The organism is Aldersonia sp. NBC_00410, assembly GCF_026342035.1.
Taxonomy (GTDB): Bacteria; Actinomycetota; Actinomycetes; order Mycobacteriales; family Mycobacteriaceae; genus Aldersonia.
Genome location: NZ_JAPENM010000008.1, coordinates 1 through 57,671 on the forward strand (window position 1 = coordinate 1; position 57,671 = coordinate 57,671).

Consider the following 57,671-nt stretch of genomic DNA (forward strand, 5'->3'; position numbering starts at 1 on the left):
TTGTCGTCGAGGGTGTCGTGCTCCTGGGCGAAGTAGCCGATCTTCAGCCCGTGGCCGGGCTCCAATTGGCCGAGGTCGGGCGTCTCCACGCCGGCCAGCAGGCGCAGCAGCGTCGTCTTGCCCGCACCATTGAGGCCGAGGATGACGACGCGACTACCGCGGTCGATCGCGAGGTCGACGCCGGTGAAGATCTCCAGCGAGCCGTAGACCTTGGTGAGTTCCTTGGCCATCAGCGGCGTCTTGCCGCACGCCGCCGGGTTCGGGAAGCGGATCTTTGCGACCTTGTCGGCGACGCGAATGTCGTCGAGGTCGTTCATCAGCTTGTCCGCGCGCTTGGCCATGTTCTGCGCGGCGGTCGCCTTGGTGGCCTTGGCACCGAGCTTGGCGGCCTGCGTCCGCAAGGCGCCGGCCTTCTTCTCGGCGTTGGCGCGCTCGCGGCGGCGGCGCTGTTCGTCGGTCGCACGCGCGTCCATGTACTTGTGCCAGCCCATGTTGTACATGTCGGCCTCACCACGAACCGCGTCGAGGAACCACACCTTGTTGACGACGTCCGCGAGCAAATCGACGTCGTGGCTGATCACGACCAGGCCGCCGTCATGGCTCTGCAGGAACCCGCGCAGCCAGGTGATGGAGTCGGCATCGAGGTGGTTGGTCGGCTCGTCGAGCAGCAGCGTGGTGTTCGACTTGCCACCGGACCCGTCGGAGGCGGCGAACAGGATTCGGGCCAGTTCGACACGCCGGCGCTGACCGCCGGACAACGTATGCAGTTGCTGTTCCAAAACGCGGTCGGGCAGACCCAGGCTGTGGCAGATGCGCGCCGCCTCCGACTCGGCGACATAGCCACCGAGCGATGAGAAGCGGTCCTCCAGGTTGCCGAACTTGCGGACGGCATTGTCGCGTTCCGCGTCGTCGACCGCCTCGGCCATGATGGCTTGCAGCTTCTCCATCCGGCGCATGATCTCGTCGAGACCGCGCGCCGATAGGACGCGGTTCTTCGCGAGAACCTCGAGGTCGCCTTCCTTGGGATCCTGCGGCAGGTAGCCGAGATCACCGCTGCGGATCACCTCGCCCGCATAGGGCTCGCCCTCGCCGGCGAGGATGCGCAACGTCGTCGTCTTGCCCGCGCCGTTACGGCCGACCAGGCCGATCCGGTCGCCCGCCTGTACTCGCAGCGCTGATCCGGGAGCCGTGAGAAGGGTGCGCACGCCGGCCCGGACCTCCAGGTCGGTTGCGGTGATCACGCGCGTCTCCTCGCCTCGTTCATCGATTGGTGTCCCCGGTGCGCGAGTGAGACTCGAGGCCCGGGTCAAGTGTGCGCCGTTGCGCGCACACGAACTACCGATTTTACCGTGCGCATGGCCGGTCCGGACCGAGCCGGAGGGTGACTCCGCTAACGTTCGGGCTCATGAGCGACGAATCGAATCTGGTCGGCAGGGCGGCACTCATCACGGGCGCGAGCCGCGGTATCGGTCAGGCCATCGCGGCCGAACTGCTGCGCCGCGGCGCGAACGTGCTGATCACCGCCCGCAAGCCGGGACCGTTGGAGGAGGCCGCCGCCGAACTGTCCGCGCTCGGCCACCCCGGCAAGGTAGTCGCGCTCGCGGGCAACTCCGGTGACGCAAATTCCCGGGCCGAGGCGGTCGACCTGGCGGTGAGCGAATTCGGTTCGCTCGACATCCTGATCAACAACACCGGCATCAACCCGGTTTTCGGCTCGCTTATGGAGGCCGACCTCGACGGGGTCCGCAAGATCTTCGACATCAATGTTGTCGCCGCACTCGGCTACGTGCAACAGGCCTACCGGGCGTGGATGGCCGAGCACGGCGGCGCCGTGGTCAACGTGGCCAGCGTCGCCGGTATCCGATCGACCGGAGTGATCGCCGCGTACGGCGCCTCGAAGGCTGCGCTGATCCGGCTCACCGAGGAACTGGCCTGGCAGCTCGGCCCGAAGATTCGGGTCAATGCCGTCGCTCCCGGCGTGGTGAAGACGAAATTCGCCTCGGCGCTGTACGCCGCGGGAGACGACGCCGTTTCGGCCGGCTATCCGCTCAAGCGTCTCGGCGCCCCCGAAGACGTCGCAGGTCTCGTCGGATTCCTGGTCTCCGACGCGGCGTCCTGGATCACCGGCGAGACGGTGCGCGTCGACGGCGGGCTGCTGGCCACCGGCGGCATGTAGGCATCCGTGCGCGCCGATGTCCCCGTCGCGCCGGCGGATGTAGCCATCGTCGGCCTCGGCCCGGCCGGCCGGGCACTGGCACATCGGTGCGTCGAACGCGGGTTGCGGGTGGCCGCGATCGATCCGCATCCGCAACGGCCTTGGCGCGCAACTTATGCGGCGTGGGCCGATGAACTACCCGCGTGGTTGCCGCCGACCGTGATCGCGAGTTCCGTTGCGCCGATGGCGTGGACGAATGCTGCGCACCGTCTCGACAGGCAGTACTGCGTGCTCGACAACGCGGCACTTCGTAACGCGACGGTGCTCGACGGCGCACAGGTGATCGCCGATCGCGCAACCGAACTCACGCCCGGACTGGTCACACTCGGCGCCGGTGGCACGGTCGCGGCACGGATCGTCGTGGATGCACGCGGCACCGGTGCGGCGGCCGGCGCAGCTACCCAGACGGCGTTCGGCATGGTCGTCGACACGGCGACCGCCGACCCCGTGCTGGGCGATGCCGATGCGCTGTTCATGGACTGGCGTGCCGACAACGGCAGCGCACCCGACGCGCCGCGCTCGTTCCTCTACGCGGTACCACTGGGCGACGACCGGGTACTGCTGGAGGAAACCTGCCTGGTCGGCCGTCCCGCGCTCGAACTCGGCGTACTGCGCGACCGACTGCGCACCCGGCTGAGCGCGCGCGGCCTCACGCCGGGCGGCGACGAGACGGTCGAACGGGTGCGCTTTGCGGTCGAGTCCCCGGCCGGCCTGCCCGGTGTGCCTGCCTTCGGTGCACGGGGCGGATTGATGCATCCGTGCACCGGTTACAGCGTCGCGTCTTCGCTGGCGGCAGCCGATCTCGCCGCGGCGACAATCGCACACGGTGACGACCTCACCGCCGCGCTGTGGCCGCTGCGCGCCCGAGCCGTGGCGGCGATGCGCGCGACCGGCCTGCGCACGTTGCTGACCGCACCGCCGGAACAGATCGTGCCGTTTTTCGCCGCCTTCTTCGCTCTGCCCGACCGGCTGCAACGCGCGTACCTGTCCGGCCGGCTCGACGCGCCCGGCACAGCGGCGGCGATGGCGAGCATGCTCGTTCGATGCCCGGCGCCGATCCGCTCGACGATGTTGCGCTCGGCTTTTGGTCGCCAGAATGCCCGAATTCGATCATCATGAAGGTATGAGATCGATATGGAAGGGATCCATCGCCTTCGGGCTGGTCAACGTGCCGGTCAAGGTCTATACGGCGACCGAGGACCACGACATCCGCTTCCATCAGGTGCACGCCAAGGATGGCGGCCGGATCAAGTACGACCGGGTGTGCACGGTCTGCGGGCAGTCGGTGCAGTTCGCGGACATCGACAAGGCCTACGACTCGCCCGAAGGTGACCGGGTGATCCTGACCGACGAGGACTTCGCGAAACTGCCCGCGGCGGAGAAGCACGAGATCCCGGTATTGCAGTTCGTTCCGTCCGAGCAGATCGATCCGATCCTGCTGGATCGCAGTTACTACCTGGAGCCGGATTCGACGACGCCGAAGGCGTACGTGCTGCTCGCCAAGACGCTGGAGAAGATCGACCAGACCGCGCTGGTGCACTTCACTCTGCGGCAGAAGACTCGACTCGCGGCCCTGCGGGTGCGCGAGGGCGTTCTGGTCCTGCAGACGTTGCTGTGGCCCGACGAGGTTCGGGCGGCGGAATTCGAGTCGCTGGAAGATGTCTCCAATCCGCGGCCGCAGGAGATCAAGATGGCCGAGACGCTCGTGGAGAGCATGTCCGGCGATTTCGATCCGACCGAGTACACCGACGAGTACCAGATCGAGTTGCGGAAAATGCTCGAGGACACCATCGCCGCCGGCGACGGCAAGGTGGTGCACGTCGAGTCGCCCACCGAGGAGAGCGAGGACGCGGAGGTCGTCGACCTCGTGGCGGCGCTGAAACGCAGCGTCGAGGCCGCGGGCGCCAACGTCGGATCCGAGCCGAAGAAATCCGCGCCGCGCAAGGCTCCGGCGAAGAAGTCCGCGGCGAAGTCGACCGCAAAGAAAGCTACCGCGAAGAAGTCCGCCGCAAAGAAGTCGCCGTCCACCCGGGAACGCAAGGGTGCCTGACGAGCACCGGGCTCAGCGGTAGTCGGGGTTCGCGAAGTCGTAGCGGCAGCCCGCGTCCCAGCCCGAGCGCACGTTGCCGTACACCGGTACGCCCCCGGCGTCCTTCAGCATGCGGGCGAGGTGAATCAGGTTCCACGTCATGAACGTGGTGTTGCGATTGGTGAAGTCGTTCTCCGGCCCACCCGATCCCGGGTCCAGATAGGACGGACCCGGTCCGGCCTCGCCGATCCACCCGGCATCCGCCTGCGGCGGGATCGTGTAGCCGATGTGCTGCAGGGTGTAGAGCACGTTCTGCGCGCAGTGTTTGATGCCGTCCTCGTTGCCGGTGATCAGGCAGCCGCCGACGCGGCCGTAGTACAGATACTGGCCCGCGTCGTTGAGTAGATGCGACCCGCCGTACAACCGTTCGTGAACCTGCTTCATCACCGAGCTGTTGTCGCCCAACCAGATCGGTCCGGCCAGGACGAGAATGTCTGCCGCGAGGACCTTTTCGAAGATGGCCGGCCAATCATCGGTTGCCCAGCCGTGTTGACGCATGTCGGGCCAGACGCCGGTTGCGATGTCGTGATCGACGGCGCGCACGGCCTCCACCGCGATACCGTGCGCCTGCATTATTCGGGTGCTGATGTCCACCAAGCCCTGGGTGTGGCTGGGTTCGGGAGATCTTTTCAGTGTGCAATTGATGAACAGGGCACGAAGATCGCTGTAGTCGCCGGGCGGCGGGGGTTCGTTCGAGGAGGTCATGGGCAAAAGTGTGCGCCGCAGACCCCGTCGTTATTCGGCTTTCGCGCGCCCTTCGGCGAAGAATGCCGCGATCGCAGCCACAGTCGGCGCGTCATCGATTCCGCGGGCGGCACCGAACGGCGCATTCCAGAACGCGCCGGTGCGCGGCTCGAACGGAGCGACATACGCATACGGCTGATCGTGGAAACCGTCGCCGAGCGATACGCCGTAGTTGACCTCGCCCGCCGCGATACCGAGGTCGAAGTGTTCGGGCCACAGCACGGGCGTCTGATCCGGCATGAATCGACGTAATGCACTGTCCCCCAAGCTGTACCACTCCAGCAGCCGAGTGGCAGCAGCGGCATCGACGACGAGCGGCTCATCGAGCGCCACCCCGGAGTGATCGGCGTAGAGGTCCGCCGGCCGCCCGGCCTCGAGTCCGGCGAGCGCACCGAGTTCGGTACAGGTCCGGCCATGCAACGGTGCCCGCCCGTGCGACCACACCAACTCTGTGCCCTCGATACCGACGGGCAGCGCGACCCCGGCGAATCCACTCGACGTCGGGGTGAGGCGAATCGTTCCGCTCGCCCGGTACTGCGGTCCGGCGATCAGTAGCTCGGCAACACCGTGCAGCGAACGGCGGGTGGGCGCGGGACTGGGATGCTCGAGCACGATGTAGGACCTCCTGCGGCTCTCGGCGCGAGAATAGCGCGCCCAGGCCCGAGCGCGCACTGGCGTACCCTCGCCGCATGCACGATTCCGTCACCGTCGACATGGCCGCACCCGCCGACCGGATCTGGGCGCTGGTCAGCGACGTGACCAACACCGGTAAGTTCGGTGTCGAGACCTACGGGGCCGAATGGTTGGGCGGGGCAACGGCTCCCGCTGTCGGTGTCAAATTCCGCGGCACGTCGATCGCAACGGGTGGGGCCTCAAATACGCCACCGTCTGTCGGATCATCGAATGCGAGCCGGGGCGCAGCTTCGCCTTCACCGTGCTCGGGCCACGGAAAATGCCGATCAACACCTGGCGTTACGAGTTCGAACCGACCGCCGACGGCACCCGGGTCACCGAGTCGTTCGCGTTGGAGAATTCGATTCCGCTGCGGCTGTACTGGGCGCTCGCGGGTAGGCGCCGCGGGAAGACGAACCGCGCAAACATGCGCGAGACGCTGGAGCGAATCAAGGCCGCCGTGGAATAGCCGCACGCGGCGCGTGGAATAGGTCAGCGCGCCGGATTTCGCACCTCCGCCACCGCTACCCGGCGTATGGTCGGCCGCGGGAGGCGGCGTCGGCTCCCCTGTTTGCCATCGCTGCACCCGGCCGCATCGGTCGAGGCGAATGCCTCCGATTGGACGCGAGGCGAAGCCTCCAATTGGGTGGAGTGTGACCATGGCAGAACTCACCGGTGAGGATCGGCGCGAACTCCTGCGCACGATGATCCTGATCCGAACCTTCGAAGAAGCAATCCTGCGGGAGTACCACGCAGACAAGAGGCCGGCGTTCGACATCGGGGCGGGCGCGGTCCCCGGCGAAATGCACCTGTCCGCAGGCCAGGAACCGGTCGCGGCCGGCGTGTGCGCGAACCTGACCACCGACGACGCCGTGACCGCGACGCATCGCCCGCATCATGTCGCGATCGCGCACGGCATGGACCTGCGTGCGCTCGCCGCCGAGATCTTCGGCCGCGAGTCGGGGCTCGGCCGTGGTCGCGGCGGACACATGCACCTTTTCGATCCGGCGACGCATTTCTCGTGCTCCGGAATCATCGCCGAGGGCCTGCCGCCGGCGCTGGGCCAGGCGTTCGCGTTCAAGCAGCGTGGCACCCGCAACATCGCGGTCGCGGTGACCGGCGAGGGCGCGGCGAATCAGGGCGCATTCCACGAGTCGCTCAATCTCGCGGCGCTGTGGCAACTGCCGGTGGTGTTCGTAGTCGAGGACAACGACTGGGCCATTTCGGTGCCACGGGATGCGTCGACCGCCCTGAAGTCGAACGCGGACCGGGCGTCGGCATACGGCATGCCCGGCACACGAGTGGAGGGCAACGATGTCGAAGCGGTGCATGCAGCGGCGGCGGAAGCAGTGGCACTCGCGCGCACGGGCGGCGGACCGAGCCTGCTCGAGATCCACACCCTGCGGCTGTGGGGGCATTTCGAGGGCGACGCCCAGGGGTATCGCAGTGATGCATCGACCGCGTCCGAACAGGATCCGATCCCGCAGTACCGCGCGCGGCTGATCGACACGGGTGTGGTCGCCGAGGAAGACATCGCCGTGATGTCGGCATCCGCGTCCGAACGGGTCGAGGACGCGGTGTCGTTCGCGAAGAACTCACCTGGACCGGATCCCGCCGAAGCCACCCGATACGTCTTCGTGGAAGGAGCCTGAGCCATGACCGCGACACCGACGACCCCGGCGGCCGCCCACGAGCTCCCGCAGGAGCCGGACCCCGGCACCCGGCGGCTGAGCACCGCAAAAGCCATGGTGGAGGGCATCTCCCAACAGATGTCGGCCGACGACTCGGTCTTTGTGATGGGCGAGGATGTCGGCGGCTATGGCGGCATCTTCTCCTCGACCACCGGGCTGCTCGACGAATTCGGCCCGAATCGCGTTCTGGACACGCCTATTTCCGAAACCGCCTTCATCGGCCTCGGCATCGGGGCCGCGGTCGAAGGCATGCGGCCGATCGTGGAACTGATGTTCGTCGACTTCTTCGGCGTCTGCATGGACCAGATCTACAACCACATGGCGAAGATCCACTTCGAGTCCGGCGGCAACGTGCGGGTGCCGATGGTGCTGATGAGCGCGGTCGGTGGCGGATACTCCGATGGCGCGCAGCATTCGCAGTGCCTCTGGGGCACCTTCGCGCACCTGCCCGGCATGAAGGTGGTCGTCCCGTCCACCCCGTACGACGCGAAGGGCCTGATGACCGCGGCGATCCGGTCCGACGATCCGGTGATCTACCTGTTCCACAAGGGCGTCATGGGCCTGCCGTGGATGAAGAAGAACCGCCGGTCGATCGCGGCGGTGCCGGAGCAGCCCTACGAGGTGCCGATCGGCAGCGCCAACGTTTGCCGGGAGGGCAGTGACGTCACAGTCGTGACCCTGTCGCTCGGTGTGCACCACAGCCTCGACGTTGCCGACAAGCTCGTCGACGACGGAATCGATGTCGAGGTCGTCGATCTGCGCAGCGTCGTCCCGCTCGATCGCGAAACCATCTCCGCGTCGGTGGCCAAGACCGGCCGACTCGTCGTCGTGGACGAGGACTATCAGTCCTTCGGCTTGTCCGGCGAGGTGATCGCGTCGGTGGTCGAGCGCGACCCGGGCGCGCTGCACGCGGTCGAGCGGGTCTGTGTGCCGGACGTGCCGATTCCGTATGCGCGCGATCTCGAATACGCGGTGTTGCCGACGCCGGCGCGCATCGAGGACGCGGTGCGCAGCGTGATGCGGCGATGAGCGAGGTGACCTTCCCGGCGATGTCGGAGGAGGCGGACGCGACCGGCGTGCTGTCGACGTGGTTCGTCGAATCCGGCGAGCAGGTACGGGCCGATCAACTGATCGCCGAGGTTGCCATGGACAAGGTGGACACCGAGGTGGTTGCGCCGGCCGCCGGGACGATCACCCTCGCCGTCGACGAAGGTGCGGAGGTGCGGCAGGGCTCGGTCATCGCGCGGATCGAGTAGAAAAGCGAATCACGGCTGGTTCGCGGAGAACGAAACGACGAGTGTCCACGGCGACGTGAGCCGGGACACCGAACCCGGCAAGCCCGCCGGAGCATGACCGACGCCCGACCCGATAACGAGCCGAAAGCCGCCCCGGACCGCGCCGACGGGGCAAGAATGGGCCTCGCACAGGCGACGGCCAACCGAAGGCGCACTCATGAGCGATTTCGATCCAGCGAACGGCAACCGGCCCGCAGCGTGGCGTGACGGCTGGACCGACGGTCGGGACAGCAAGTTCGAGGGCCGCGAGGCCGCAGCGGAGGAACCGGAGTATCGGACGCTGACCTACGAGGTCACCGGTCGGGTCGCGCGGATTACCTTCAACCGACCCGCACACGGGAACGCGATCACCGCGGATACGCCGGTCGAATTGGCCGCCGCGGTCGAGCGCGCCGATCTGGACCCGCATGTCCACGTCATCCTGCTCTCGGGGCGCGGCAAGGGCTTCTGCGGCGGTTACGACTTGGGCATCTTCGCGGAGAATCTGGACGACGAAGCGGGCCGCCCCGACACCCGGCGCGGCACCGTTCTCGACCCGATGGTGCAGGCGCGCAACCACAATCCGTTCGCGAACTGGGATCCGATGGTCGACTACGCAATGATGAGCCGGTTCAACAAGGGCTTCTCGGCGTTGTTGCACGCGAACAAGCCGACGGTGGCGAAACTGCACGGGTTCTGCGTTGCCGGCGGCACCGACATCGCGCTGTACTGCGATCAGATCATCGCCGCCGCGGACACCAAGATCGGCTATCCCCCGACCCGGGTGTGGGGAGTACCCGCCGCAGGAATGTGGGCGCACCGACTCGGTGACCAGCGCGCAAAGCGGATGCTGCTCACCGGCGACAGCATCAGCGGCGCGCAGGCCGAACAGTGGGGACTCGTGATCGAGGCGCCACCGGCCGAGGAACTCGAATCGCGCACAGAGGAATTGGTGGCCCGTATCGCGCGGCTACCAATCAATCAGTTGATGATGGTGAAGCTGGCGCTCAATAGTGCGCTGCTCAGCCAGGGCATCGCGAACTCGACCATGGTGAGCACAGTGTTCGACGGCGTGTCCCGGCACACCCGCGAGGGTTACGCCTTCCAGATGCGTTCGGCAACAGTGGGTTTCCGGGAGGCAGTGCGGGAACGCGACGAGATCTTCGGCGACTACAAGCGGTCCCGCCCGGACACCGAGCCCACCTAGCGGACCCTGCTGGTACCCCCGGATCGGTCGGACGTTCGGCGACGCCGCATCCGCCGCCACTGTCGCACCATCTGCTCGACGTCGACCGTATACGCGATCACCCGGATGGGCGGGCCGAACTTCGGCGCGAGATGGTCGAGTTTGACCCGCCGGTTGAAATCTTCGAGCACGTCGCGCACAGCACGTTCGTCACGAATGTGCTGTAGCGAGTCCGGGAAGCCGTCGCCCTCCTTGCGCAACTGCAGGGTCGGCGGCAACGCCGAGATCGGGTCGAGACCGTCCTGTTCGAGCTTGCGTTTGATCCACCAGTTCGGGTCGTCGGTATCGGGCAGGTGCAACGGCTTGCCCTTGCCGGGCAGGTTGTCGAATTCGCCGCGCTCGGTCGCCTCCCGGATCAGGCGCTCGACGTGGGACTCGTAGCCGTCCACAGTTCGAGGCTAGCGGCGTTCCGCACGTGCGTCAGAAGGTCAGGACCGCTTTCGCGACCGTGCCGTCCCGAGCGGCCGCGAGGGCGTTCTCCAGCTCGTCGAACGGAAACGTCGTGACCAGCCTGTCGAACGGGAAGCGGCCGGCCTGCCAGAGTGCGATCAGTTCCGGAATGAACACCTGCGGGTCGACGTCGCCCTCGATGACGCCGGTGACGCTGCGCCCCATCAGCAGCGCGGACTGGTCGAGCGTGACGGGGTTGCGTTGGCCGCGCAGCCCGAGCGTGGCGCAGCTGCCCGGGGAGCGCAGCACCGAAACCGCGGTGCCGAGAACGGTTTCGGAGCTGACGGTATCCACACTGTGGTCGGCACCTCCGCCGGTCAATTTGCGCAACTGCCGGGCGAGGTCGGCGTCCGCACCATCCACCGCATCGGTGGCGCCGAGACTCAGCGCGAGGTCGCGCCGTGCGCCCACCGGGTCGACGACGACGATCTGCGCGCAGCCGGCGACGACCGCGGCAAGCACCGCGCCGAGCCCAACCGCGCCGGCACCGAACACCACGATCGACGACCCCGCGCGCGGCCGCAAAACCCGCAGCACCGCACCCGCGCCGGTCTGGATTCCACAGCCGAGCGGGCCGAGCAGTTCGATCGGCAGATCGTCCGCAACCAGGACGGCGTCACCGGCGTCGACGACCGCGTGGGTCGCCATCGACGATTGCCCGAACCAGTTGCCGTGCAAATCCGCTCCGTCGAGGCGCAGCGTCGTACTGCCGTCCGCACGGCGCCCGGCATAGTTCCGCGGCGCAAAATGTGCACAGTAGGCGGGATGGCCCGACCGGCAGTTTCGGCACGAGCGGCACGCCGAGTAACTCAGCACCACGTGATCGCCGGGCTTCAATCGCTCGACACCCGTGCCGACCGCCTCGACCACTCCGGCGCCCTCGTGGCCGAGGACGGCGGGAACCGGGACGGGGACGCCACCTGCGGCGGCCGTGAAGTCGGTGTGACAGATGCCGACTCCGGCAATACGGACCAGGATCTCGTGCTCGTGCAGATCACCGATCTCGATCTGCCGAATCACCAGCGGCTCGCCGTACCCGGTTAGTACCGCCGCGCGCGCTTGCGTCTCCACCCACACCCCCAGGTCTCGTCGCCACGGAGGCGGCACGGTGAGAATCTTGGTTAACTTACTTGACCGCGAGTGTAGAGCGGGGGCGCCACACCGCATGTGTGGCGCCCCGCTCGGTGGACTATTCGAGGATTTGGTCAGACGGTGAAGCCGAGTGCCCGCAGCTGCTCGCGGCCGTCCTCGGTGATCTTGTCCGGGCCCCACGGCGGCATCCAGACCCAGTTGATCTTCAGCTCGCTCACCAAGCCACTCTTGACGAGCGCGTTGCGGGACTGGTCCTCGATGACGTCGGTCAGCGGGCAGGCCGCCGAGGTGAGTGTCATGTCGATCACCGCGGTCGCCTCGTCGTCCTCGACGGTGATGCCGTAGACCAAGCCGAGATCGACGACATTGATGCCGAGTTCGGGGTCGACGACGTCGCGCATCGCCTCCTCGAGATCCTCGATCAGCTGAGTCGGCACGGTGCTCGCGGACTCGGTGGTTGCGGACTCGGGAGTCCCGGAATCGACCTCGGTCATGATGCCTCCTGATCTTGAATCCGGACGACAGCGTCCTTGAACGCCATCCAGCCCAGCAACGCGCACTTCACGCGCGCGGGATACTTCGACACACCCACGAAGGCAATGCCGTCACCGATAACGTCCTCGTCGCCTTCGACGGTACCGCGACTGCCGATCATCTCGTTGAACGAATCGACAACCTTCAGCGCCTGCTGCACGGGCAGTCCGATCACCTGGTCGGTGAGCACGGACGTCGACGCCTGGCTGATCGAGCAGCCCTGCCCGTCGTAGGACACGTCCGCGACATTCCCGTCGGCGTCGATATGCACCCGCAGCGTGACTTCGTCGCCACACGTCGGGTTCACGTGCTGCACCTCGGCGCCGAACGGGTCGCGCAGACCACGGTTGTGCGGGTGTTTGTAGTGGTCCAGGATCACTTCCTGGTACATCTGTTCCATTCGCATATCAGGCCCCGGCCCGATGGTCGTTCGCTGCGCTCACTCCGAAAAATTCCTTGGCCCGACGCACGGCAGCGGCGAGCGCATCCACCTCGTCGAGTGTGTTGTACACCGCGAACGAGGCGCGCGCGCTCGCCGCGACACCGAACCGGCGATGCAGCGGCCACGCGCAGTGATGCCCGACGCGGATCGCGACGCCCTCGTCGTCGAGGATCTGGCCGAGGTCGTGGGCGTGGATTCCGTCCACGAGGAAGGACACCGCTCCCCCGCGCTGCTCGTTTACGGTCGGACCGACTATCCGGACGCCGTCGATCGCACCCAGTTCGGTCAGCGCCTTGGAAACAAGCGCATGCTCATGTGCCGCAACATTTTCCATGCCGATCGCCTCGAGGTAGCGCACTGCGGCGCCGAGCCCGACCACCTGCGAGGTCATCGGAACGCCGGCCTCGAAACGCTGAGGCGGGGCCGCGTAGGTGGTGGCCTCCATCGTCACGGTCTCGATCATCGAGCCGCCGGTGATGAAGGGCGGCAACTGGTTCAGCAGCTCACGCTTGCCGTACAGCACACCGACACCGGACGGGCCGAGCATCTTGTGCCCGGAGAACGCAGCGAAATCCACATCGAGCGCATGGAAGTCGACCGGCATATGCGGCACCGACTGGCACGCGTCGAGGACGACCAGTGCACCCACGGCGCGGGCGCGCCGGACCAACTCGTCCACCGGAGCGACCGCTCCCGTGACATTGGACTGGTGCGTGAACGCCACAACCTTGACAGCGTTGGTGAGTTCCAGCGAATCGAGATCGATTCGGCCCTCATCGGTGACGCCGTACCACTTCAGGGTGGCGCCGGTACGCCGCGCAAGTTCCTGCCACGGCACCAGATTCGCGTGATGCTCCAGCTCGGTGATGACGATCTCGTCGCCCGGTCCGAGGTGAAACGGCGAGCGGTCGTCGGCGAACGAGTAGGTCACCAGGTTCAGCGACTCGGTGGCGTTCTTGGTGAACACCAGTTCCTCGGCCACGGCACCGACGAACGAGGCGATCGCGACCCGCGCATCCTCGTACGCATCGGTGGCCTCCTCGGCCAACTGATGCGCACCGCGGTGCACGGCGGCGTTGTGCGTCACCAGGAACTCGCGCTCGGCGTCGAGCACCTGGACCGGGCGCTGCGAGGTTGCGCCGGAGTCCAGGTACACCAACGGCTTACCGTCGCGGACCGTCCGGCTCAGGATCGGAAAGTCGGCCCTGATCGTGGCAACATCCAGCCCGGTGATCTCATGCGTCTCGAGGGCCGTCATGCTCACGCTCCAGCAGTAGCCGCTGTGCCGATTTCCCGCGACTGCGTCGCACCGGCCGTAAAGCGGTCATAGCCGTTCGCGTCGAGCTCGTCGGCGAGCTCGCTGCCGCCGGACTCGACGATCCGGCCGCCCACGAACACGTGCACGTGATCCGGCGCGATGTAGCGCAGGATGCGGGTGTAGTGCGTGATCAGCAGCAGCCCGCCGCGCGTAGGCTCGCCGGAGCCATCGGCCCAGCCGCGCTCCTTGTAGCGATTGACGCCTTCGGAGACGATGCGCAGCGCGTCGACGTCCAGGCCGGAATCGGTCTCGTCGAGGATCGCGATCTTCGGCTTGAGCAGCCCGAGCTGCAGGATCTCGTGGCGCTTCTTCTCACCACCGGAGAAGCCCTCGTTCACGCTGCGCTCGGCGAATGCCGGGTCGATCTCGAGCTCGCCCATCGAGGTCTTGACCTCCTTGACCCAGTGCCGCAGCTTCGGCGCCTCACCGCGGACGGCGGTCACAGCGGTGCGCAGGAAGTTCGACGTCGAGACGCCGGGCACCTCGACCGGGTACTGCATGGCCAGGAACAGTCCGGCGCGAGCCCGCTCGTCCACGCTCATGTCGAGCACGTTCTCGCCGTCGAGGGTGATCGAGCCCGACGTGACGGTGTACTTGGGGTGGCCGGCGATCGCGTAGGACAGCGTCGACTTGCCGGAGCCATTGGGGCCCATGATCGCGTGCGTCTCACCCGAGCGGACCGTCAGGTCGACACCCTTGAGAATGCGGATCGGCTCGCCGCCCTGATCCGGGTTGGCGACCTCGACGTGCAGGTCCTTGATTTCCAGCGTTGTCATCAGCGATTCCTCGTTAAATTTCGGTAAGTCGAATGGTCTACACGCCGATGGCGGCGAGTTCGTCCTCGATCGCGGCGGACAGCCGCTCGCGGATCTCGGGAACACCGATCCTGGCGATGATCTCGTGGAAGAAGCCGCGCACCACCAGGCGTCGCGCCTGGTCCTCGGGAATTCCGCGCGCGCGCAGGTAGAACAGCTGCTCGTCGTCGAAACGCCCGGTGGCGCTGGCATGGCCGGCGCCGACGATCTCACCGGTCTCGATCTCCAGGTTCGGCACCGAATCGGCGCGCGCGCCGTCGGTGAGCACCAGATTGCGATTCACCTCGTAGGTGTCGGTGCCCTCGGCTTCGGCGCGGATCAGCACGTCGCCGACCCACACGGTGTGCGCATCGGGCTTCTTCGAGTGCGGATCGCCCTGCAATGCGCCGCGGTAGGCGACGCTCGACTTGCAGCGCGGCTGCGCATGGTCCACGAGCAGGCGCTGCTCGAAGTGCTGGCCGTCGTCGGCGAAATACAGGCCGAGCAGTTCCGCGTCGCCGCCGGGACCGTCGTACTTCACGGTGGCGGTGAGCCGAACCAGGTCACCGCCGAGCGTGACGTTTGTATGCCGCAGCACCGCGTCACGGCCGAGGCGGGCGTGGTGCGCAGTGGTGTGCACAGCGTCATCGGCCCAGTCCTGCACCGCGATCACGGTCAACGCCGCGCTGTCGCCGAGCACGAATTCGACGTTCTCGCCGTAGGTTCCGCTGCCGCGCTGATCGATTACCACCGTCACCTTGGCGAAGTTGCCCAGCCGGACCTGAAGGTGCCCGAACGCGGTCTTGCCCTCGCCCGGCCCGTCGATGCGCAGGTGCACCGTCTCGGCGACCTCGACCTCGTTGCCGACCGACACGATGGTGGCCTGCTCGAACGACGAATACGCCTGGGCGGCAACGCGGTCCGCCGGCGTGCCTGCCGAACCGAGACGGCGGTCGGCACGTCCGACGGTCTCGATCGCCACACCTTCGACGTCGTCGACGGTCACGACCGCGGTGCCGTCGGCGGTCGCGCTGCCGTCATGCAGGCCGTGCAGCCGCCGTAGCGGGGTGAAGCGCCACGCCTCGTCGCGCCCCGAGGGCACCTCGAAGGCGTTGACATCGAACGAGGTGAAGACCTCGCCCTTGTTCTTGGCAGGCACCGCCTGCGGATTTGCCGCGGGCGTGCGGGCTTCGCCCGCCACGGCCACGTTTTCGACGGAACTCATTTAGCCGACGGCCCCTTCCATCTGCAGCTCGATCAGCCGGTTCAGCTCGAGCGCGTACTCCATCGGCAGTTCCCTGGCGATCGGCTCGACGAATCCGCGCACCACCATCGCCATCGCCTCGTCCTCGGAAAGGCCGCGGCTCATCAGGTAGAACAGCTGATCGTCGCTGACCTTGGACACGGTCGCCTCATGCCCCATCGTCACGTCGTCCTCGCGGATGTCGACGTAGGGATAGGTATCGCTGCGGCTGATCGTGTCGACGAGCAGCGCATCGCACTTCACCGTGGACCGCGAGCCGTGTGCGCCCTTGTTGATCTGCACGAGGCCGCGGTAGGAGGCCCGGCCTCCGCCGCGCGCGACCGACTTGCTCACGATGGTCGAGGAGGTGTTCGGTGCCAGGTGCAGCATCTTCGCGCCGGTGTCCTGGTGCTGACCCTCGCCGGCGAACGCGATCGAGAGCACTTCGCCGTGCGCGTGCTCGCCCATCATCCAGACGGCCGGGTACTTCATGGTGACCTTGGAACCGATGTTGCCGTCGATCCACTCCATAGTCGCGCCCGCTTCGGCCTTGGCGCGCTTGGTGACCAAGTTGTAGACGTTGTTCGACCAGTTCTGGATCGTCGTGTAGCGGCAGCGGCCGCCCTTCTTCACGATGATCTCGACCACCGCGGAGTGCAGCGAGTCGGACTTGTAGATCGGCGCCGTGCAGCCCTCGACGTAGTGCACGTAGGCACCCTCATCGACGATGATCAGCGTCCGCTCGAACTGGCCCATGTTCTCGGTGTTGATCCGGAAGTAAGCCTGCAGCGGGATGTCGACATGCACGCCCGGCGGCACGTAAATGAACGAGCCACCCGACCACACAGCCGTGTTCAGCGCGGAGAACTTGTTGTCACCGGCGGGGATGACCGTGCCGAAGTACTCCTGGAAGAGCTCCGGGTGCTCCTTGAGCGCGGTATCGGTGTCGAGGAAGATGACGCCCTGCGCCTCGAGGTCCTCGCGGATGGAGTGGTAGACCACCTCGGACTCGTACTGCGCGGCGACGCCGGACACCAGGCGCTGCTTCTCCGCCTCGGGGATGCCGAGCTTGTCGTAGGTGTTCTTGATGTCCTCGGGCAGGTCGTCCCAGGTGGCGGCCTGCTTCTCACTGGAGCGCACGAAGTACTTGATGTTGTCGAAGTCGATGCCATCGAGGTTGCTGCCCCAGTTCGGCATCGGCTTGCGATCGAAGATCCGCAGCGCCTTGAGCCGCGTCTCGAGCATCCACTCCTGCTCGCTCTTCTTCGACGAGATGTCGCGGACAACCGCCTCGGACAGGCCACGCTGCGCGCTCGCGCCGGCCACGTCGGAGTCGGCCCACCCGTAGCCGTACTTCCCGAGGGAGGCGATCGTCTCCTCTTGGGTCAACGGTGGTGTCACCTGATCTGCGACAGTCATCGCACTCCTTCCGGAGTCTCGTGGGCCGATGCGGGCTGTGCACGGTCCTTTGTATTGCTGGGTTTGGTGCTCTGCACCGGGATGAGCGGCACGTTGGTCGTACAGGCGTCGTTGCCGTTCGCGATCGTCGCCAAACGTTGGACGTGAGTGCCGAGCAACTCGCGGAACGCGTCCATCTCCGCCTCGCACAGCTCCGGGAATTCTTCGGCGACGTGCGAGACGGGGCAATGATGCTGGCACAGCTGGACACCGTTGCCGACCTTGCGGGTGGACGCAGCGAAGCCGGCCGAGGTGAACGCGTCCGCGATCTCGGCGGCCTTGTCCGTGGTCGACTCACTGCCGTCCTCGGCAACGGGGTCGATATCCGCGACGACGGCCTGCACCCGCTTGCGGGCGAAGTCCCTGATCGCCGCGTCGCCGCCGACCTCGCGCAGCTGCCGCATCGCGGCACTGGCCAGATCGTCGTAGGTGTGCCCGAGCCGCCCGCGGCCGGCGGCGGTGAGCTGATACTGCTTGGCGGGGCGTCCGCGCCCCTTGTGCTGCCAGGCAGCGGGCCGCAACGCGCGCGCCTGACCTGCTTCGATAAGGGCGTCGAGGTGGCGACGCACACCCGCGGCGCTCAGTCCGAGGTTCGTACCGATCGCCGTCGCAGTGATCGGGCCTTCCTCCAGCAGCAGCCGTACGACCGCGGCACGGGTCTGCCCGTCACCCGCGACCTGCGCAGACGAGCCCGAGAGCGCGGCGTCGCCACCCGCTCCGGTCCGCATCGTCTGCGTCGAGCCCACGGTTTTCACAACACAAGTGTGACGGAATTATTTCGTGCATTCCAGTAAGGGTGCCCTTGCGTGAGAAACCCCGCGCCGCTGACCGGGCGATTCGATCGCAGACCAGCGGATATTCGCTCGCCGGAGGCGGTCAGGTCAGCTGCGTGATGGCGGCTATCGCGGCCCGCTGCTCGAGCGACGCGATGACGCCACCATCGTTGAGGATGTCCGTACCCGTGAGGTAGGCGGCTTTGTCGCTGGCGCAGAACGCCAGCAGATCCGCCATTTCTTCCGCCGTGCCCCAACGCGGAACTGCCGCGGCCTCCACCATCGCGCCGGCACCGGCTTGTTCCTCGAGCCTGCCCATTTCGGTGTCGATCGATCCGGGCGACACCGAAACGATTCGCAGGCCACGACCGTTGAACCGCTCGGCCTGTGCCGAGCTGTACCACTTCACGAACGCCTTACTGATCGGGTAGGCAATGCTGGAGCGCGACTCCTCGGCAACCACACCGCACGCCGCCAACAGCTCCGCTACGAACCGCTCCTCGTCCTCGAACGCAATTGCGAATTGTTGTTCGGGGAGCATCTCGGCGGGTAGCAGATGCGCAGCCATCGAAGCCACGTTGACAATTGCCGCGCCTTGGCCCGCAATCCGGTAGAAGGCCTCGTTGACGTGGAGTGTGCCCAGCGCATTGGTCCTCAGCACGTATTCGGCGTCCCCCATACTCGGGCTGACCCCCGCAGTGTGGATCACCGAGGCGATTGGGCCATGACCCGCTGCTGTCTCGAACAAGGCCGTGACGGCGCTTCGGTCCGTGACGTCGCAGTTGATCGCCGTGGCCGCTATTCCTTCGCTGGCCAGCACCGCGATCGCAGTCTCGAGCTTGGCGGCTCGAACGTCGCACAACACAACTGTGTGGGTTAGGCCTACTACCTTCGCCGTGGCCAGGCCCATGCCGCCCGCACCACCGGTGATCACCGAAACAGGCATATCCGCATCCACCTTCTCTACGAGAACAATCGTCTCGGAAGTCAAGACGATCCCTTCGAACGCGGCAAGTGTCCGGCTTGCCGACGGGATTGGCGTCGCAATCGCCGTTCAGCGGTCGCCGAGCGTCCCTAGTCCCCCGCGGCGAGCACCGCGGTGCGAGCGAGCGCATCGTGCATGGTTGCGGCCCAGGTCGCGACAATCTCGCCGCGGCGGGCCGAATCGTCGGATAGCACGTCCGCGAGCGCAAGCCCGCGCGCAAGGTCGAGCGTGGCCTGCACTAGGTGGTGCGTGGTCGGGTCGCTGTCGTCGACACCGAGCGCGTCGATCGCCAGCCGATGCACACTACGACCGAACCGTGCCTCCAGCGGGACGATGCGGGCACGCAGCGCCGGATCGGCGGCCGCCGCGGTCCATACCTGCAGCGCGGCCTTGAACAGTGGGCTCACGTAATACTCGACGAGTTGCGCGACAACGGCTTCCGTCCGGTCCCTGCCCACCGGCAGCGTCGACAGTTCGGCCGCCGCCGCGGCGGTGCGCTGCTCGAACATCACCTCGAGTGCCGCCGTGATCAGGTCCTCGCGCACCGGGAAATGGTGCTGTGCGGCGCCCCGAGAAACCCCGGCGCGCTCGGCGACAACCGCAACGGTGGTTGGGCCCCAGCCGAGTTCGGCCAGGCAGTCCACCGCGGCGGACAGCAGTCGCGCCCTCGTCACGCGACTGCGGTCCTGTTTCGGTTCGCGGCTGGTCATCCCGGCAGCCTAGAGCGCCCAGCGCGGTGGGCGCTTCTGCAGAAACGCGGTAATTCCCTCCACCGCATCGGGTGAACCGAACGCTCGTGCCGAGCGATCGGCGAGTTCGGCGGCCTCCGCGTCGAACCGGGCCAGGACCGCCGCGTTGAGCAGGCGTTTGCTCTCGGCGAGTCCGCGGGGCGAGGCCTTGCCGAGCTCGGCCGCGAGCTCGGCGACTGCGGTCTCGGCGTCCTGCGCCGCGATCGTGATGAGGCCGATCTCGGCCGCCGTGGCGGCACCGAACTTCTCGCCGGTCAGGTAATAGCGGCTCGCGGCACGCGAATTCAGCCGCGGCAGCAGGGTCAGCGAGATCATGTAGGGCGCCACGCCGATCCGGGCTTCGGTCAGTGCGAAGGTGCTCGACGGCCCCGCCACCGCGATGTCGCAGGCGGCCACGATGCCCATGCCGCCGGCGCGCACGTGCCCGTCGATACGCGCGACGATCGGCTTGGGCAACTCCACCATGCTCCGGAGCAGGTCGATCATCGTGCGGGTACGCCGATCCGCCGCCACGGCCGGATCCTGCTCGCCGGTTTCGGTCAGATCCGCGCCCGCGCAGAACGTGCCCCCCGTGTGCGTGAGCAGCACGGCGCGCACATCCTCGTCGGCGGCCGCCGTCGCGAGGCCCTCGCGCAACTGCGTGACGAGCCGGCCCGAGATGGCATTTCGGTTGTGCGGCGAATCCAGGGTGAGCGTGGCGAATCCACCCCCCGATGCGTAGCCGACATACCGGTCGCTCATCAGTACGACTTCGGCAATCCGAGCGAGTGCTGGGCGACGAAGTTCAGCACCATCTCCCGGCTGACCGGCGCGACGCGGCCGATGCGTGCCGCGGCAAGCATCGACGCCAGCCCGTACTCACTGGTGAGTCCGGCACCGCCGTGGGTCTGGATTGCCTGATCGAGCGCCTTGATCGCGGCTTCCGCGGCAGCATATTTCGCCATGTTCGCGGCCTCGGCGGCACCGAGATCGTCGCCGTGGTCGTAGAGCACTGCGGCCTTCTGCATCATGACCTTGGCCAGTTCGGTCTCGATCTTGATCTGCGCCAACGGATGCGCAATGCCCTGGTGCGCGCCGATGACGGTCTTCCACACGGTGCGTTCGTTCGCGTAGGCGACCGCGCGGTCGAGGGCGTAGCGGGCCATGCCGACCGCCATCGCGGCACCCAGGATTCGCTCGGGATTGAGTCCCGCGAAAAGCTGCATCAGCGCGGCGTTTGGCGGTGGCATCTGGTCGCTCCGCGGGCTCCGCTCCTGCCCGACGAGCGAGTCGGCAGGCAGCCGGACATCGTCGAGGAACAGCATGAACTGGTGGTCCGGCTCGATGATGTCCATCTCCATCGGCTGCGCGACGAAGTTCTCCGTGTTGGTCGGCACGATGAATAGCGCGGGCTGCAGCTTGCCGGTTTTGGCGTCCTCGGTGCGGGCGACGATCAGCACCGCCTCGGCCTGATCCACACCCGAGATGAACACCTTGCGGCCGTTCAGCACCCAGGTGTCGCCGTCCCGGCGCGCGGTCGTGGTGATCTGATGCGAGTTCGACCCGGCATCGGGTTCGGTGATACCGAAGGCCATCTTGGTGGAGCCGTCGGCCAGGCGCGGCAGCCAGTTCTCCTTCTGCGCGTCGGTGCCGTACTTCGCGATGATGGTGCCGCAGATCGCCGGCGAGACGACCACCAGCAGCAGACCGGCGCCGGCGGCGGCGAGTTCTTCCTGGACGAGGGCGAGTTCGTAGATGCCGGCTCCGCCGCCGCCGTACTCCTCGGGTAAGTTGACGCCGAGGAAACCGAGTTTGCCCGCCTCGTCCCACAATTCGGTGAGCGGCTCACCCTTGCGCGCCTTGGGCAACACGTAGTCGCGGTAGTTGTACCGCGCACCGAGCTTCGCCACTGCTGCCCGCAACTCGCGCTGCTCTTCGGTTTCGATGATGCTCACGAATTCTCCTCTGCTTCCTCTGATTCCACGACGGCGAGCACGGCGCCGACATCGACCTGCCGTCCTACCTCCGCGTTGAGTTCGATGAGCACCCCGTCCGTCGCCGAACAGATCGTGTGCTCCATCTTCATGGCTTCCAGCCACAGGATCGGTTGGCTCGCGCGCACCCGTTCCCCCGGCTGCACCGCGACGCGAATCACCGTGCCCGGCATCGGTGCGAGCAGCGATCCCGCGCCGAGTTGTTCGGCCGGGTCCACGAACCGCGCCCGGCGCGTCAACGCGACCGGACCGAGCGGCGAATCGATGCACACCAGCGCGCCGTACCGGGTGACCTCGAATCGCCTACGCACCGAGCCGATATCGAGCACAACCCGGTCGGGCGCCGTCTCGACCACGGTGACATCGTCGTAATCGACGACCGCCACCCCCGAACGGCCGGGGCGATAGCGGACATCGTGCACCTCGCCCGCCCTGTTCTCGTACGCCTTGTGCTGCGCCTGCCCCGCCACGTTGCGCCAACCTCCGGGCAGTCCGCGACCCACCGGCGCCGCATCGCGATTCGCCGCGGCATCCGCGAGCGCGGCCGCGACCGCGGACAGCTTTTCGCCCGCATCGGAGACCAAAGGGGCAGCGAGCGTGTCGAGCCCATGGCGGTCGAAGAACGCGGTGTCGGTGTCGCCGGCGAGAAATGCCGGGTGACGAAGCACGTTGACGAGCAGATCCCGGTTCGTGACCAGACCGTGTATCCGCGCCCCGCTCATGGCATTCGCGAGCAGTCGCGCGGCCTCCTCGCGGGTCGCGCCGTAGGAGATGACCTTGGCGAGCATCGGGTCGTAGAACACGCTTACCGCGCTGTCGTTGGTCACTCCGCTGTCGAGGCGAACACCCGGCGTGACCAACGTATCGAACGATGTTGTTGCTGCCGGGATGTCGAATCGGTGCACCCGACCACTCTGCGGTCGCCAACCGTGCGCGGGGTCCTCGGCGTAGAGCCGGACCTCGATCGAGTGCCCGCGCATCGCGGGTACTTCGGCCGGTAGCCGGTATCCGTCGGCGATCTGCAGTTGCAGCCGCACCAAATCCAGCCCGGTGGTGCATTCGGTCACCGGATGTTCCACCTGCAGGCGGGTGTTCATCTCCAGGAAGAAGAAGTCACCCTTCTCGTCGGCGAGGAACTCCACGGTGCCCGCACCCTGATACGCGATCGCCCGCGCCGCCAGCGTCGCCGCGTCGAACAGCCGCTCCCGCATTCCGGGCACGCGTTCCACGAGCGGGGACGGTGCCTCCTCGACGACCTTCTGATGCCGGCGCTGGATCGAGCACTCCCGCTCGCCGACCGCCCAGACGGTGCCGTGCACGTCGGCCATCACCTGCACCTCGATATGGCGGCCGGTCTCGAGGTAGCGCTCGCAGAACACCGTCGCATCACCGAACGCCGATTCGGCCTCCCGCCGCGCCGCGGCAAGTTGCGTCGGCAGTTCGTCGAGGCGCCGCACGATCCGCATGCCACGCCCACCACCGCCGGCCGAAGCCTTCACCAGCACCGGAAGATCGGTCTCGGCGACCTTGGCCGGATCGAGTTCGGCGAGGACGGGCACGCCTGCGACGTCCATCATCTTCTTGGACTCGACCTTGGACCCCATCGATTCGATGGCCGCGACCGGCGGCCCGATCCAGGTCAGCCCCGCGTCGAGCACCGCACGGGCGAATTCGGCGTTCTCCGAAAGGAACCCGTAGCCCGGGTGGATCGCGTCCGCCCCCGCCGCACGGGCCGCGGCGATGAGCAGGTCGGCCCGCAGGTATGTTTCCGTGGGCGTGTTGCCCTGGAGCCGGATTGCGGCGTCGGCCTCGGTGACGTGTGCCGCCCCCGCATCCGCGTCGGAGAACACCGCAACGGTGCCCAGACCCATTCGGCGGCAGCTGGCGAACACCCGCCGGGCGATCTCACCGCGGTTGGCTACCAATACATTCGTGATTGCCATCGGTGCCTCACATCCGGAAGACGCCGAAGTTGGCGGCGCCGTCGATCGGGGCGTTGTGCACGGCCGACAGGCACATGCCCAACACCGTTCGGGTGTCGCGGGGGTCGATGATGCCGTCGTCATAGAGCCTGCCGGACAGGAACATCGGCAGCGACTCGGCCTCGATCTGGTTCTCGACGGCGGCGCGCATCGCGGCATCGGCCGCTTCGTCGAACGGCAGGCCGCGGGCTTGCGCGGAAGCACGCCCGACGATGGAGATCACCCCGGCGAGCTGCGCTGGACCCATCACCGCCGATTTCGCACTGGGCCACGCGAACAGGAACCGCGGGTCGTATGCGCGGCCGCACATGCCGTAGTGCCCGGCACCATAGGAGGCGCCGAGGAGCAGCGAGATATGCGGCACGGTCGAGTTCGACACGGCGTTGATCATCATCGCGCCGTGCTTGATGATGCCGCCCTGCTCGTATTCCTTGCCCACCATGTATCCGGTCGTGTTGTGCAGGAACAGCAGTGGCGTGTTCGCCCGATTGGCGAGTTGGATGAACTGCGTGGCCTTCTGCGCCTCCTCCGAGAACAGCACGCCGCGATGGTTGGCGAGGATGCCGACCGGGTAGCCGTGCAACTCCGCCCACCCCGTCACCAGGCTCGACCCGTAGAGCGGTTTGAACTCGTCGAAGTCGGAGCCGTCGACGATCCGGGCGATCACCTCGCGCGGATCGAACGGGATCTTGAGATCGGATGGCACGATGCCGATCAGGTCCTCGGCGTCGTACAACGGCTCGCCGACCTGCGCGCGGGGGGCGGGTCCCTGCTTGCGCCAGTTCAGCCGACGCACGATCGAGCGTCCGATCCGGATCGCGTCTTGTTCGTCGGCTGCGAAGTAGTCGGCCAGACCCGAACGGCGAGCATGCATCTCGGCGCCGCCGAGGGACTCGTCGTCGGATTCCTCGCCGGTGGCCATCTTCACCAGCGGTGGGCCGCCGAGGAAGACCTTGGACCGGTCCTTGATCATCACCGTGTGGTCGGACATGCCGGGGATGTAGGCCCCGCCTGCAGTCGAGTTGCCGAACACGAGCGAGATCGTGGGGATGCCCTTGGCCGAGGCGCGGGTGAGGTCACGGAACAGCCGCCCGCCGGGGATGAACACTTCCTTCTGCGTCGGCAGGTCGGCACCGCCGGACTCGACCAGCGAGATGATCGGCAGCCGGTTCTGGTCGACGATCTCGTTGGCGCGCAGATTCTTCCGCAGCGTCCACGGATTACTCGTGCCGCCGCGGACCGTTGGGTCGTTGGCGATGATCATGCATTCGACACCCTCGACGGTGCCGATACCGATCACCACGCTGGCACCGACCTGAAAGTCGCTGCCCCACGCGGCCAGCGGGCACAACTCGAGAAACGGCGAATCCTCGTCGAGCAGCAGATCGATCCGCTCTCGCGGAGTCAGCTTGCCGCGCTTGCGATGCCGTGCCAGCTTGTCCGGGCCACCGCCCGCGACCGCCTTGTCCAGTTCCGAGTTCAGCTCGGCCAATTTCGCCGTCATCGACTCCGCTGCTGCGCGATAGGCGTCCGAGTTGCGGTCGAGGGTGGAACGCAGCGCGGTCATGCCTGGAACCCCAGACGCTTCGCGGCCAGTCCGGTCAGGATTTCCGTGGTTCCGCCGCCGATCCCGAGGATGCGTATGTCCCGGTACTGCCGCTCGACCTCGGACTCGCGCATGTAGCCGAGGCCGCCGAACAACTGCACCGCCTGGTTGGCCACCCATTCGCCCGACTCGACGGCAGTGTTCTTGGCGAAACACACCTCGGCGATGAGGTCCTGCTCCCCCGCGACCGCGCGCTCGATGACCGACCGGGTGTAGACACGCGCCACATCGACGCGGCGGGCCATTTCGGTCAGCGTGTTCTGCACCGCCTGGCGGCTGATCAGCGGACGACCGAAGGTCTCTCGGTCCCGGCACCACTGCACCGTCAGGTCGAGGCACCGCTGCGCCTGCGAATACGCCTGCACGGCCAGCCCGGCCCGTTCGCTGACAAAGGCCATCGCGATCTGAGCGAAGCCGGAGTTCTCTGCGCCGACCAGGTTCGCGACCGGTACGCGGACATCCTCGAACGTCAGCTCGGCCGTGTCCGAGGCGAGCCAGCCCATCTTCTCGAGCCTGCGGCTCACCGTGAAACCCGGTGTCCCCTTTTCGATCACCAGCAGCGAGACACCTCCCGCACCCGGTCCGCCGGTGCGCACGGCAGTGGTGACGAAATCGGCACGGCAGCCGGACGTGATGAACGTTTTCGAGCCGTTCACGACGTAATGGTCGCCGTCGCGGTGCGCGCTCGTGGTGAGGTGACCGACATCGGAACCGCCGCCGGGCTCGGTGATCGCGAGGGACCCGATGGAATCTCCGGCGAGCGTGGGACGCACCCAGCGGTCGATGTGCTCCGGGTTGCCCGCGGCAATCATGTGCGGCAACGCGATTCCGCAGATGAACAACGACGCGAACGTACCGCCGGACGCACCGGCCTGGTGGAACTCCTCGCTCACGATCGCGGAGTCGATGCCATTACCGCCTGCGCCGCCGACGGCTTCCGGGAAGGCGATCCCGAGGAGTCCGAGCGCCCCTGCCTTCTTGTGCAGTTCGCGCGGCAACTCGCCCGCGCGCTCCCACTCGTCCAGGTCGGGCAGGATGTCGCGCTCCACGAACCGTCGGACGGTGGCACGCAATTCGCGCCGCTCGGGGGTGTCCCACATACTCACGCCAGCAACTCCTCCGGGATATCGATGTACCGGGACCGCAGCCATTCGGCCAGTCCCTTCGCCTGCGGGTCGAACCGGGCCTGGTAGGCCACGCCCGGTCCGAGAATTCCTTCGATGACGAAATTGACCGCGCGCAGCTTCGGCAACACGTGCCGGGTGATGGTCAGCGCCTCGGTTTCGGGAAGCAGCCGACGGACACTGTCGACGGTGAGCGCGTGCGCCAGCCAGCGCCACTGCTCGTCGGTGCGCACCCACACACCGATGTTTGCGTTGCCACCCTTGTCACCGCTACGTGCAAGGGCGACCCTGCCCAGCGGCTCGCGGCGAGACGGTCCGTACGGCAACGGATTCGGCAGGTCCGGCGGGTCGACGTCGGTGAGCTCCCGGGCTTCGCCGGGCGGCTCGATCTCCAGCCGTGTGCCGTCGGGGAGCACCGCCACCTGGATGACCGTTGCGGTCGGCACGAAGCCGGCGGTGAAAACGCCGTAGGGCGAGGCGTTTCCGGGCACCGAGGTGAAGTTGGCACCCGGGTAGCTCGCCAATGCCAGCTCGACGGCCACGTTCGAGAACGCGCGCCCGACGACGTTCGGGTCCGGGTCGCGGACGACGCAGCGCAGCAGTGCGCTGGCTTGCTCCTCGGTCTCCGCGTCGGGTCGGTCGACCCGGGACAGTGTCCAGTCCAGTTCGGCAGGGCGCGTGGTCAGCCACGATTCGAGCTGTTTGCGCGCGAGTTCGGCCTTGGCTTCGATATCGAGGCCGGTCAGGACGAATGTCATCTCGTTTCGGAATCCGCCGATGATGTTGAGCGACACCTTCAAATCGGGCGGCGGCGCCTCGCCGCGGACACCGGCAACGAGCACTCGGTCGGGACCGGCCTGACTCAACTCGATGCTGTCCAGCCGGGTCGTGACGTCCGGTCCGACATAGCGGGCGCCCTGAATCTCATACATCAGCTGCGCTGCAACGGTATCCACAGTTACCACGCCGCCGGTCTGCGAATGCTTGGTGATCACGCTGCTGCCATCGGCCCGCACCTCGGCAAGCGGGAAACCCGGGCGTCCGAGGTCGGCGATCTCGGTGAAGAACGAGAAATTGCCACCGGTCGCCTGTGTGCCGCACTCGATGATGTGCCCGGCTACCACCGCTCCCGCGAGCGCATCGTAATCGTCGCGGCGCCAACCGAAATGCGCCGCCGCCGGCCCGACGACGAGAGCGGCGTCCGTGACGCGACCGGTGACGACGACGTCGGCACCGGCGTCGAGGCATTCGGCGATGCCCCATCCACCGAGATAGGCGTTTGCGGTGAGCGGTGCGCCGAGTCCGAGTTCGTTCGCGCGCGGACCGAGATCGTCACCCTCGACATGGGCGATCCGCGCATCGAGACCGAGACGCCCGGCGAGTTCGCGCAACTTCATTGCCAACCCGGCGGGATTCAGGCCGCCCGCATTGACGACGATGCGCACGCCGCGATCCAGCGCGAGGCCCAGGCACTCCTCGGCCTGACGCAGAAACGTCTTCGCGTAGCCGAGCGTGGGATCTTTCATCCGGTCGCGGCCGAGAATGAGCATCGTCAACTCGGCGAGATAATCCCCGGTCAACACGTCGAGGTCACCGCCGTCGAGCATTTCCCGCATCGCCGAGAGCCGGTCACCATAGAAACCGGAGCAGTTGCCGATCCGGATCGAATCCGGCTGCGCAGCAATCGCACTCATGACGTCGCCGCGCCGGCGTCGAACTGTCCGGCCGCGCGACCGTTCCCGGGCGGCCCGGCGAACGCCTGCGCGAGGTCGATCCAGCGCTGCGCATCCGGCCCGACCGCGGTGACGTCGAGATCGTCGCGGTTACGGCGCTGCGTCACCAGCAGGCAGAAGTCCAGTGCTGTTGCGGTCACACGTTGGGCCGCGTCGTCGGGGCCCCACGTCCAGACGGACTCATCCGGCGCGAGCAACTCCACCCGAAACTCTTCGGCGGGCGGTGTGAGGTCGTGCACGGTGTAGGCGAAGTCGCGGGTGCGCACACCAAGATGCGCGACGTGACGGAGCCGGTGCGTCGGTGCGCGGACCGAAGCGAGCGCATCCGCGACGTCCTGTCCGTGCGCCCAGGTCTCCATCAGGCGGGCGGTGGCCATCGATGCGGCGCTCATCGGCGGACCGAACCAGTCGAGCTTGCGGCCGGCAGGAACCTCGACGAGGGCCGCGGCGAGTCGGGCACGCCCGGCGCGCCAGCGCCCGAGCAAGTCGGCGGACGGTGTGCGAGCCCATTCGTGGGCCGCATCGTCGACGAAACCGGTGGGATTGCGCCAGGCGTCGGCGAGCAGTGCCGCGAATCGCTCCGGGACGGTGGCGGACAGGATGGCGGCGTCGTCGGTCCAGGCGAGGTGCGCGACCTGGTCGGCCACCGTCCAGCCCGCAGCCGGGGTCGAGCGTGCCCACGCCGTGGCGTCGAGTCCGGCAACGAGGCGGTCGAGGTCGTCGCCTTCATCGGTGAGGTCGTCGAGGATTGTTGCGAGATCCGCCACACTGCGCTCCCGTCGTTCGAGGATGCGATCAGCATCACATCGCGTCAGAAAAAAAGCAAGCGTGCTTGATTTAGCGGCGAAAGGGCTCTCCCGTCTCGCCGGGACGCCAAAACCGACGCACTAGGCTGCGCGATGTGACGGCGCCGCAGCAGGACTCGAGCACGGCCGACGAACGGTCGCTCGAGGTCCGGCGCCTCTGGCACCGGACCGTCGAAACCGGACGCCGCATCCTCGGTCTCGACGCCCCGCCCGCCGACCACACCGTCGCCGTCCTGCACTACGACGAGCGGGAAGCGCCCGGCCTGACACCCCGCGAACTCGTCCAATTGCGTCACGTCCGCTGGTTCGGTGGCACCGGTGCCGTGCTGATGGCGATCGGGGCTCTCGGCGCGGGTGCCCAGCCGGTGCTGCAGAACCCCACCCAGGGCGTCCGAGTCCTCGGACTGTTCGCCCGAACCCAGACATCGTCGCTGGCCATCGCCATGACCGGAACGGTTGTCGTGGTTCTCGCGTGGTTGCTGCTCGGCAGGTTCGCGATCGGGTCGACCAGCAGTGGCGCGCCGCTGCGTCGACTTTCTCGCTCTCAACTCGACCGGACGCTGCTGCTCTGGATCGTTCCGCTCAGCGTGGCGCCACCGATGTTCAGCCGCGACGTCTATTCCTATCTGGCGCAGAGCGAGATCACCGCGCGTGGGCTCGATCCCTACGGCGTCGGCCCGGCGCAGGCGCTCGGAGTCGACCACGTGCTCACCCGCACCGTCCCGACCATCTGGCGGGACACCCCGGCGCCGTACGGGCCGTTCTTTCTCTGGCTCGGCCGCGCGATCTCGGCGGTGACCGGAGACAACATCGTCGTCGGCATCTTCATGCACCGACTGCTCGCGTTGCTCGGGGTGGCGCTGATCGTCTGGGCGCTCCCCAGACTCGCGCGCCGGTGCGGCGTCGCGGCGGTGAGTGCGCTGTGGCTCGGCGCGGCGAACCCCCTGCTGCTGTTCCACCTCGTCTCCGGCGTGCACAACGAAGCGCTCATGCTCGGTCTGATGCTGGCCGGGATGGAGATCGCACTCAGCGCCATCGAATCCGCGGCACCATTGCGCGGCATCAACCTCGTCCTGCTCCTCGGCGGCAGTTCGGTGATCGCGCTTTCGTCCACCATCAAGATCCCGTCGCTGATCGCGCTCGGATTCGTCGGGATGGCGCTGGCGCGACGGTGGGGCGGCAATCTGCGGGCCATCGCCGCGGCCTCGGGACTACTGCTAGCGGTGGCCGGGGCGGTGACGTTGCTGATCAGCGGCGCGAGCACGCTCGGCTTCGGCTGGATCCACACCCTCGGTACCGCGAACGCGGTGCGCAGTTGGATGTCACTGCCGACCTCGGTCGGCGTCATCACCGGATTCGGCGGAGTCCTGCTCGGCCTCGGTGACCACACCACCGCCGTGCTCAGCCTGACCCGCCCGATCGCCGCCCTCATCGCGGCGTTCGTCACACTTCGGATGCTCATCGCGGTGCTCACCGGTCGACTCCACGCGGTCGGCGCGCTCGGTGTTTCCTTGGGCACACTGGTCCTGCTGTTTCCGGTCGTGCAGCCGTGGTACTTGCTGTGGGGCGTCATTCCGCTGGCCGCATGGGCGACCACCCCGGCCTTCCGAATACCCACGATCGTGGCATCTTCCGTGGTCAGCGTGATTCTCATGCCCAACGGCGCCGAGTTCCAGCCGATCACCATCGTGCAGGCCTCGATCGCGACGATCATCACCTGCGCGGTCCTCATCGCGCTGACCCGGAACGTGCTCCCCTGGCGGGCCGAGCCGGGACCGGCGCAGCCGGTGCAACGCACGAACGCTTACGCTGGACCCTCGTGACCTCAGCTGGACCTGCCGTGCGACTGACCGGTGTGGTGAAGTCGTACGGACCGGTCACCGCGGTCGACGGCCTCGATCTCGAACTCGACCGCGCGATGGTGCTCGCGCTGCTCGGCCCCAACGGTGCCGGGAAGACGACCACCGTGGAAATGTGCGAGGGCTTCGTCCGTCCCGATGCCGGTTCGGTGCGCGTACTCGGGCTCGACCCGATCGCGGAATCCGCCGCGTTGCGGCCCCGGATCGGCGTGATGCTGCAGGGCGGCGGCGCCTACCCCGGTGCCAAGGCCGGCGAAATGCTCGGCCTGGTGGCGTCCTACTCTGCCAATCCGATCGATCCGGAGTGGCTACTGCAGACTCTCGGCTTGGTCGATGCCCGACGCACCTCCTATCGGCGGCTGTCCGGCGGCCAGCAGCAGCGGCTCGCGCTGGCCTGCGCGCTGGTCGGCCGACCCGAGCTGGTGTTCCTCGACGAACCGACCGCCGGGCTCGACGCCCAGGCGCGGCACACCGTCTGGGAGCTGATCGACTCGCTTCGCCGCGACGGGGTCAGCGTGCTGCTGACCACCCACATGATGGATGAAGCCGAACAGCTCGCCGACGAGTTGGTCATCATCGACCACGGCAAGATCGTCGCCTCCGGCACACCGTCCGAAATCACCACCCGCGGCGCCGAGGGCCAACTGCGGTTCACCGCGCCGGCACACCTCGATCTGAGCCTGCTCGAGGCCGCGCTGCCGGAGGGGTTTGCGCCACGGGAGACCTCGCCCGGCTCGTACCTGGTCGTGGGTGAAATCGATCCGCAGGTACTCGCCACCGTCACCGCCTGGTGCGCGCGGATCGGCGTACTCGCCACTGATCTGCGGGTGGATCAACGCCGGCTCGAGGACGTCTTCCTGGAGTTGACCGGACGAGAGCTGCGAGGATGAACATCATGAGCGCCAGCGACGCCGACCGGTCGGTGGGCGAGAAGGCCGCGCGGCCGGCGGGCGAGGCGACCGTCCGGCGTGCCCGGTTTGCGCCCGGCACCTTTGCACCCGCCCCGCAGGCCAGTCCCCCTGCTCGGATGCTTGCGGCGCAGACCCGGATGGAACTGACCCTGCTGCTGCGCAACGGCGAACAGCTCCTGCTCACCATGTTCATCCCCATCACGCTGCTGATCGGTCTGTGTCTGCTGCCGTTCGACGGACTCGGCGACAACCGGGTCGACAAGGTCGTGCCCGCCGTCATGATGGTCGCGGTGATGTCGACCGCCTTCACCGGTCAGGCCATCGCCGTCGGGTTCGACCGGCGATACGGGGCACTGAAGCGACTCGGCGCCACCGCCCTGCCCCGCTGGGGTGTGATCGCAGGCAAAAGTGCCGCGGTACTCATCGTCGTCGTGCTGCAAGCGATCGTGCTCGGACTCATCGGTGTCGCGCTCGGCTGGCGACCCTCGATCGGCGGGCTCGCCCTCGGCGCGGTGATCATCGCACTCGGCACCGTCACCTTCGCGACCATGGGACTCCTGCTCGGCGGCACACTGAAGGCCGAGGTCGTCCTCGCGCTGGCGAACGTGATGTGGTTCATCATGCTCGGCGTCGGCAGCATCGTCTTCGCCTCCGACGACCTGCCGGACACGCTGCGCTTCATCGCTCGGCTCGTACCGTCCGGCGCGCTGGCCGAGACACTCGAGCAGGCGCTGTACGCAAACATCGACTGGTTCGGCGTCGCCGTGCTCGCGGTATGGGCCGCGGTATGCGGCTGGCTCGCGGCGCGCCTGTTCCGCTTCACCTGATTCGGCGCCTCGGGGACGACACCCCCAGTTTGCGCGCCGTGAATGGAAGATTTGGTGCGTTCAGCGGAGTGAACGCTTCCGTTCACTCCGCTGGCCGTGGTCATATGTCCAGATGCGAATCGTCGGTGCCATCGTCGGCACTCTCCTTCTGACCGTCGGTTTCGCGGGCGCGTCCTCGGCGACCACCACGCCGTGGGGGCCGATCGCGGACAATCCCAATCTCGGCCCGACCGGCACCGCGACCATGCACGGCGACGCCGCGTCCTCGGATGCCACGCCGTTCGCCGGACCGGGCACCGGAAACATCGCAGTGTCGGTGTATCCGCTCGCCTCGGCCTGCCCCACCGTGCTGCAGGGGTCCGATGGCCTGGTCGTCGCCTTGTGCACAGCGATTCTCGGCCAGACACCGACGGTCCACCTGATCGATCCCACCGTGGGTGGGGTCGGCTCGCTCGGTAGTTCCACCGGCTCGTCGGGCGGTTCGCTGGCGAGCTTCCCGCTAACCAAGGGGACGCTGCTCGGCGGGGTCTATGCGTTCGTCGACAACGCCAACCGGCTCGTCGCCGTCGACGGCAACGGTCACCTGGTGCGCATCGGACACTCCCGCACCAACAACGGCGAATGGCAGCTGACCAAGGACGCCGACACGGACCTGAGCTCCGCGATCCCGGCCGGCGACGGCGTCACCGGCCTGACACCCGGTATCGACGGCACCGTCTGGTTCGCGACCGCGGCCGGCGTCGTCGGAGCCGTCGATGCCCAGGGCGTGGCGCAGACCGTGGCGCTCGGCGCCGGTGAGCAGGTGCAGAACAGCATCTCCACGTCACCGGCCGGACGCACCGCGGTGGCCACCACGCACGCGCTCTACGAACTCGCGGCCGACGCGTCGGGGCGGCCGCAGGTGCTGTGGCGAGCCGAATACGATCGCGGCCCGGGCCGCAAGCCCGGCATGCTGAGCTGGGGCACCGGCTCGACCCCGACCTACTTCGGGCCCGGCAACGGCGCCGAATACCTCACGATCGTCGACAACGCCGACAAGCAGGTCCATGCGCTCGTGTTCCGTTCCGGCAGCGGTGCGCAGGTCTGCTCGCAACCGGTGCTCACCAAGGGCGGACCCGGCAGCGAGAACTCCCCGGTCGGCATCGGCCGCACGATCGTCGTTGCAAGCACCTACGGCTACCCGTACCCCACCGTCCCGGAGGGTGCCGGCTCGTCCGAACCGCTGATCGCGCCGTTCACCGGTGGCATGACACGCGTCGACGTCGACGACACCGGCTGCCACACGGTGTGGGAGAACACCGTGCGCAGCGCTGCGGTGCCGCGGCTGTCCACCGCCGACGGAAAGCTCTACACCACCACTCGGGTCGGGCTGGACCTCACCACCCCGCTCGACGGATTCGCCTACACGGTGATCGACCCGGGCAACGGCAACGTCGTCACCTCACAACCGCTGCCGCCGACGATCGCGAGCGACACCCTGCAGATGGCCCCGCTACTCACCCCCGATGGCCGGATGCTGCAAGGCACGCTCACGGGGATCCTGCGGATCACGGGCTAGCGGCTCGGCCCGCAATGCCGCAGGCGTTCATCCCAACGACGGTGTGTAGTGGACCGGGCTCTACCATGGTCTGGTGCTTTATCGCGGCTTTCTGAGCCTGGTCGACCGCCTTCCGCTGCCCACACTCCGCGTGCAGCGGTGGATCGCGATCGCGGTCATCCTCTCCCAGGCCGGGATTTCGGTGACCGGGGCCGTCGTGCGCGTCACGGCCTCTGGGCTCGGCTGCCCCACCTGGCCGCAGTGTTTCCCCGGCAGCTTCACCCCCGTCGGGGTGTCCGAGGTGCCTGTGGTGCACCAGGCCGTCGAGTTCGGCAACCGCATGCTCACCTTCGCGGTGGTGCTGTGTGCTGCGCTGATCGTTCTCGCAGTGACCCGGGCCCGGCGCCGTCGCGAGGTTCTCGTGTTCGCGTGGTTGATGCCCGGCGGGACCGTGGTGCAGGCCGTACTCGGTGGTCTCACCGTCCGGACCGGGCTGCTGTGGTGGACGGTCTCCGTGCATCTGCTCGCATCGATGGTGATGGTGTGGCTCGCCGTACTTCTCTACGTCAAGATCGGCGAACCCGACGGCGGCGTGCCCACCGTGCAGGTGCCCGCTCCGCTGCGCTGGCTGACCGGCTTGTGCGGAGTCGCGCTGACCGGGGTGCTGATCGCAGGAACGCTGGTCACCGGGGCGGGGCCGCACGCGGGCGACAAGAGCATCGACAATCCCGTGGCCCGGCTCGAGGTGGAAATCGTCACGCTCGTGCATCTGCACGCACAGTTCCTGGTGGGCTACCTGGCCCTGCTGGTCGGGTTGGGCTTCGGCCTCTACGCCGTCGGCGCGTCCGCGGCGGTCAAGCAACGCCTGCACGTGGTGCTCGCGCTCGTCGTCGCCCAGGCGCTCGTCGGTGTGGTGCAGTACTTCACCGACGTCCCGGCCGTGCTCGTCGCGGTCCACGTGGGTGGGGCCGCGGCATGCACCGCCGCGACCGCCGCGCTCTGGGCGTCGTGCCGCACGCGTGAAGTCGCACCGGTCGCAGTGCCCCGCGGCGCCGCCGCCGCGCACTAACTGGGCCGAGCGCTACTTCTCGTTGCGGGCCTTCGGGAACCGCTTCTGCTTCGCCACCCAGCCGGCCATCTTCGCCCAGTGGCCCCGGCGCGGGTTGGCCTTGGCGACGAGTTCGCGCTCCCACTCTTCGGTGGCGGTCACCGACGGCACCGCGTCGACGACGGCGCGTGCGGTCGCCAGGTCCTTGACCATCCGATCGCCGAGCACGCCATCGTCACCGACCAGCGTGATCCGCACACCCATCCGGCCGATCGGCTGCAACACCGCGCTCGCCGACCCGCCGTGCTCGGCGGCAAAGGATTCGACGGAGCTGCGCACCTTCGCGGGCACGGCGATCTGGACGGGGGCGTCTTCGGTGGGCGCGGTCGTCATGCCAGCAGAATACTGCGCGGTCTGTGCCGGGGCCGATTCGGCCGGGTGTAGAACGGGAACCATGCGTGCAATCCAGGTCTCGGAAAACGGCGGTCCCGACGTACTCCTTCTCGCCGACGTACCCGACCCGCAGGTAGGTCCGGGCAAGCTGCTCGTTCGCGTCGAGGCGAGCGGCGTGAACTTCATCGACACCTATTACCGGACCGGCGCCTACCAGCGCCCGCTGCCATACGTGGCAGGCGAGGAGGGCAGCGGCGTCGTCGAAGCGGTCGGCGACGACGTGACCGGTTTCGCAGTGGGCGACCGCGTGGCATCGGCATCCGCGACCGGCAGTTACGCCGAACTCGTCGCGATCGATGCGGCGGCAGCGGTGCCGGTACCCGACGGGGTCGGGGCGCCGGAGGCGGCCTCCGCGCTGCTGCAGGGCATGACCGCGCACTACCTGCTCGAATCGGTGTACCGGCCCGAGCCCGGTGAGACGGTGCTGGTGCACGCCGGCGCAGGCGGAGTCGGCGCGATGCTCACTCAGCTCGCCGTCGCACGGGGTGTGCGCGTAATCACGACTGTTTCCACCGACGAGAAGGAAGAGCTCAGCCGCACGGCCGGTGCCGCGGAAGTGCTGCGCTACGGCGACGACCTGGCCGACCGGGTGCGCGAGCTGACCAGCGGCGAGGGCGTCGCCGCGGTGTACGACGGTGTGGGCGCCACGACCTTCGATGCCAGCCTGGCGTCGCTGCGAGTGCGCGGCACCCTCGCCCTGTTCGGCGCGGCCAGCGGCAAGGTCGACCCGGTCGATCCGCAGCGGCTCAACTCGGCGGGATCGGTGCTGCTGACCCGCCCAAAACTGGCCGACTTCGTCCGCGACCGCGAGGAACTGCTGTGGCGGGCGGGGGACGTGTTCGCCGCCGTCGCCGACAAGACGCTCACCGTCCGGATCGGCGCGAGCTATCCCCTCGCCGAAGCAGCACAGGCCCATCGCGATCTGGAGGGTCGCAAGACCACGGGTTCGATCGTGCTGTTGCCCTGAACCATCCCCTGGCGGGACGCACTCTCGTTATCGACTGAACGGAACCGTTCAGTCGATTGGATCGACTGAACGGTTCCGTTCAGTCCGGGAGCGCCGCACGACACGAGACAATGTCAGGGGCGGCGGCCAGGGCAGGCGATGGGCTCGAGCGCCTGAGCTGAATTTCGACCGTCCAGAGGGCGGTTGTCGGGAGAAGATCTCGGAATCGCGTCCGGTCACCGCCCCTTCGATGAGCCTATGGACGGTTCGCAGATCGGCCACGCGCGCTCTTGACCCGATATGTCCGCTGCGGTGTGAATGGAAGATTTGGTGCGTTCAGCGGAGTGAACGCTTCCGTTCACTCCGCCGTGAGCGAGCGCTCAGCGGCGTGTCGCACGACGGCGTGTCGGAACGGACGGGTTAGAACCAGCTGCCGACGGTGCTGAAGCCGAGCACGGAGTCCACCGCGAGCCCGACGAAGACCACCGCGAGGTAGTTGTTCGATTGCAGGAACAGCCGCAGCGGCTTGACCGACTCGCCGCGCCGCACTCCGGCGTACAACTGGTGCGCCATCAGCAGGAACCAGGCTCCGGCAGCGATCGCGACCGCGGCGTAGATCACGCCCGCGGCGGGGATCAGCGCGAACGTCGCGAGCACGGTGAGCCAGGTGTAGATGACGATTTGCTTGGTGACCGCCTGCTCGGTGGCGACGACGGGCAGCATCGGCACCCCGGCCGCCGCGTAGTCCTCCTTGTAGCGCATGGCCAGCGCCCAGGTGTGCGGCGGCGTCCAGAAGAAGATCACGGCGAACATCACCAGCGCCTGCCAGCCGATGCTCCCCGTGACGGCGGCCCAGCCGACCAGCACCGGCATGCAACCCGCCGCACCGCCCCACACGACGTTCTGCGAGGTGCGTCGTTTCAGGCCGAGCGTGTAGACGAAGACATAGAACAGGATCGTCGCGACGACGAGCAGGCCGGACAGCAGATTGGCCCGCCACCACAGCCAGGCGAACGAGGCGACGCCGAGCACGAGCCCGAACACCAGCGCGTGTGAGGTCTTTACCGCCTCGCGGGCCAGCGGCCGCCGCGCTGTGCGTTTCATCACCTTGTCGATGTCGGCGTCGACCACGCAGTTGAGCGTGTTCGCGCTCGCTGCGCCCATCCAGCCGCCGAACAGGGTGCTCAGCACGAGCACGATGTCGACCGAGCCGCGCGCGGCGAGCAGCATCGACGGAATGGTCGCAACGAGGAGGAGTTCGATTACGCGTGGCTTGGTGAGCGCGAGATACGCAAGCATCCGCCGGACGACCAGCGGTTGATTGGTTTCGGCCGGCGATCCGCTCGCCGGTGCCGGGCTGACGAGGCCATGGCCACGCGGGCGTGTCCCCATCCGCACTCGATCTCCTTGCACCAGCGCCAGTATCCGGCTCGATTCCACAGCAGCGGCGCCACGGCACGAGGCGGCTACTACAGATGATGGTAGACGGCACCAACCGCACGCGGCGCACGCCCCCGTCCCCTTCGGCATCAGATCGATGGAGTGTCGGCATCGACTCCGCCGGAGAACTAAGGTTGAGCGCGAAGCCAGTTGTTGCCGCACCTTCAGTGCAGCCGTCGATCACCTCCGAACATCGAACACGCCAGGAGAACCTCGCTCGTGACGATTACAGACGACATCAGTGTGCTCACCCAGCCGCATCATCCGCAGGACTGGACCGAGCTGGACACCCGCGCCGTCGACACCATTCGGGTCCTCGCGGCAGATGCCGTGCAAAAGGTCGGCAACGGTCACCCCGGTACAGCGATGAGCCTCGCGCCGCTCGCCTACACGCTCTTTCAGCGCGTTATGCGCCACGACCCGAACGACACCGACTGGCTTGGCCGGGACCGCTTCGTCCTGTCCTGCGGGCACTCGAGTCTGACCCTCTACCTGCAGCTGTACATCGGCGGCTTCGGGCTCGAGCTCAACGACATCGAGTCGCTGCGCACCTTCGGCTCGAAGACGCCGGGCCATCCCGAGTTCCGGCACACCCGCGGTGTCGAGATCACCACCGGTCCGCTCGGTCAGGGTCTCGCCTCCGCGGTCGGCATGGCGATGGCCGCGCGCCGCGAGCGCGGACTGTTCGATCCCGACGCCGCACCGGGCCAGAGCCCGTTCGACCACTTCATCTACGTCATCGCCTCCGACGGCGACATCGAAGAGGGCGTCACCTCCGAGGCGTCGTCGCTCGCCGGCGTCCAGGAGCTCGGCAACTTGGTCGTGCTCTACGACGACAACAAGATTTCCATCGAGCACGACACCACGATCGCGCTCGGCGAGGACACCGCGAAGCGCTATGAGGCCTACGGATGGCATGTCCAGACGGTCGAGGGCGGCGAGAACGTGACCGCGATCGAAGAGGCCATCGAGAACGCCAAAGCCGTCACCGACAAGCCGTCCTTCATCCTGGTCCGCACGATCATCGCGTTCCCGGCGCCGACCAAGATGAACACCGGCGATTCGCACGGCTCGGCGCTCGGCGCGGATGAGGTTGCCGCGACCAAGAAGATCCTCGGGTTCGACCCGGACAAGAACTTCGAGGTCACCGACGAGGTGATCGCGCACACCCGCAAGCTGCAGGATCGCGGCCGGGCCGCGCACCTGGCGTGGGACCAGGACTTCGACGCGTGGGCGGCCCGTGAGCCCGAGCGCAAGAAGCTGCTCGACCGGGTCACCAGGGACGAGCTGCCCGCCGGCTGGGACGCCGACCTGCCCTCGTGGGAGCCCGGCGCCAAGGGCGTCGCCACCCGAAAGGCGTCGGGTGAGGTACTCAGCGCAGTCGGTCCGAAGCTGCCGGAGCTGTGGGGCGGTTCGGCCGACCTCGCGGGCAGCAACAACACCACGATCAAGGGCGCGGACTCGTTCGGCCCAACCTCGATCGCGACGTCGGACTGGAACGCCCAGCCCTACGGCCGGACCCTGCACTTCGGTGTCCGCGAGCACGCGATGGGCTCGATCCTCAACGGGATCGTGCTGCATGGACCGACCCGCGCCTACGGCGGCACATTCCTGCAGTTCGCCGATTACATGCGCCCAGCGGTCCGGATCGCCGCGCTGATGGACATCGACCCGATCTACGTGTGGACGCACGACTCGATCGGGCTCGGCGAGGACGGTCCGACCCATCAGCCGGTCGAGCATCTCGCGGCGCTGCGCGCGATCCCGAACTTGTCGGTGGTGCGGCCGGGTGACGCGAACGAGACGGTGTTCGCCTGGCAGGCGGTGCTCGCCTCGTCGAGCAGCAGCGGCCCGGTCGGCCTGTGCCTGACCCGCCAGGACATCCCGGTGCTCGAGGGCACCAGCGCGGAGGGCGTCACCAAGGGCGGCTATGTGCTCGCCGAATCGTCCAAGCCGTTGCCCGACGTGATCCTGATCGGCACCGGCTCCGAGTTGCAGCTCGCCGTCGCGGCGCGGGAAACTTTGGAATCTCAGGGCATCGGGGCCCGCGTCGTGTCCATGCCCTGCGTCGAGTGGTTCGAGAGCCAGGACCAGAACTACCGCGATCAGGTTCTGCCGCCCACCGTGCGTGCGCGGGTATCGGTCGAGGCCGGGATCGCGATGCCCTGGCACAAGTTCGTCGGTGGTTTCGGTGAGATTGTGTCGCTCGAGCATTTCGGGGAATCCGCCGATTACAAGACCCTGTTCCGCGAGTACGGGTTCACGCCGGAGGCAGTCGTCGCCGCCGCGCAGCGCTCGATCGCCAATGTGAAGGGATGACCATGACCCAGAACGCGAACCTCGAAGCACTGTCGGCCGCCGGCGTGTCGGTTTGGCTCGACGACCTGTCCCGGGACCGCCTGCGGACCGGGAACCTGAAGGACCTCATCGACACCCGCAGTGTTGTGGGGGTCACCACGAACCCGACGATCTTCCAGGGTGCGCTGAGCAAGGGCACCGCCTACGACGACCAGGTGCGCGAGCTCGCCGAGCGCGGTGCCGACGTCGAGGCCACCATCCGCACCATCACCACCGACGACGTGCGCGAGGCGTGTGACGTCATGGCCCCGGTGTACGAGGCGAGCGGCGGTGTCGACGGCCGGGTGTCGATCGAGGTCGATCCCCGGCTCGCGCACGAGACCGACAAGACGGTCGCGCAGGCGGTCGAGCTGTGGAAGATCGTGGACCGGCCGAACCTGCTGATCAAGATCCCCGCCACCGAAGCCGGTATTCCCGCCATCTCGAAGGTCCTTGCCGAGGGCATCAGCGTGAACGTGACGCTGATCTTCTCCGTCGAGCGGTACAAGGCCGTGATGGGCGCCTACGTCGACGGCATCGCCGGCGCCAAGGCTGCCGGACACGACATCGCCAAGATCCACTCCGTCGCATCGTTCTTCGTCTCTCGCGTCGACTCCGAGATCGACAAGCGACTCGACAAGATCGGCACCGACGAGGCGCTGGCGCTGCGCGGCAAGGCCGGCGTGGCGAATGCCCGCCTCGCGTACGCCGCCTACCAGGAGGTGTTCGAGCTCGGTGACGCCTTCGTCGAGTTGCAGGCGGTGGGTGCCACCGCGCAGCGCCCGCTGTGGGCCTCCACCGGTGTGAAGAATCCGGATTACTCCGACACGCTCTACGTCGTCGACCTCGTCGCACCGAACACGGTGAACACCATGCCGGAGGCCACCCTGGAGGCGGTCGCCGATCACGGCGTGGCCCACGGCGATCAGGTCTCGGGGAAGGGCGCCGAGTCGCAAGAGGTGTTCGACAAGCTCGCCGCGGCGGGCGTCGACATCACCGACGTCTTCCTGGTCCTCGAGAACGAAGGTGTCGAGAAGTTCGAGAAGTCCTGGAACGAGCTTCTCGAGGCCACCGAAGAGCAATTGCGGGCCGCCGGCGCGGGCAGCTGATCGATGGCGGACTCCGGCGCCACTGTCTGGAAGAACCCGCTCCGCGACGAACGCGACAAACGTGCTCCCCGTATCGCCGGGCCATGCAGCATGGTCATTTTCGGCGTCACCGGTGACCTGTCGCGTAAGAAGCTGATGCCCGCGATCTACGACCTCGCGAACCGCGGACTGCTTCCGCCGGGGTTCGCGCTGGTCGGGTTCGCGCGCCGGGATTGGGACGACGAGGATTTCGGTCGGGTCGTGCACGACTCGGTGCGCACGCACGCGCGCACCGAGTTTCGCGAGGAGGTCTGGGAACGGCTCGCCGAAGGCATCCGCTTCGTACAGGGCACCTTCGACGACGAACCCGCGTTCGAGGAACTCGCCGCGACGCTGAGCAAGCTCGACGAGGAACGCGGAACGGGTGGCAATCACGCCTTCTACCTGTCGATTCCGCCCAGTGCCTTCCCGGTGGTGCTCGAACAATTGTCCCGGTCGCAACTGGCACAGCCTGCGCCGGGCCGCTGGCGTCGGGTGGTGATCGAGAAACCGTTCGGTCACGACCTCACCAGCGCGAAGCAGCTCAACGAGGTGGTGAATCGGGTCTTCCCCGAGGAGTCGGTGTTCCGCATCGACCACTACCTCGGCAAGGAGACCGTGCAGAACATTCTTGCGCTGCGCTTCGCGAATCAACTGTTCGAGCCGATCTGGAACGCGCATTACGTCGACCATGTCCAGATCACCATGGCCGAAGACATCGGCCTCGGTGGCCGCGCGGGCTACTACGACGGCATCGGCGCCGCCCGCGACGTGATCCAGAATCATCTGCTGCAGTTGCTGGCCTTCACCGCGATGGAGGAACCGCTCAACTTCACTCCGGACGCGCTGCAGAACGAGAAGATCAAGGTGCTTTCGGCGACGAAGCTCATCGAGCCGCTCGACGAGACGACGGCGCGCGGCCAGTACGCGACCGGCTGGCAGGGCGGCGAGCAGGTCGTCGGCTTGCTGGAGGAATCGGGGTTCGCGAAGGACTCGACCACCGAGACCTACGCGGCCATCTCGCTGGAGGTGGACACCCGACGCTGGGCAGGTGTGCCGTTCTATCTGCGCACCGGCAAGCGCCTCGGGCGGCGGGTGACCGAACTCGCGGTCGTGTTCAAACGGGCTCCGCACCTGCCCTTCGACGCCACGATGACCGGCGAACTCGGCCAGAACGCGCTCGTCATCCGGGTCCAGCCGGACGAGGGAATCACGCTGCGCTTCGGCTCGAAGGTGCCCGGTTCGAGCATGGAGGTACGGGACGTCAACATGGACTTCAGCTACGGCGAGTCCTTCACTGTCGCTTCACCCGAGGCGTACGAGCGGTTGATCCTGGACGTGCTGCTCGGCGAACCGTCGCTGTTCCCGGTGAATGCCGAGGTCGAATTGTCCTGGCGCATCCTCGATCCGGCGATCGAGCAATGGGCGGCGGACGGCAAGCCCGAACCGTACGAGTCCGGCACCTGGGGGCCCGAGTCTGCGCAGGAGATGCTGCGCCGCACCGGGCGGGAGTGGCGGCGACCGTGATCCGCAGCGCATTCGGAGGGACGAGCCGATGATCATCGAGATGCCGGACACCACCACGGTCGATGTCAACAAGAAGCTCGTCGACCTCCGCGAGAACTCCGGCGTGGTCACGCAGGGCCGTGTCCTCACCCTGGTGGTCTGCGCGCTGGAGGACGCCGACAGCGACGACACCATCGAGGCCGCGAACGAGGCGAGCAAGGAACACCCGTGCCGGGTGATCGCACTTACGCACGGCGACCGGGCGGCGGCGGTACGGCTGGATGCCCAGATCCGGGTCGGCGGTGACGCCGGGGCGGGCGAGGTGCTCGTGCTGACCCTGCACGGCGAACTGTCCGAGCACGAGAGCAGCGTCGCCATCCCGTTCCTCCTGCCGGACACCCCGGTGGTCGCCTGGTGGCCGAACGTCGCGCCGAAGGTCCCCGCGAAGGATCCGCTGGGCAAGCTCGCGATCCGGCGGATCACCGATGCCACGCTGGCCGGCGATCCGATGGGAACGATCCGGTCCCGGCTCGCGGCGTACACGCCCGGCGACAGCGATCTGGCGTGGAGCCGGATCACTTATTGGCGGGCGCTGCTCACCACCGCGCTCGACGAACCGCCGCACGACCCGATCCAGTCGGTGACGGTGTCCGGACTGCAGGAGGAGCCGTCGCTGGACGTGCTTGCGGGATGGCTCGCTTATCGGCTCGGGTGCCCGGTGCGCCGACTCGTCGGGGACCTGTTCGTCGAGTTGCACCGCCCGGGCGCGTCGATCCGCCTGAGCCGACCGCAGACCGGACGGACCGCGACCCTGCATCGCGATGGTCAGCCCGATCGCATGCTTCCGCTCGCGCGCCGCGAAACGATGGAGTGTCTCGCCGAGGATTTGCGGCGGCTCGACGCGGACGAGATCTATGCCGAAGCGTTGGAGGGATTGGAGCGGGTCAGCTATGAGTGAGCAGATCGTCGAGCGTTTCTCCGACACCGATGCCCTGGTGAGCGTGGCCGCCGAGCGCTTCGTCGCGGTGGTGACCGCGGCGCAGGCCGAGCGGGGGTCCGCGTCGGTGGTGCTGACCGGTGGCGGTGCCGGCATCGCGCTGCTCGAGAAGCTACGCGCGGACTCCGGCTCGATCGACTGGTCCGCGGTCGACGTGTTCTGGGGTGATGAGCGGTTCGTGCCGGCGACCGATCCCGAGCGCAACGAACTGCAGGCCCGCGAGGCGCTGCTCGACCATGTCGGCGTCGACCACAGCCGGGTGCATCCGATGGCCGCCTCCGATGGCGAATATCCGGACCCGGTGGTGGCCGCCGCCGAATACGCCCGGGTGCTCGCTGACCGGGCGGTCACCGGCGGCGTGCCGGAGTTCGACCTGCACCTGCTCGGCATGGGTGGTGAAGGGCACGTGAATTCGCTGTTCCCGCACACCGACGCGGTGCGTGAAGAACACGATCTGGTTATCGCGGTCATGCACTCCCCCAAGCCGCCGCCGGTGCGGATCACGCTTACGCTGCCGGCGGTTCGCCGTTCGCGACAGGTGTGGTTGCTGGTGACCGGCGATGCGAAGGCGGAAGCCGCGGCCGCCGCGATCGGCGGAGCCGACCCGGACGACATACCGGCGGCCGGCGCGCGTGGCACCGAGGCCACCGTGTGGTTCCTCGACGAGGCCGCGGCGGGCAAGCTGCCCTGACCTGGCTCCGTCAGGCAGGTTTCTCCTTGGGCACGACCGGTACCGGACGTGGCCGACCGTCGCGCGGATGCACGATCGCGGCGGTGCGACAGCCGACTCTCAGGACCGGCCGAGCACGAGCCGGCCGCATCGTGCCGCTGTGCTGCGGCTGGCAATTCGTATCTCGCGGTGTCGTGTCCACGGGTCCCCCCTCGTCGAGCACTCCTGGCCGAGCACGCCCCTGGCCGAGCAGCAGCGGAGCCTGCCGAGCGACCAGGAAGCACTGTTCCCCTTGCTGGCTATGACGTGAGCGGAGCCGATCCGGTTCCCGCCGTTGCCGATTCGGCGCCGACTGGAGTAACGCCGACAAACCCGTGATGAGGATGGGACAAGACGTGTTGAATGAGGTGACGGCAGTCGGTCCTCGACAAGATGGACGAGAAGGAGGCGAGTCATGACCTCTGGAACCGCGCTCGGTGAAGTCCGGCCCGAACACGACCCCGACGGCGTGCCGACCGAGCTGATGCAGCTGTATTACCAGCGCGGCTTCGCGGTACCGGTCGTCGATCTGTGGGAACTGATCACCGAACCGGCCGGCCTGTCCCGCTGGTTCGGCACGATGACCGGAGACCCGGCGGGCGGCCACGTCACGATCACGACCGTGGACGAGCCGGCGCGCACGGTCGTTGTCGACGTCGTCGCCTGCACGTCGCCCCATCTGCTCGATCTGACGATCGCCGATGCGGTGGTCGAGATTCGGCTCCACCAGGTGGGTGTCGTCACGACGCTGGAGGTGGTTCGGCGCCACTTGGAGCGGTCCGAGGTCGCCGAGGTCGGCCCGTACTGGCAGTTCCATCTCGACCGGCTCGCCGCCGCAACGGAAGATCGGGACATGCCGCACTGGCCCGCGTACACCGATCTCGCAGCCGAGTACCCCTGCCCCGGCTGATTTCCACGCTGCCCCGGCTGAATCCTGCGCTGCCCCGGCTGAATTCCATGCTGCCCCGGCTGAATCCGGGAACAATCGCCCCTCGCCTCGCATCTCACGGTCAGCGACGTATCGCGCCGCTGCCGGTGACCGGGAACGTCCACCGGCCAACGTTTCCCGAGGAAAGAGAGGGTCGATGATGTTTGCCAGATATCTGGTCGCGGCAATCGCGTCACTCGCGATGCTGTTCGGCGGGGCCGCCGCCGCATCCGCCACACCACTCATACCGATCGACGTAGGCCATGTCGGCATCGTGCAGGTGAGCAGTCCCGGCAACCTGGGCAAGTTCAGTCCGCCCAAGACCACGCCGAAGAAGTTGGACTCCGAGACGCACCGCTGCCAGGCGTGCGGCGGTTGGCACGGCGGCATGATCAGTCCGAAGTACTGCACCAACTGCATCGACAAGGGCCTGACCCCGATCCGGCCGGGAACCAGACCCTAACGCTACGGAGGGAGGACGACGCTCGCCCCGGGAAGACGGCCGACGAACCGGTCGGGCTCGCTCGGGGCGCGCGCCGTCGGCGATAATCGGACAAGTGACCGACGAGATGGGCTTCGAGATCGTCAACGAACCGGGCGTGAACACGAGGTGGGCCGTCACGGTCACCGAGACGGTGGCCGCGACAGCCGACGGCACAACTACGAAACATCTCGCGAACTCCCTACTCGAGATCGAGCAGACGATCTCGGACACCCTCCGTGACCGTGCCGGTCGGATCAGCAGGACGGTCCATCGCCTCGGTCACCGCGAGGTTTATTTCGAGGACGGCACCCGCATCGAATTCGATTGGGAGCCTGTTGTATTGGATTGGCGTTGCCTGGATTGCGGTGTCGACACCGACGCAATCGACGAGTACTACATGGTGCACGACGCCCTGTGGCGCGAGGCGGCGGCCGGTGAGCGGGCGCAGCTGTGCATCGACTGCCTCGAGGCCCGGCTCGGCCGAACTCTGACCGCTGCCGACTTCACCGACGCCGAGGTGAACAGCGTCGACCTGCCGCGCCGCAGCCAGCGACTGCGCGACCGCCTTACTCGACGGAGCTAGCCACTATTGCGCAGCGCGGTTGCCAAGCCGTTCATGGTCAGCAGGATTCCGCGCTTCACCAGTTCCCCCTCGTCGCCGGCGCGGAATCGCCGCAGCAGCTCGACCTGCAGGTGATTGAGCGGTTCGAGGTAGGGGAACCGGTTGAACACCGACCGTGCCAGCGCGGGGTTGTCGTCGAGCAGTCCCTCGTAGCCGGTGATGGCGAGGTACATGTCGACGGTGCGACCGTGTTCGCGCGAAATCATTCCGAACACCTTCTCCCGCAATTCGGCATCGGGAACCAGCTCGGCGTAGCGCGCGGCGAGACCGAGATCGGATTTCGCCATCACCTGCGCCATGTTCGACAAGACCGTGCGGAAGAACGGCCACTTCTCGTAGAGCTCGCGCAGCCGCGACAGCTTCGCCTCGTCACCGTCGACCCACTCGGAGAAGGCGGTGCCGACGCCGTACCAGCCGGGCAGCATCACTCGCGACTGGCTCCACGACATCACCCACGGGATCGCGCGCAGGTCGTACACGGAGTTCGTCGGCTTCCGCGATGCCGGCCGACTGCCGATGTTCAGCTCACCGATTTCCGCGACCGGTGTCGACAGCCGGAAGTACTCGACGAATCCCGGTGTGTCGTGGACGAGTTCGCCGTATGCGCGGCGGGCACGCGCGGCGAGGTCGTCGAGCAGCGCGTAGGCCGGCTCGGCGTCGTCACCGAGGCCCTCCACATCGAGCAGCGTCGATTCGATGGTCGCGGCGAGCAGCGCCTCGAGATTACGTCGAGCCAGGCGCGGCTCGGCATACTTGGCGGCGATCACCTCGCCCTGTTCGGTGATTCGCAACGAACCGGTGACCGCACCCACCGGCTGCGCGAGGATCGCGTCGTAGCTGGGCCCGCCGCCGCGACCGACGGTACCGCCGCGACCATGAAACAGCCGCAACCGGATTCCGCTCTTGCGCGCCGCTTCGACGAGATCGAGTTCGGCCCGGTACAGCGCCCAGTTGGCGGCGAGGTAGCCACCGTCCTTGTTCGAGTCCGAGTAGCCGAGCATGACCTCCTGGACGTCTCCGCGGGCGCGCACCAGGGCCCGATACACGGGGACGTCCAGCGTGGCCAGCAGCGTTGCAGCGCCCTGCTGGAGGTCCTCGATCGTTTCGAACAACGGCACGATCCCGACCGTCGATGTCGGTCCATCCGGCCCGCACTCGAGAATGCCGGCTTCCTTCAACAGGATTCCGGCCTCGAGCATGTCACTGACCGAGGTGCACATGCTGATGATGTAGTTCGGGATGGTGCCCGATCCGAGATCCCCGATCGCTTCCGCCCCGGCGCGGACGATGGCGAGTTCCTTGCTGGTGATCTCACTGAATTCTGCGTCCGGCGAGGTGAGCGGACGGCGGATGGCCAGCTCACGGGCGAGCAGGGCGACACGTTCGTCCTCGGGCAGCGACGCGTAGTCCGGATGCACGTCGGCCCACGCAAGCAATTCGGCGACGACCTCCTCGTGCACATCGGAGTTCTGCCGCATGTCGAGTCCGCTGAGATGGAAGCCAAACGTTTCGATCGAGCGACGCAGCGTCGCGAGGCGATCGTCGGCCAGCAGCGCGTCGTGGTTCGCCCGCAGCGACGCGTCGATCGCGTCGAGATCGTCGAGGAGTTCCTGCGGGGCGGCGTAGGGCTGCGCACCGGCGGACAGCACGTTCGGCGGAATGGCGTCGAGGATCTGCTCGGAGGTGGCCGTCAGCCGCGACCGAATGCCGCGGATGGCACGCCGATACGGTTCGTCCGCGCGGAACGCGGAATCGTCACCCGCGGCGTCGGCGAGCGCGAGGACCCCGTCGCTCACCTGCACCAGCCGCGCCGACATCGACAAATCCCGTTCCAGCACAAGCAACTCCGCGAGGTGGTGCTCGATCGCCACGTACGCGGCGCGGTGTGTCGCAGCGTGCACGACCTCGGCGGTGACGAACGGGTTGCCGTCCCGGTCGCCGCCGATCCACGATCCGGGCCGCAGCATCGGCGCAGGCAGCAGGTTGGCTTCGGGCCAGCGGGAACGTAACTCGTGGCGAAGTTCGGCATTGATTCGCGGAATCACGTCGAGTAGCGACATGTGGTAATACCGCAGCCCGAGGTCGATCTCGTCCTGGATCCGCAGCCGCACGATCCGGATGAGCGCGGTCTGCCAGAGCGTGACGATCTGACGGCGCAGGTCGATATCGATCTCGGCACGTTCGCTGTCGTCGAGGGCGCGTTCGCGTGTGCGCAGCAGATCGGTGATGTGGCGCTGCGTCTCGAAGATGGAACGCCGCCGGGTTTCGGTCGGGTGGGCGGTGATGACGGGTGCGACGAGTGCGTCGCGGAGCGCGTCGGCGACGGTCGCCGAGTCGAGGCCTGCGGAATCGAGTTTGACGAGCGTCGCGGCGAGGCTGCCCTTCTGCGGCGGTTCGCCGGCCGAGATGTGGATGCGGCGTCGTCGTTCCCGGTGGATGTCCTCGGCGACGTTGGCCAACAGTGAGAAGTGGCTGAACGCGCGGATCACCGGTATGGCGCGTTCGATGGCGACGCCGTCGAACATCTTCGCCATCTCCGCGCGCTCGGTCGTGGAGTGGCGGACATTGAACGATTCGACGCGCGCCTTCTCGACGAGTTCGAAGACCTCGTCGCCCTCTTGCTCACGGACCGTCTCGCCGAGAAGGCCGCCGAGCAACCGAATATCCTCACGCAGGGGTTCGGTTGCCTCGCGTCCGGGCTCGGTGGAAGCTGATCGCTCGCTCGTCATTCCCCGAGTATCGTGCGTCCCCCGGGGTATCGCAGGGCGAGCGAGTCAGAAGTGGCGGCTCAGCTGAACTTGATCTCGAAGCCGACGCCGAGGATGGCGATCAGCCACACAACCGCAGTGAAGATGGTGATCCGGTCGAGATTCTTCTCGACCACGGTGGAGCCGGACAGGCTCGATTGCACGCCACCACCGAAGAGGCTGGACAGGCCGCCGCCCTTGGCGCGGTGCAGCAGCACCAACAGAACGAGCAGCACGCTGGTCGCGACCAGCAGAACATCCAGGAACAACTCCATGCGGGACAGTCTAGAGGAGGCTCGGAGCCGTTCCGGCCGGCCCCTCACCAGAGCAGAATGCGCCCGTTCGAAGGGCGATACCTTCGAACGGGCGCATCGTTCCGCTCAGCGCCGTCGGCGCTGATTTGCGGGTTGTTCGCGACCGGTTACTGTCCGGCGATGGCGCACATGCTGGCGAAATCCTCGGCCTTGAGCGAGGCACCGCCGACGAGCGCGCCGTCCACATCGGGTTCGGCGATCAGCTCTCCGATGTTCTTCGGGTTCGCCGACCCGCCGTAGAGGATCCGCACCGCAGCGGCGACCTCGGGCGTGGCGAGCTTGGCCAGCTCGCCGCGGACCTCGCCGCACACTTCCTGCGCATCCTGGGGGGTTGCCGTCAGACCGGTGCCGATGGCCCACACCGGCTCGTAGGCGACGACGACCTTCCCGATCTCCTCCGCGGACAGCCCGGCCAGCGAACCGCGTAACTGGTTGAGGTTGTGCTCCACATGATGACCGGGTTCGCGAATCTCGAGGTGTTCGCCGATGCACACGATGGGGGTGAGGCCGTTGGCCAGCGCGGCCTTCGCCTTGGCGAGCACCACCTCGTCGGTCTCGTTGTGCAGCGTGCGCCGCTCCGAGTGGCCGACAATCACGTACGTGCAGCCCAGCTTGGCCAGCATCGCACCGCTGATCTCACCGGTGTAGGCACCGGACTCGTGCTGCGAGATGTCCTGCGCGCCGTAGGTGATCTTGAGCGAGTCGGCGTCCACCAGCGTCTGCACACTGCGCAGATCGGTGAACGGAGGAATCACCGTGACGTCGACCTTGTCGTAATACCGATCGGGCAGGGTGTATTCGAACTTCTGCACCAGCGCGATTGCCTCGAGATGGTTCAGGTTCATCTTCCAGTTGCCCGCGAGCAGCGGCGTGCGAGTTGCCACAGTCATGCCTCCAGAACTGCCAGGCCGGGCAGTTCCTTGCCCTCCAGGTACTCCAGCGACGCCCCGCCGCCGGTCGAGATGTGCGAGAAGCCGTCGTCGGCAAGGCCGAGCTGGCGTACCGCGGCGGCGGAGTCGCCACCGCCGACGACGCTGAAGGCGCCCTTGCCGGTGGCGGAGATGATCGCCTCGGCGACGCCCTTCGTGCCCGCCGCGAAGTTGTCGAACTCGAATACGCCCATCGGTCCGTTCCAGAACACGGTCTTCGCAGCACCGAGCACCGCCGCGAACCGGTCGACCGACTCCGGGCCTACATCGAGTCCCATCCAACCGTCCGGGATGTCCGCGGCACCGACGGTGCGGAACTCCGCGTCGGCTGCGAACTTGTCGGCCACGACCACGTCACGGGGCAGGTGGATGACATCGGCATACCGCTCGAGCAGGCTTTTGCAGGTGTCGATCATGCCCTCTTCGAGCAGCGACGTACCCACCGAAAGGCCCTGGGCAGCGAGGAACGTGAAGCACATTCCGCCACCGATGACCAGCGTGTCCACCTTCGGCGCGAGCGCCTCGATGACGGCCAGCTTGTCCGAGACCTTCGACCCGCCGAGCACAACGGCGTAGGGCCGCGGCTGTTCGGCCGTCAGCTTGCGCAACACCTCGACCTCGGTCGCGACGAGATTGCCCGCATAGTGCGGCAGCAATTTCGCCACGTCGTAGACCGAGGCCTGCTTGCGGTGCACGACACCGAATCCGTCGGAAACGAAGGCGCCGTCCTCCCCGACGAGCTCGACGAGCGCCGCGGCGAGCTTGCCCCGCTCGGCTTCGTCCTTGCTCGTTTCGCGAGGGTCGAAGCGGATGTTCTCGAGCAGCAGGACGTCACCGTCGGTGAGGCCCTCCGAGCGCGCGAGCGCGTCCTGGCCGACGACGTCGCCCGCAAGCTGCACGTTGCGGCCGAGTACCTCGGCCAGCTTCGTGGCCACGGGGGCGAGGGAGAACTGCGGGTCGGGCGCGCCCTTGGGACGGCCGAGGTGTGCGACGACGATCACCTTTGCGCCCGCGTCGACCAGGGCCGACAGCGTCGGAGCCGAGGCCAGGATCCGGCCGGGGTCGGTGATCTCGCCGCCGGACAACGGGACGTTGAGGTCGGCCCGCACCAGCACGGTGCGGCCCTCAACGCCGGCGCTGAGCAGATCGTTCAGTGTCTGAACAGCCACAGCTCCCGCCCTACAGGGACTTGGCAACGAGGCCGATGAGGTCCGCAAGGCGGTTCGAGTAGCCCCACTCGTTGTCGTACCAGGAGACGATCTTGACCTGGTCGTCGATGGCCTTGGTCAGGCCGGCATCGAAGATCGAGGAGTGCGGGTCGGTGACGATGTCCGACGAGACGATCGGATCCTCGGTGTACTTCAGGATGCCCTCGAGCGGACCCTCGGCGGCGGCCTTCATCGCAGCGTTGACGTCCGCGGCGGAAGCCGACTTGCGCAGGTTCACAGTGAGGTCGGTGACCGAGCCGGTCGGGATCGGCACGCGCAGGGCGTAGCCGTCCAGCTTGCCGAGCAGCTGCGGGAGCACCAGGCCGATGGCCTTGGCCGCGCCGGTGCCGGTCGGGACGATGTTCAGGGCCGCGGCACGGGCGCGACGCAGGTCGCTGTGCGGCGCATCCTGGAGGTTCTGATCCTGGGTGTACGCGTGGATCGTGGTCATCAGACCCTTGACGATGCCGAACTCGTTATCGAGCACCTTGGCGACCGGGCCGAGGCAGTTCGTGGTGCATGAGGCGTTGGAGATGATGTTCTGGCTGCCGTCGTACTTCTCGTCGTTGACGCCCATGACGATCGTGAGATCCTCGCCCTTGGCGGGCGCAGAGATGATGACCTTCTTGGCGCCGGCGTCGAGGTGACCCTTCGCCTTGGTGGCGTCGGTGAAGATACCGGTGGACTCGACGACGACGTCGACACCCAGCTCGCCCCAGGGGAGCTCGTTCAGCGGGCCACGGTGCGCGAGCGCCTTGATCTTGGTGTCGCCGACGACGATGGTGTCTTCGCCCTCGAGCGACACGTCGTACGGCAGGCGGCCGAGGATCGAGTCGTACTTGAGCAGGTGGGCGAGGGTCGCGTTGTCGGTCAGGTCGTTGACCGCCACGATCTCGATGTCGGTGGTGCCGAGCGCCTTCTGCGCATCGACGGCCCTGAAGAAGTTACGTCCGATACGGCCGAAGCCGTTTACGCCAACCCGGACAGTCACTGTTTCGCTCCTTGAGTTCGCTGAACCTGCTTTCGACGTTCGCCCTAACCTTAAGCGCACCTGGGGCGGCAGGTCACGACGACCCTGACGCGCAGTCGGTCGGTCAGGCGTCGTCCAACAAGTCTGCGGTGACCGCCGACTCGGTGTCGGGGATGCCGAGTTCCTTCGCACGGCGATCCGCCATCGACAGCAGCCGCCGGATCCGGCCGGCGACCGCGTCCTTGGTCATCGGCGGATCGGCGAGCTGACCGAGTTCCTCCAGCGACGCCTGCCGGTGTTGCACGCGCAGCTGACCGGCTGCCGCGAGATGGTCGGGCACCTCGTCGGCGAGGATTTCCAGAGCTCGTTCCACTCGGGCCGCCGCCGCGACCGCCGCCCGCGCGGAGCGGCGCAGGTTCGCATCGTCGAAGTTCGCCAGCCGGTTAGCGGTCGCCCGCACCTCGCGGCGCATTCGCCGCTCTTCCCAGGTCAGACGGGTGTCCTGGGCACCCATCCGGGTCAGCAGCGCACCTATCGCCTCGCCGTCTCGGACGACGACACGGTCCGTGCCGCGCACTTCCCGTGCCTTTGCGGAAATGCCGAGTCGACGCGCAGCGCCGACCAGTGCGAGTGCGGCCTCCGGCCCCGGGCAACTCACCTCGAGCGCCGACGAGCGTCCCGGCTCGGTCAGCGAACCGTGTGCGAGGAATGCACCGCGCCAGGCCGCTTCCGCGTCGGCGATGCTGCCGCCGACCACCTGGGAGGGCAGTCCACGCACCGGCCGCCCGCGCACGTCGAGCAGTCCCGTCTGGCGGGCGAGCGACTCGCCCTCCTTGGCCACCCGCACCACGTATCGCGCGCTCTTACGCAATCCGCCGGCGCTGAGTACGTGCAGGTCGGAGCTGTAGCCGTACAACTCGAATATTTCTCGCCGCAGCCGGCGCGCGATCGAACCGAGGTCGACCTCGGCCTCGACGACCACCCGGCCCGCGACGATGTGCAGCCCGCCGGCGAAACGCAGCAGAGCCGACAGCTCTGCCTTGCGTGCGCTCACCTGGCTCACGGTGAGCCGGCTGAGTTCGTCCTTGACCTCGGCTGTCATCGCCACGAGGCGCTCTCCTTTCCCCCCATACCCCAGTGCCGCATTCGCGGACCCGTCGATGATCGTGCTGCCCCGCGTACCGACCACGTCCCGACCAGTCCGTCGAGCGCCGCGGCGAGCTTGACCTGGTCGTGCTTGTGCGTGCCCGGTTCGGCGACTTCGGCGAACGTTACTTGGGCACGCAGCTTCTCGGCGGCGCGCTCGACATCCTCGCGCTCCCGGCTCGGCGGCACCGAGTCGGAGTCGACGAGCACATGGTCGACGGTGAAGTCCGGCGCGTGCTGGGCGAGCACATGCAAGTGTCGCTCGGCCGAGAATCCGGCGGTCTCACCCAACTCGGCGGCCAGGTTGAGCACGAGGATCCGCAGCGCCCTGGTATTGACGAGTGCGTCGTGCAATTCCGGGACCAGGACGTGCGGAATCACGCTGGTGAACCACGATCCGGGACCGAGCACCACCGCATCGGCCCGCTCGATTGCCGCGACCGCCTCCGGACAGGCGGGCGGATCGGACGGCAGCAACCGGACCCGACGCACTTTGCCGGGTGTCGTCGCGACCGCGACCTGGCCACGAATGCACCGGCTCACGCGGGGATCCGCCTCCAGCCCGGCAACGTCGGCCTCGATGTCGAGCGGGATCGACGCCATCGGGAGTACCCGGCCGTTGATGCGCAGCACCTTGCCGAGTTCATCGAGGGCCGCGACCTGATCACCGAGCACCTCGTTCAATCCCGCGAGGATCAGATTCCCCACCGAATGGCCCGCGAGCGCACCGGTGCCACGGAATCGGTGCTGCACGGTGCGTGTCCACAAGTCGGCTTCCGGATCGGCCAGCGCCGCCAGTGCCATGCGCAAGTCACCGGGCGGAATGAGCCCCAGTTCCGTGCGCAGCCGACCGGATGAACCACCGTCGTCGGCCACGGTCACGACCGCGGTCAGGTCCGAGGTGAGCCGCCGCAGCGCACTCAGCGTCGCGAACAAACCGTGCCCGCCACCGAGCGCGGCGACCGCTGGTCCCGTGCCGGAGGCGGTCATTCGCGCCCCAGATCCCGATGCACGACCCGAACCGATTGCGCCGCATCACCACTGATCAAATCCGCCAAAGCCTCCGTAATCGCGACACTGCGATGCTTGCCCCCGGTGCAACCGACCGCGATCGTAATGAACCGCTTGCCTTCCTGACGGTAGCCCTCGGTCGTCAGGGTGACGAGTCGGTGGCTCGTCGCGACGTACTCGTTCGCCCCGGCGCTGGCGAGCACGTAGTCGCGCACCGCGTCGTCCTGGCCGGTGCGCGGGCGCAGGTCGGGGACCCAGTGCGGGTTGGGCAGGAATCGAACGTCGAGCACGATATCGGCATCGATCGGTACGCCGTACTTGAATCCGAACGATTGCACGGTCGTCTGCATCGTCGATGGACGGTTGCCGCCATAAGCCTCTTCGATGCGGCGGCGCAACTGATGAATCGACAGCTCGCTGGTATCGATCACCAGATCGGCGGCGGCCTTGACCGGCGAAAGGCGGCGACGTTCCTCCTTGATGCCCTCCGACAGGGTGCCGTCGACACTTTCGCTCTGCAGCGGGTGGCGTCGGCGTTCGTGTCCGAATCGCCGGACCAGCACCTCGTCGGAGGCTTCCAGAAACAACACCCTGGTGCGGATGGAGCGGCGCTCGAGTTCCTTGATCACCTGTCTGAGGTCGTCGGTGAAGAACCTGCTGCGCACGTCCATCACGACGGCCAGCCGCCGGATCGGCGGGTCGGTCTCCAGGCCGAGCTCGATCATCCGCGAAATCAGTTCGGGCGGGAGGTTGTCGGTGACGTACCACCCGAGATCCTCGAGCACCTTGGCCGCGGTGCCGCGACCCGCACCGGATATGCCGGTGACCACCACGACGTCGGTGCCCGATTCGTCGTGTGCTCGCTCGTTCAACGGGACCCACCCTGCCTCGGCCGTGCCGTTCGCCGTCACCAGCAATGTGGCTGCAACTGTATCGCTGAACCGATGTCCGCACGGTGAGGAAGCGCAGACCGCGGCAGTCGAGTAGCGCACTACTCGTGCCCGCGGATCCCGAGGCGCCGAGGATCGAGGTGCAGCCCCGTCGAACCGGCTGCCCGCTCGCGAATTCGGCTCGGCACCAATACGCAGATCGGAGAAATGATGTTCGCACCGACACCGATGTTTCTACGCCGCCCGGACGCGCCACAGCGCGGCCCGCGGCTATCCCGGCAGGCGCGCATACAAAGCACTGTCCTGAAACGAATGGAGCCGCTGTACCGGTATCCGAAGGTCCGTCGGTTCGTCAGTCGCCTCGTCATCGACAAGTACGGCAAGGCCACGTCGCCGCGCCCGCGGCCGCTTTCGATGGCCGGCGACTACACGACCTGGCGCAGCCTCACCGACCGGACCTTCAGCGGCCGTCACCTGCCGCCCCCGACCGGTGAGTCGCCGCGGCGGCCCCCCGAGGCGGAGGTCGCCGCGCTGTTTCGGCGCGAGCAGATGCTGCCCGCCGACGACACCAGTGTCGCGTTCGGTTTCTTCGCGCAGTGGTTCACCGACAGCTTCCTACGCACCAGCAAGGACTCCCGCAAGACCAGCTCGAACCATGAGATCGACCTGTGCCAGATCTACGGCCTGACCGAAGAGAAGACCGCCATGCTCCGTGGCGAAAACGGCAGGCTCGCAAGTCAGCTGATCGGCGGCGAAGAATATCCGCTCTACCTGCACCGCGAGAACGCGGCGGGCGACCTCGAGGTGGACCCACGGTTCGCCAACCTGCACCCCGCGGACACCATGGCGGCCATCCTCGGGCGCGTTCCGAACGAGCGGCGGCGACAGATGTTCGCGGTCGGCCTCGAGTACGGGAACTCCACGATCGGGCACGTCATGCTCAACACGATGTTCCTGCGTGAGCACAACCGGGTCGCCGCAATTCTCGAGGCGAAGCATCCCAAGTGGGGCTCGGACGCACTGTTCGAAACCACTCGCAACGTCCTCATTGTCGAACTGCTGAAGATCGTCATCGAGGACTACATCAAACACATCGGGCCGAAATATCTTCCACTCGAACTCGTGCCGTTCGTCGCCGAGAAACGCAACTGGAACCGGCCGAACTGGATCGCCGTGGAGTTCAACCTGCTCTACCGGTGGCATTCGCTGGTCCCGGACACCATCGGCGACGGGGACGACGCGCTCGAGCACGAGGACTTCCTCGACAACAACCAACTCGTGATCGACTCGGGCATCGAGGCGCTGATGGCGCAGTGCTCGCGTACCCGCGCCGGCCGGATCGGGCTGCAGAACACGCCGACATTCCTCGTCGACCGCGATGGCCCCGCCGACCCGATTCCCTCGGTGATGGAGCGGACCGTCTCGTTGATGAGGAAGGCGAAGTTGGCCTCCTACAACGACTACCGCGTGCAGTTCGGACTCGAACGGCTGACGAGCTACGACCAGCTGACGTCGGACGACAAGCTGATCGCACGGCTCGAATCGCTCTACGGCGGGATCGAGAATCTGGAGTGGTACGTCGGACTGTTCGCCGAGGATCCGCCCCCGGGAATGGACCTGATGATGGGCGAATTGCTCGGCACCATGGTCGGCTACGACGCGTTCACCCAGGCGCTGACGAATCCCCTGCTCGCGCGCAACGTGTACAACGAGGCGACGTTCAGCAAAACCG

53 protein-coding genes and 1 pseudogene (1 of these 54 running past the window's edge) are annotated in these 57,671 nt (G+C 67.4%); 23 read left to right on the forward strand and 31 right to left on the reverse strand.

Annotated elements, in window-relative coordinates:
* Positions 1-1,241, reverse strand: a 1,241-nt coding sequence (locus OG921_RS18385; RefSeq protein WP_266113957.1) for an ABC-F family ATP-binding cassette domain-containing protein, incomplete at its 3' end; no start/stop codon positions are given.
* A 164-nt stretch (positions 1,242-1,405) separates the two neighbouring features.
* Here OG921_RS18385 and OG921_RS18390 point away from each other — a divergent pair.
* Genes OG921_RS18390 through OG921_RS18400 form a run of 3 tightly spaced genes read left to right on the forward strand, consistent with a single transcriptional unit; the run spans position 1,406 to position 4,265 of the window.
* Positions 1,406-2,176, forward strand: coding sequence for an SDR family oxidoreductase (locus tag OG921_RS18390; protein WP_266113958.1), 771 nt, complete (start codon positions 1,406-1,408; stop codon positions 2,174-2,176).
* Positions 2,177-2,182: 6 nt separating this feature from the next.
* Positions 2,183-3,334 (forward strand): lycopene cyclase family protein, encoded by a 1,152-nt coding sequence (locus OG921_RS18395; protein WP_266113959.1) that lies wholly within the window; start codon positions 2,183-2,185, stop codon positions 3,332-3,334.
* Positions 3,335-3,338: 4 nt separating this feature from the next.
* Positions 3,339-4,265, forward strand: a complete 927-nt coding sequence (locus OG921_RS18400) for a Ku protein (RefSeq protein ID WP_266113961.1) — start codon at positions 3,339-3,341, stop codon at positions 4,263-4,265.
* A 12-nt stretch (positions 4,266-4,277) separates the two neighbouring features.
* On the opposite strand, the gene OG921_RS18405 is transcribed toward OG921_RS18400, so the two are convergent.
* Positions 4,278-5,009 (reverse strand): flavodoxin family protein, encoded by a 732-nt coding sequence (locus tag OG921_RS18405; protein ID WP_266113962.1) that lies wholly within the window; start codon positions 5,007-5,009, stop codon positions 4,278-4,280.
* Between the two features lie 30 nt (positions 5,010-5,039).
* Complete coding sequence (locus OG921_RS18410; RefSeq protein ID WP_266113963.1) at positions 5,040-5,660, reverse strand: hypothetical protein; 621 nt, start codon at positions 5,658-5,660, stop codon at positions 5,040-5,042.
* A 77-nt stretch (positions 5,661-5,737) separates the two neighbouring features.
* Between OG921_RS18410 and OG921_RS18415 the strand changes: the two are divergent.
* The 5 genes and pseudogenes from OG921_RS18415 to OG921_RS18435 all read left to right on the forward strand — a co-directional run bounded on the left by OG921_RS18415 (position 5,738) and on the right by OG921_RS18435 (position 9,892).
* Positions 5,738-6,189 (forward strand): annotated as a pseudogene (locus OG921_RS18415) (SRPBCC family protein).
* A 190-nt stretch (positions 6,190-6,379) separates the two neighbouring features.
* A complete protein-coding gene (locus OG921_RS18420) occupies positions 6,380-7,372 on the forward strand; it encodes a thiamine pyrophosphate-dependent dehydrogenase E1 component subunit alpha (protein WP_266113964.1) in 993 nt (330 codons plus the stop codon).
* A gap of 3 nt (positions 7,373-7,375) precedes the next feature.
* Entirely contained in the window at positions 7,376-8,440 is a 1,065-nt protein-coding gene (locus OG921_RS18425; protein WP_266113965.1) for an alpha-ketoacid dehydrogenase subunit beta, read from the forward strand.
* Complete coding sequence (locus tag OG921_RS18430; RefSeq protein WP_266113966.1) at positions 8,437-8,667, forward strand: lipoyl domain-containing protein; 231 nt, start codon at positions 8,437-8,439, stop codon at positions 8,665-8,667. Before OG921_RS18425 ends, OG921_RS18430 begins: the two co-directional genes overlap by 4 nt.
* 196 nt (positions 8,668-8,863) lie before the next feature.
* Complete coding sequence (locus tag OG921_RS18435) at positions 8,864-9,892, forward strand: crotonase/enoyl-CoA hydratase family protein (RefSeq protein WP_266113967.1); 1,029 nt, start codon at positions 8,864-8,866, stop codon at positions 9,890-9,892.
* Here the strand turns inward: OG921_RS18435 and OG921_RS18440 are convergent.
* The 18 genes from OG921_RS18440 to OG921_RS18525 form a co-directional block, all read right to left on the reverse strand.
* A complete protein-coding gene (locus OG921_RS18440; RefSeq protein ID WP_266113968.1) occupies positions 9,889-10,320 on the reverse strand; it encodes a DUF1992 domain-containing protein in 432 nt (143 codons plus the stop codon). The two genes, OG921_RS18435 and OG921_RS18440, sit on opposite strands and share 4 nt — an antisense overlap.
* Positions 10,321-10,351: 31 nt before the next feature.
* Positions 10,352-11,488, reverse strand: a complete 1,137-nt coding sequence (locus OG921_RS18445) for an NAD(P)-dependent alcohol dehydrogenase (protein WP_266113969.1) — start codon at positions 11,486-11,488, stop codon at positions 10,352-10,354.
* Between the two features lie 98 nt (positions 11,489-11,586).
* Positions 11,587-11,967, reverse strand: a complete 381-nt coding sequence (locus OG921_RS18450; protein ID WP_266113970.1) for a metal-sulfur cluster assembly factor — start codon at positions 11,965-11,967, stop codon at positions 11,587-11,589.
* Entirely contained in the window at positions 11,964-12,413 is a 450-nt protein-coding gene (gene sufU, locus OG921_RS18455; protein ID WP_266113971.1) for a Fe-S cluster assembly sulfur transfer protein SufU, read from the reverse strand. The genes OG921_RS18450 and sufU overlap by 4 nt, the downstream gene beginning before the upstream one ends.
* A 1-nt stretch (position 12,414) precedes the next feature.
* The gene (locus OG921_RS18460; protein ID WP_266113972.1) at positions 12,415-13,707 is read right to left on the reverse strand and encodes a cysteine desulfurase; all 1,293 of its coding nucleotides are present in this window, start codon (positions 13,705-13,707) and stop codon (positions 12,415-12,417) included.
* A 2-nt stretch (positions 13,708-13,709) separates the two neighbouring features.
* Positions 13,710-14,543: a Fe-S cluster assembly ATPase SufC gene (gene sufC, locus OG921_RS18465; RefSeq protein ID WP_266113973.1), complete on the reverse strand. Its 834-nt coding sequence runs from the start codon at positions 14,541-14,543 to the stop codon at positions 13,710-13,712.
* Between the two features lie 37 nt (positions 14,544-14,580).
* The gene (gene sufD / locus OG921_RS18470) at positions 14,581-15,786 is read right to left on the reverse strand and encodes a Fe-S cluster assembly protein SufD (RefSeq protein ID WP_266113974.1); all 1,206 of its coding nucleotides are present in this window, start codon (positions 15,784-15,786) and stop codon (positions 14,581-14,583) included.
* Positions 15,787-17,223 carry a Fe-S cluster assembly protein SufB gene (gene sufB / locus OG921_RS18475; protein ID WP_266113975.1) on the reverse strand — a complete coding sequence of 479 codons (1,437 nt, stop codon included), beginning with the start codon at positions 17,221-17,223 and terminating at the stop codon, positions 15,787-15,789.
* Positions 17,220-17,990, reverse strand: a complete 771-nt coding sequence (locus tag OG921_RS18480; RefSeq protein ID WP_266114258.1) for a metalloregulator ArsR/SmtB family transcription factor — start codon at positions 17,988-17,990, stop codon at positions 17,220-17,222. Before OG921_RS18480 ends, sufB begins: the two co-directional genes overlap by 4 nt.
* 148 nt (positions 17,991-18,138) lie before the next feature.
* The gene (locus tag OG921_RS18485) at positions 18,139-18,981 is read right to left on the reverse strand and encodes an SDR family oxidoreductase (RefSeq protein ID WP_266113976.1); all 843 of its coding nucleotides are present in this window, start codon (positions 18,979-18,981) and stop codon (positions 18,139-18,141) included.
* Between the two features lie 128 nt (positions 18,982-19,109).
* A complete protein-coding gene (locus OG921_RS18490) occupies positions 19,110-19,730 on the reverse strand; it encodes a TetR/AcrR family transcriptional regulator (RefSeq protein ID WP_266113978.1) in 621 nt (206 codons plus the stop codon).
* 9 nt (positions 19,731-19,739) lie between these two features.
* On the reverse strand, positions 19,740-20,510 hold the full coding sequence (locus OG921_RS18495; protein WP_266113979.1) for an enoyl-CoA hydratase family protein: 771 nt from the start codon (positions 20,508-20,510) through the stop codon (positions 19,740-19,742).
* Positions 20,510-21,703, reverse strand: a complete 1,194-nt coding sequence (locus OG921_RS18500) for an acyl-CoA dehydrogenase family protein (RefSeq protein WP_266113980.1) — start codon at positions 21,701-21,703, stop codon at positions 20,510-20,512. The genes OG921_RS18495 and OG921_RS18500 overlap by 1 nt, the downstream gene beginning before the upstream one ends.
* Entirely contained in the window at positions 21,700-23,685 is a 1,986-nt protein-coding gene (locus OG921_RS18505) for a biotin carboxylase N-terminal domain-containing protein (RefSeq protein ID WP_266113981.1), read from the reverse strand. The genes OG921_RS18500 and OG921_RS18505 overlap by 4 nt, the downstream gene beginning before the upstream one ends.
* Before the next feature lie 7 nt (positions 23,686-23,692).
* Entirely contained in the window at positions 23,693-25,291 is a 1,599-nt protein-coding gene (locus OG921_RS18510; RefSeq protein ID WP_266113982.1) for an acyl-CoA carboxylase subunit beta, read from the reverse strand.
* Positions 25,288-26,436 carry an acyl-CoA dehydrogenase family protein gene (locus tag OG921_RS18515; RefSeq protein WP_266113983.1) on the reverse strand — a complete coding sequence of 383 codons (1,149 nt, stop codon included), beginning with the start codon at positions 26,434-26,436 and terminating at the stop codon, positions 25,288-25,290. Before OG921_RS18515 ends, OG921_RS18510 begins: the two co-directional genes overlap by 4 nt.
* The gene (locus tag OG921_RS18520; protein ID WP_266113984.1) at positions 26,433-28,148 is read right to left on the reverse strand and encodes an acyclic terpene utilization AtuA family protein; all 1,716 of its coding nucleotides are present in this window, start codon (positions 28,146-28,148) and stop codon (positions 26,433-26,435) included. The genes OG921_RS18515 and OG921_RS18520 overlap by 4 nt, the downstream gene beginning before the upstream one ends.
* A complete protein-coding gene (locus OG921_RS18525) occupies positions 28,145-28,954 on the reverse strand; it encodes a TIGR03084 family metal-binding protein (RefSeq protein WP_266113985.1) in 810 nt (269 codons plus the stop codon). Before OG921_RS18525 ends, OG921_RS18520 begins: the two co-directional genes overlap by 4 nt.
* Positions 28,955-29,181: 227 nt before the next feature.
* Between OG921_RS18525 and mptB the strand changes: the two genes are divergently transcribed.
* The 5 genes from mptB to OG921_RS18550 all read left to right on the forward strand — a co-directional run bounded on the left by mptB (position 29,182) and on the right by OG921_RS18550 (position 35,196).
* On the forward strand, positions 29,182-30,816 hold the full coding sequence (gene mptB / locus OG921_RS18530) for a polyprenol phosphomannose-dependent alpha 1,6 mannosyltransferase MptB (protein ID WP_266114259.1): 1,635 nt from the start codon (positions 29,182-29,184) through the stop codon (positions 30,814-30,816).
* Entirely contained in the window at positions 30,813-31,742 is a 930-nt protein-coding gene (locus tag OG921_RS18535; RefSeq protein WP_266113986.1) for an ABC transporter ATP-binding protein, read from the forward strand. The genes mptB and OG921_RS18535 overlap by 4 nt, the downstream gene beginning before the upstream one ends.
* A 5-nt stretch (positions 31,743-31,747) precedes the next feature.
* Positions 31,748-32,590, forward strand: a complete 843-nt coding sequence (locus tag OG921_RS18540) for an ABC transporter permease (RefSeq protein WP_266113987.1) — start codon at positions 31,748-31,750, stop codon at positions 32,588-32,590.
* Between the two features lie 112 nt (positions 32,591-32,702).
* Positions 32,703-34,148, forward strand: a complete 1,446-nt coding sequence (locus OG921_RS18545; RefSeq protein ID WP_266113988.1) for a hypothetical protein — start codon at positions 32,703-32,705, stop codon at positions 34,146-34,148.
* Positions 34,149-34,221: 73 nt separating this feature from the next.
* Complete coding sequence (locus OG921_RS18550; protein WP_266113989.1) at positions 34,222-35,196, forward strand: heme A synthase; 975 nt, start codon at positions 34,222-34,224, stop codon at positions 35,194-35,196.
* A 12-nt stretch (positions 35,197-35,208) separates the two neighbouring features.
* On the opposite strand, the gene OG921_RS18555 is transcribed toward OG921_RS18550, so the two are convergent.
* Positions 35,209-35,568 (reverse strand): hypothetical protein, encoded by a 360-nt coding sequence (locus OG921_RS18555; protein WP_266113990.1) that lies wholly within the window; start codon positions 35,566-35,568, stop codon positions 35,209-35,211.
* Positions 35,569-35,629: 61 nt separating this feature from the next.
* On the opposite strand from OG921_RS18555, the gene OG921_RS18560 reads away from it, so the two are divergent.
* Positions 35,630-36,595 carry a quinone oxidoreductase gene (locus tag OG921_RS18560; RefSeq protein ID WP_266113991.1) on the forward strand — a complete coding sequence of 322 codons (966 nt, stop codon included), beginning with the start codon at positions 35,630-35,632 and terminating at the stop codon, positions 36,593-36,595.
* Positions 36,596-36,994: 399 nt separating this feature from the next.
* On the opposite strand, the gene OG921_RS18565 is transcribed toward OG921_RS18560, so the two are convergent.
* The gene (locus OG921_RS18565; protein WP_266113992.1) at positions 36,995-37,972 is read right to left on the reverse strand and encodes a heme o synthase; all 978 of its coding nucleotides are present in this window, start codon (positions 37,970-37,972) and stop codon (positions 36,995-36,997) included.
* A 261-nt stretch (positions 37,973-38,233) separates the two neighbouring features.
* On the opposite strand from OG921_RS18565, the gene tkt reads away from it, so the two are divergent.
* The 8 genes from tkt (at position 38,234) to OG921_RS18605 (ending at position 46,685) form a co-directional block, all read left to right on the forward strand.
* Positions 38,234-40,333 (forward strand): transketolase, encoded by a 2,100-nt coding sequence (gene tkt, locus OG921_RS18570; RefSeq protein ID WP_266113993.1) that lies wholly within the window; start codon positions 38,234-38,236, stop codon positions 40,331-40,333.
* Positions 40,334-40,335: 2 nt separating this feature from the next.
* The gene (gene tal, locus OG921_RS18575) at positions 40,336-41,460 is read left to right on the forward strand and encodes a transaldolase (protein WP_266113994.1); all 1,125 of its coding nucleotides are present in this window, start codon (positions 40,336-40,338) and stop codon (positions 41,458-41,460) included.
* A gap of 3 nt (positions 41,461-41,463) precedes the next feature.
* On the forward strand, positions 41,464-43,005 hold the full coding sequence (gene zwf / locus OG921_RS18580; RefSeq protein ID WP_266113995.1) for a glucose-6-phosphate dehydrogenase: 1,542 nt from the start codon (positions 41,464-41,466) through the stop codon (positions 43,003-43,005).
* 28 nt (positions 43,006-43,033) lie between these two features.
* Positions 43,034-43,942, forward strand: coding sequence for a glucose-6-phosphate dehydrogenase assembly protein OpcA (opcA, locus tag OG921_RS18585; protein ID WP_266113996.1), 909 nt, complete (start codon positions 43,034-43,036; stop codon positions 43,940-43,942).
* Positions 43,935-44,672 carry a 6-phosphogluconolactonase gene (pgl, locus tag OG921_RS18590; RefSeq protein WP_266113997.1) on the forward strand — a complete coding sequence of 246 codons (738 nt, stop codon included), beginning with the start codon at positions 43,935-43,937 and terminating at the stop codon, positions 44,670-44,672. Before opcA ends, pgl begins: the two co-directional genes overlap by 8 nt.
* Positions 44,673-45,105: 433 nt before the next feature.
* Positions 45,106-45,600: an SRPBCC domain-containing protein gene (locus tag OG921_RS18595; protein ID WP_266113998.1), complete on the forward strand. Its 495-nt coding sequence runs from the start codon at positions 45,106-45,108 to the stop codon at positions 45,598-45,600.
* Positions 45,601-45,775: 175 nt separating this feature from the next.
* On the forward strand, positions 45,776-46,081 hold the full coding sequence (locus OG921_RS18600) for a hypothetical protein (protein WP_266113999.1): 306 nt from the start codon (positions 45,776-45,778) through the stop codon (positions 46,079-46,081).
* A 94-nt stretch (positions 46,082-46,175) separates the two neighbouring features.
* On the forward strand, positions 46,176-46,685 hold the full coding sequence (locus OG921_RS18605) for a hypothetical protein (RefSeq protein WP_266114000.1): 510 nt from the start codon (positions 46,176-46,178) through the stop codon (positions 46,683-46,685).
* On the opposite strand, the gene ppc is transcribed toward OG921_RS18605, so the two are convergent.
* The 8 genes from ppc to rapZ all read right to left on the reverse strand — a co-directional run bounded on the left by ppc (position 46,682) and on the right by rapZ (position 55,921).
* Positions 46,682-49,453, reverse strand: a complete 2,772-nt coding sequence (ppc, locus tag OG921_RS18610) for a phosphoenolpyruvate carboxylase (protein WP_266114001.1) — start codon at positions 49,451-49,453, stop codon at positions 46,682-46,684. The two genes, OG921_RS18605 and ppc, sit on opposite strands and share 4 nt — an antisense overlap.
* A 59-nt stretch (positions 49,454-49,512) precedes the next feature.
* Positions 49,513-49,746: a preprotein translocase subunit SecG gene (secG, locus tag OG921_RS18615; protein ID WP_266114002.1), complete on the reverse strand. Its 234-nt coding sequence runs from the start codon at positions 49,744-49,746 to the stop codon at positions 49,513-49,515.
* A 146-nt stretch (positions 49,747-49,892) separates the two neighbouring features.
* Complete coding sequence (gene tpiA / locus OG921_RS18620) at positions 49,893-50,675, reverse strand: triose-phosphate isomerase (RefSeq protein WP_266114003.1); 783 nt, start codon at positions 50,673-50,675, stop codon at positions 49,893-49,895.
* On the reverse strand, positions 50,672-51,883 hold the full coding sequence (gene pgk, locus OG921_RS18625) for a phosphoglycerate kinase (protein WP_266114004.1): 1,212 nt from the start codon (positions 51,881-51,883) through the stop codon (positions 50,672-50,674). The genes tpiA and pgk overlap by 4 nt, the downstream gene beginning before the upstream one ends.
* A 10-nt stretch (positions 51,884-51,893) precedes the next feature.
* The gene (gene gap / locus OG921_RS18630) at positions 51,894-52,913 is read right to left on the reverse strand and encodes a type I glyceraldehyde-3-phosphate dehydrogenase (RefSeq protein ID WP_266114005.1); all 1,020 of its coding nucleotides are present in this window, start codon (positions 52,911-52,913) and stop codon (positions 51,894-51,896) included.
* A gap of 103 nt (positions 52,914-53,016) precedes the next feature.
* Positions 53,017-54,000: a DNA-binding protein WhiA gene (whiA, locus tag OG921_RS18635; RefSeq protein ID WP_266114006.1), complete on the reverse strand. Its 984-nt coding sequence runs from the start codon at positions 53,998-54,000 to the stop codon at positions 53,017-53,019.
* Complete coding sequence (yvcK, locus tag OG921_RS18640) at positions 53,991-55,028, reverse strand: uridine diphosphate-N-acetylglucosamine-binding protein YvcK (RefSeq protein WP_266114007.1); 1,038 nt, start codon at positions 55,026-55,028, stop codon at positions 53,991-53,993. Before yvcK ends, whiA begins: the two co-directional genes overlap by 10 nt.
* Positions 55,025-55,921 carry an RNase adapter RapZ gene (gene rapZ, locus OG921_RS18645; RefSeq protein ID WP_266114008.1) on the reverse strand — a complete coding sequence of 299 codons (897 nt, stop codon included), beginning with the start codon at positions 55,919-55,921 and terminating at the stop codon, positions 55,025-55,027. Before rapZ ends, yvcK begins: the two co-directional genes overlap by 4 nt.
* Before the next feature lie 330 nt (positions 55,922-56,251).
* On the opposite strand from rapZ, the gene OG921_RS18650 reads away from it, so the two are divergent.
* Positions 56,252-57,671, forward strand: partial view of a peroxidase family protein gene (locus OG921_RS18650; RefSeq protein WP_266114009.1) — the 5' portion only. It continues 95 nt past the right edge of the window; only the first 1,420 of its 1,515 coding nucleotides appear in the window; the start codon lies at positions 56,252-56,254; its stop codon lies beyond the right edge, outside the window.

Excerpts from the sequence above, each read along its gene's own strand:
- sufD (WP_266113974.1), bottom strand. The coding sequence starts at position 15,786 with ATGAGTTCCGTCGAAAACGTGGCCGTGGCGGGCGAAGCCCGCACGCCC.
- OG921_RS18495 (WP_266113979.1), bottom strand. The coding sequence starts at position 20,510 with ATGAGCGACCGGTATGTCGGCTACGCATCGGGGGGTGGATTCGCCACG.
- zwf (WP_266113995.1), top strand. The coding sequence starts at position 41,464 with ATGGCGGACTCCGGCGCCACTGTCTGGAAGAACCCGCTCCGCGACGAA.
- OG921_RS18510 (WP_266113982.1), bottom strand. The coding sequence starts at position 25,291 with ATGACCGCGCTGCGTTCCACCCTCGACCGCAACTCGGACGCCTATCGC.
- tal (WP_266113994.1), top strand. The coding sequence starts at position 40,336 with ATGACCCAGAACGCGAACCTCGAAGCACTGTCGGCCGCCGGCGTGTCG.
- OG921_RS18560 (WP_266113991.1), top strand. The coding sequence starts at position 35,630 with ATGCGTGCAATCCAGGTCTCGGAAAACGGCGGTCCCGACGTACTCCTT.
- OG921_RS18460 (WP_266113972.1), bottom strand. The coding sequence starts at position 13,707 with ATGACGGCCCTCGAGACGCATGAGATCACCGGGCTGGATGTTGCCACG.
- OG921_RS18485 (WP_266113976.1), bottom strand. The coding sequence starts at position 18,981 with ATGCCTGTTTCGGTGATCACCGGTGGTGCGGGCGGCATGGGCCTGGCC.
- sufB (WP_266113975.1), bottom strand. The coding sequence starts at position 17,223 with ATGACTGTCGCAGATCAGGTGACACCACCGTTGACCCAAGAGGAGACG.
- OG921_RS18390 (WP_266113958.1), top strand. The coding sequence starts at position 1,406 with ATGAGCGACGAATCGAATCTGGTCGGCAGGGCGGCACTCATCACGGGC.
- OG921_RS18430 (WP_266113966.1), top strand. The coding sequence starts at position 8,437 with ATGAGCGAGGTGACCTTCCCGGCGATGTCGGAGGAGGCGGACGCGACC.
- OG921_RS18520 (WP_266113984.1), bottom strand. The coding sequence starts at position 28,148 with ATGAGTGCGATTGCTGCGCAGCCGGATTCGATCCGGATCGGCAACTGC.
- OG921_RS18540 (WP_266113987.1), top strand. The coding sequence starts at position 31,748 with ATGAGCGCCAGCGACGCCGACCGGTCGGTGGGCGAGAAGGCCGCGCGG.
- OG921_RS18490 (WP_266113978.1), bottom strand. The coding sequence starts at position 19,730 with ATGACCAGCCGCGAACCGAAACAGGACCGCAGTCGCGTGACGAGGGCG.
- OG921_RS18435 (WP_266113967.1), top strand. The coding sequence starts at position 8,864 with ATGAGCGATTTCGATCCAGCGAACGGCAACCGGCCCGCAGCGTGGCGT.
- sufC (WP_266113973.1), bottom strand. The coding sequence starts at position 14,543 with ATGACAACGCTGGAAATCAAGGACCTGCACGTCGAGGTCGCCAACCCG.
- opcA (WP_266113996.1), top strand. The coding sequence starts at position 43,034 with ATGATCATCGAGATGCCGGACACCACCACGGTCGATGTCAACAAGAAG.
- pgl (WP_266113997.1), top strand. The coding sequence starts at position 43,935 with ATGAGTGAGCAGATCGTCGAGCGTTTCTCCGACACCGATGCCCTGGTG.
- OG921_RS18505 (WP_266113981.1), bottom strand. The coding sequence starts at position 23,685 with ATGGCAATCACGAATGTATTGGTAGCCAACCGCGGTGAGATCGCCCGG.
- OG921_RS18450 (WP_266113970.1), bottom strand. The coding sequence starts at position 11,967 with ATGACCGAGGTCGATTCCGGGACTCCCGAGTCCGCAACCACCGAGTCC.
- OG921_RS18420 (WP_266113964.1), top strand. The coding sequence starts at position 6,380 with ATGGCAGAACTCACCGGTGAGGATCGGCGCGAACTCCTGCGCACGATG.
- OG921_RS18595 (WP_266113998.1), top strand. The coding sequence starts at position 45,106 with ATGACCTCTGGAACCGCGCTCGGTGAAGTCCGGCCCGAACACGACCCC.
- ppc (WP_266114001.1), bottom strand. The coding sequence starts at position 49,453 with ATGACGAGCGAGCGATCAGCTTCCACCGAGCCCGGACGCGAGGCAACC.
- OG921_RS18600 (WP_266113999.1), top strand. The coding sequence starts at position 45,776 with ATGATGTTTGCCAGATATCTGGTCGCGGCAATCGCGTCACTCGCGATG.
- OG921_RS18555 (WP_266113990.1), bottom strand. The coding sequence starts at position 35,568 with ATGACGACCGCGCCCACCGAAGACGCCCCCGTCCAGATCGCCGTGCCC.
- yvcK (WP_266114007.1), bottom strand. The coding sequence starts at position 55,028 with ATGACCGCCTCCGGCACGGGACCAGCGGTCGCCGCGCTCGGTGGCGGG.
- OG921_RS18425 (WP_266113965.1), top strand. The coding sequence starts at position 7,376 with ATGACCGCGACACCGACGACCCCGGCGGCCGCCCACGAGCTCCCGCAG.
- OG921_RS18405 (WP_266113962.1), bottom strand. The coding sequence starts at position 5,009 with ATGACCTCCTCGAACGAACCCCCGCCGCCCGGCGACTACAGCGATCTT.
- OG921_RS18545 (WP_266113988.1), top strand. The coding sequence starts at position 32,703 with ATGCGAATCGTCGGTGCCATCGTCGGCACTCTCCTTCTGACCGTCGGT.
- OG921_RS18400 (WP_266113961.1), top strand. The coding sequence starts at position 3,339 with ATGAGATCGATATGGAAGGGATCCATCGCCTTCGGGCTGGTCAACGTG.
- tpiA (WP_266114003.1), bottom strand. The coding sequence starts at position 50,675 with ATGACTGTGGCAACTCGCACGCCGCTGCTCGCGGGCAACTGGAAGATG.
- sufU (WP_266113971.1), bottom strand. The coding sequence starts at position 12,413 with ATGCGAATGGAACAGATGTACCAGGAAGTGATCCTGGACCACTACAAA.
- secG (WP_266114002.1), bottom strand. The coding sequence starts at position 49,746 with ATGGAGTTGTTCCTGGATGTTCTGCTGGTCGCGACCAGCGTGCTGCTC.
- OG921_RS18480 (WP_266114258.1), bottom strand. The coding sequence starts at position 17,990 with ATGCGGACCGGAGCGGGTGGCGACGCCGCGCTCTCGGGCTCGTCTGCG.